At 72.8% G+C, this 46,385-nt stretch carries 38 protein-coding genes and 1 pseudogene; 13 read left to right on the top strand and 26 right to left on the bottom strand.

Going from position 1 to position 46,385, the window contains the following annotated elements:
* Positions 1-151: 151 nt before the first annotated feature.
* Positions 152-937 (bottom strand): annotated as a pseudogene (locus AB0A74_RS29810) (CoA-transferase); the annotation flags it as partial.
* Positions 938-1,051: 114 nt separating this feature from the next.
* Between AB0A74_RS29810 and AB0A74_RS29805 the strand changes: the two are divergent.
* Positions 1,052-1,525, top strand: coding sequence for an SRPBCC family protein (locus tag AB0A74_RS29805; RefSeq protein ID WP_343931650.1), 474 nt, complete (start codon positions 1,052-1,054; stop codon positions 1,523-1,525).
* Positions 1,526-1,748: 223 nt separating this feature from the next.
* On the opposite strand, the gene AB0A74_RS29800 is transcribed toward AB0A74_RS29805, so the two are convergent.
* From AB0A74_RS29800 to AB0A74_RS29765, 8 genes are all read right to left on the bottom strand, one after another.
* Complete coding sequence (locus tag AB0A74_RS29800; protein WP_358254580.1) at positions 1,749-2,081, bottom strand: helix-turn-helix transcriptional regulator; 333 nt, start codon at positions 2,079-2,081, stop codon at positions 1,749-1,751.
* Positions 2,082-2,171: 90 nt separating this feature from the next.
* The gene (locus tag AB0A74_RS29795) at positions 2,172-2,624 is read right to left on the bottom strand and encodes a DUF4383 domain-containing protein (protein ID WP_358254578.1); all 453 of its coding nucleotides are present in this window, start codon (positions 2,622-2,624) and stop codon (positions 2,172-2,174) included.
* An 86-nt stretch (positions 2,625-2,710) separates the two neighbouring features.
* Entirely contained in the window at positions 2,711-3,439 is a 729-nt protein-coding gene (locus AB0A74_RS29790; protein WP_358254577.1) for a hypothetical protein, read from the bottom strand.
* Complete coding sequence (locus AB0A74_RS29785; protein ID WP_358254575.1) at positions 3,436-7,857, bottom strand: glycoside hydrolase family 38 C-terminal domain-containing protein; 4,422 nt, start codon at positions 7,855-7,857, stop codon at positions 3,436-3,438. The genes AB0A74_RS29790 and AB0A74_RS29785 overlap by 4 nt, the downstream gene beginning before the upstream one ends.
* Positions 7,858-7,869: 12 nt before the next feature.
* Positions 7,870-9,219, bottom strand: a complete 1,350-nt coding sequence (locus AB0A74_RS29780; RefSeq protein ID WP_358254573.1) for a discoidin domain-containing protein — start codon at positions 9,217-9,219, stop codon at positions 7,870-7,872.
* Positions 9,220-9,241: 22 nt separating this feature from the next.
* Positions 9,242-10,084: a carbohydrate ABC transporter permease gene (locus AB0A74_RS29775; protein ID WP_358254571.1), complete on the bottom strand. Its 843-nt coding sequence runs from the start codon at positions 10,082-10,084 to the stop codon at positions 9,242-9,244.
* Positions 10,081-10,959, bottom strand: a complete 879-nt coding sequence (locus tag AB0A74_RS29770; RefSeq protein WP_358254569.1) for a sugar ABC transporter permease — start codon at positions 10,957-10,959, stop codon at positions 10,081-10,083. The genes AB0A74_RS29775 and AB0A74_RS29770 overlap by 4 nt, the downstream gene beginning before the upstream one ends.
* Before the next feature lie 4 nt (positions 10,960-10,963).
* Entirely contained in the window at positions 10,964-12,241 is a 1,278-nt protein-coding gene (locus AB0A74_RS29765; RefSeq protein WP_358254567.1) for an extracellular solute-binding protein, read from the bottom strand.
* 134 nt (positions 12,242-12,375) lie between these two features.
* Here AB0A74_RS29765 and AB0A74_RS29760 point away from each other — a divergent pair, with 134 nt between their 5' ends.
* The 3 genes from AB0A74_RS29760 (at position 12,376) to AB0A74_RS29750 (ending at position 16,286) form a co-directional block, all read left to right on the top strand.
* Positions 12,376-13,398, top strand: coding sequence for a LacI family DNA-binding transcriptional regulator (locus tag AB0A74_RS29760; protein WP_358254565.1), 1,023 nt, complete (start codon positions 12,376-12,378; stop codon positions 13,396-13,398).
* A gap of 19 nt (positions 13,399-13,417) precedes the next feature.
* A complete protein-coding gene (locus AB0A74_RS29755; protein WP_358254563.1) occupies positions 13,418-14,569 on the top strand; it encodes a glycosyl hydrolase in 1,152 nt (383 codons plus the stop codon).
* A gap of 88 nt (positions 14,570-14,657) precedes the next feature.
* Positions 14,658-16,286 carry a lectin gene (locus AB0A74_RS29750; protein WP_358254561.1) on the top strand — a complete coding sequence of 543 codons (1,629 nt, stop codon included), beginning with the start codon at positions 14,658-14,660 and terminating at the stop codon, positions 16,284-16,286.
* On the opposite strand, the gene AB0A74_RS29745 is transcribed toward AB0A74_RS29750, so the two are convergent.
* Entirely contained in the window at positions 16,287-17,306 is a 1,020-nt protein-coding gene (locus AB0A74_RS29745) for a family 2 encapsulin nanocompartment cargo protein polyprenyl transferase (protein WP_358254559.1), read from the bottom strand.
* 143 nt (positions 17,307-17,449) lie between these two features.
* Positions 17,450-18,640, bottom strand: a complete 1,191-nt coding sequence (locus tag AB0A74_RS29740; RefSeq protein WP_358254557.1) for a cysteine desulfurase-like protein — start codon at positions 18,638-18,640, stop codon at positions 17,450-17,452.
* Between the two features lie 115 nt (positions 18,641-18,755).
* On the opposite strand from AB0A74_RS29740, the gene AB0A74_RS29735 reads away from it, so the two are divergent.
* From AB0A74_RS29735 to AB0A74_RS29715, 5 genes are all read left to right on the top strand, one after another.
* The gene (locus AB0A74_RS29735) at positions 18,756-19,037 is read left to right on the top strand and encodes a metal-sensitive transcriptional regulator (RefSeq protein ID WP_343931663.1); all 282 of its coding nucleotides are present in this window, start codon (positions 18,756-18,758) and stop codon (positions 19,035-19,037) included.
* Positions 19,038-19,057: 20 nt separating this feature from the next.
* A complete protein-coding gene (locus tag AB0A74_RS29730) occupies positions 19,058-19,264 on the top strand; it encodes a heavy-metal-associated domain-containing protein (RefSeq protein ID WP_358254555.1) in 207 nt (68 codons plus the stop codon).
* Positions 19,265-19,311: 47 nt separating this feature from the next.
* Positions 19,312-20,223: a hypothetical protein gene (locus AB0A74_RS29725; protein ID WP_358254553.1), complete on the top strand. Its 912-nt coding sequence runs from the start codon at positions 19,312-19,314 to the stop codon at positions 20,221-20,223.
* The gene (locus AB0A74_RS29720; RefSeq protein ID WP_358254551.1) at positions 20,213-22,480 is read left to right on the top strand and encodes a heavy metal translocating P-type ATPase; all 2,268 of its coding nucleotides are present in this window, start codon (positions 20,213-20,215) and stop codon (positions 22,478-22,480) included. Before AB0A74_RS29725 ends, AB0A74_RS29720 begins: the two co-directional genes overlap by 11 nt.
* 171 nt (positions 22,481-22,651) lie before the next feature.
* Positions 22,652-24,553 carry a family 20 glycosylhydrolase gene (locus AB0A74_RS29715; RefSeq protein ID WP_358254549.1) on the top strand — a complete coding sequence of 634 codons (1,902 nt, stop codon included), beginning with the start codon at positions 22,652-22,654 and terminating at the stop codon, positions 24,551-24,553.
* Positions 24,554-24,628: 75 nt separating this feature from the next.
* Here AB0A74_RS29715 and AB0A74_RS29710 read toward each other — a convergent pair whose 3' ends face one another.
* A complete protein-coding gene (locus AB0A74_RS29710; RefSeq protein WP_358254547.1) occupies positions 24,629-25,354 on the bottom strand; it encodes a PaaX family transcriptional regulator C-terminal domain-containing protein in 726 nt (241 codons plus the stop codon).
* A 79-nt stretch (positions 25,355-25,433) separates the two neighbouring features.
* Here AB0A74_RS29710 and AB0A74_RS29705 point away from each other — a divergent pair, with 79 nt between their 5' ends.
* Both AB0A74_RS29705 and AB0A74_RS29700 read left to right on the top strand, forming a co-directional pair.
* Positions 25,434-27,080, top strand: coding sequence for an acyl-CoA dehydrogenase family protein (locus AB0A74_RS29705; protein ID WP_358254545.1), 1,647 nt, complete (start codon positions 25,434-25,436; stop codon positions 27,078-27,080).
* Between the two features lie 111 nt (positions 27,081-27,191).
* Positions 27,192-28,409, top strand: coding sequence for a serine/threonine-protein kinase (locus AB0A74_RS29700; RefSeq protein ID WP_358254543.1), 1,218 nt, complete (start codon positions 27,192-27,194; stop codon positions 28,407-28,409).
* On the opposite strand, the gene AB0A74_RS29695 is transcribed toward AB0A74_RS29700, so the two are convergent.
* Both AB0A74_RS29695 and AB0A74_RS29690 read right to left on the bottom strand, forming a co-directional pair.
* Entirely contained in the window at positions 28,406-29,290 is an 885-nt protein-coding gene (locus AB0A74_RS29695) for a Gfo/Idh/MocA family oxidoreductase (protein WP_358254541.1), read from the bottom strand. The two genes, AB0A74_RS29700 and AB0A74_RS29695, sit on opposite strands and share 4 nt — an antisense overlap.
* Positions 29,291-29,341: 51 nt before the next feature.
* The gene (locus AB0A74_RS29690; protein WP_358254539.1) at positions 29,342-31,531 is read right to left on the bottom strand and encodes a M9 family metallopeptidase; all 2,190 of its coding nucleotides are present in this window, start codon (positions 31,529-31,531) and stop codon (positions 29,342-29,344) included.
* A gap of 90 nt (positions 31,532-31,621) precedes the next feature.
* Here AB0A74_RS29690 and AB0A74_RS29685 point away from each other — a divergent pair, with 90 nt between their 5' ends.
* Positions 31,622-32,578, top strand: coding sequence for a LysR family transcriptional regulator (locus AB0A74_RS29685; RefSeq protein ID WP_358254537.1), 957 nt, complete (start codon positions 31,622-31,624; stop codon positions 32,576-32,578).
* A 3-nt stretch (positions 32,579-32,581) separates the two neighbouring features.
* On the opposite strand, the gene AB0A74_RS29680 is transcribed toward AB0A74_RS29685, so the two are convergent.
* From AB0A74_RS29680 to AB0A74_RS29640, 9 genes are all read right to left on the bottom strand, one after another.
* Complete coding sequence (locus tag AB0A74_RS29680) at positions 32,582-33,979, bottom strand: aminopeptidase P family protein (protein WP_358254535.1); 1,398 nt, start codon at positions 33,977-33,979, stop codon at positions 32,582-32,584.
* Positions 33,976-34,977 carry a proline racemase family protein gene (locus AB0A74_RS29675; RefSeq protein WP_358254582.1) on the bottom strand — a complete coding sequence of 334 codons (1,002 nt, stop codon included), beginning with the start codon at positions 34,975-34,977 and terminating at the stop codon, positions 33,976-33,978. The genes AB0A74_RS29680 and AB0A74_RS29675 overlap by 4 nt, the downstream gene beginning before the upstream one ends.
* A 2-nt stretch (positions 34,978-34,979) precedes the next feature.
* Positions 34,980-35,879 (bottom strand): dihydrodipicolinate synthase family protein, encoded by a 900-nt coding sequence (locus AB0A74_RS29670; protein ID WP_358254533.1) that lies wholly within the window; start codon positions 35,877-35,879, stop codon positions 34,980-34,982.
* Positions 35,876-37,159 (bottom strand): FAD-dependent oxidoreductase, encoded by a 1,284-nt coding sequence (locus tag AB0A74_RS29665; protein WP_358254532.1) that lies wholly within the window; start codon positions 37,157-37,159, stop codon positions 35,876-35,878. The genes AB0A74_RS29670 and AB0A74_RS29665 overlap by 4 nt, the downstream gene beginning before the upstream one ends.
* Complete coding sequence (locus tag AB0A74_RS29660) at positions 37,156-37,413, bottom strand: (2Fe-2S)-binding protein (protein ID WP_358254530.1); 258 nt, start codon at positions 37,411-37,413, stop codon at positions 37,156-37,158. Before AB0A74_RS29660 ends, AB0A74_RS29665 begins: the two co-directional genes overlap by 4 nt.
* Positions 37,410-38,549 carry an FAD-binding oxidoreductase gene (locus AB0A74_RS29655; RefSeq protein ID WP_358254528.1) on the bottom strand — a complete coding sequence of 380 codons (1,140 nt, stop codon included), beginning with the start codon at positions 38,547-38,549 and terminating at the stop codon, positions 37,410-37,412. The genes AB0A74_RS29660 and AB0A74_RS29655 overlap by 4 nt, the downstream gene beginning before the upstream one ends.
* 62 nt (positions 38,550-38,611) lie before the next feature.
* Positions 38,612-39,166 (bottom strand): XRE family transcriptional regulator, encoded by a 555-nt coding sequence (locus AB0A74_RS29650; protein ID WP_343931675.1) that lies wholly within the window; start codon positions 39,164-39,166, stop codon positions 38,612-38,614.
* A 229-nt stretch (positions 39,167-39,395) separates the two neighbouring features.
* Entirely contained in the window at positions 39,396-39,773 is a 378-nt protein-coding gene (locus AB0A74_RS29645; protein WP_343931676.1) for an STAS domain-containing protein, read from the bottom strand.
* Positions 39,774-39,888: 115 nt separating this feature from the next.
* Positions 39,889-41,136 (bottom strand): SGNH/GDSL hydrolase family protein, encoded by a 1,248-nt coding sequence (locus AB0A74_RS29640; protein ID WP_358254525.1) that lies wholly within the window; start codon positions 41,134-41,136, stop codon positions 39,889-39,891.
* Between the two features lie 135 nt (positions 41,137-41,271).
* On the opposite strand from AB0A74_RS29640, the gene AB0A74_RS29635 reads away from it, so the two are divergent.
* On the top strand, positions 41,272-42,549 hold the full coding sequence (locus AB0A74_RS29635; RefSeq protein ID WP_358254523.1) for a PHB depolymerase family esterase: 1,278 nt from the start codon (positions 41,272-41,274) through the stop codon (positions 42,547-42,549).
* A 318-nt stretch (positions 42,550-42,867) separates the two neighbouring features.
* Here AB0A74_RS29635 and AB0A74_RS29630 read toward each other — a convergent pair whose 3' ends face one another.
* The 3 genes from AB0A74_RS29630 to AB0A74_RS29620 all read right to left on the bottom strand — a co-directional run bounded on the left by AB0A74_RS29630 (position 42,868) and on the right by AB0A74_RS29620 (position 46,211).
* Positions 42,868-44,046, bottom strand: coding sequence for a hypothetical protein (locus AB0A74_RS29630; protein WP_358254521.1), 1,179 nt, complete (start codon positions 44,044-44,046; stop codon positions 42,868-42,870).
* Positions 44,046-45,560, bottom strand: a complete 1,515-nt coding sequence (locus AB0A74_RS29625; protein WP_358254519.1) for a hypothetical protein — start codon at positions 45,558-45,560, stop codon at positions 44,046-44,048. Before AB0A74_RS29625 ends, AB0A74_RS29630 begins: the two co-directional genes overlap by 1 nt.
* A gap of 228 nt (positions 45,561-45,788) precedes the next feature.
* Positions 45,789-46,211 carry a hypothetical protein gene (locus AB0A74_RS29620; RefSeq protein ID WP_358254517.1) on the bottom strand — a complete coding sequence of 141 codons (423 nt, stop codon included), beginning with the start codon at positions 46,209-46,211 and terminating at the stop codon, positions 45,789-45,791.
* Positions 46,212-46,385 lie beyond the last annotated feature (174 nt).

Genomic DNA, 46,385 nt, shown 5'->3' with positions numbered 1-46,385 from the left:
CACCGCGCTCGGCCACACCGCGCTCGGCCACACCGCGCTCGGCCACACCGCGCTCCGCCACACCGCGCTCGGCCGCGCCACTGTCGCCGCGCCCGCCATCGCGCGCGGCTCGGCCGTCACCGTGGCGCTCAGCCGCGCCGGCCTTGATGCGCTCGACCCAGGCGGTGAACTCGTCGCGGTCGCGGCTGGTGGCGTCCCAAGCCGCGTAGTAGGCGTTGTCGCGTTCCGAATAGCCCTGCGCGTAGGAGGGGTGCGCGCCGCCCGGCACCTCCGCCACCGCGGTCACCGCCCACGACGGCAGCACGACCGCGCCGGGCACGGGGGTCAGCTCGTCCACGACCTCCTCGACCGTGACCAGGCTCCGCCGCGCCGCCAGCACGGCCTCCTTCTGCACGCCGAGCAGCCCCCACAACTGCACGTTGCCCCGCCGGTCGGCGCGCTGGGCGTGCACGACCGTCACGTCCGGGTTCAACGCCGGCACCGCGGTCAGCACCTCACCGGTGAACGGGCAGGTGATCGGCTTGATCGTCGGCGTGACCGTCGCCAGGTCGGTGCCGACGTACCCGCGCAGCACCGCGAACGGCAGCCCGGACGCGCCGGCGACGTACCGGTTGGCCATGCCGGCGTGGCTGTGCTCCTCGATCTCCAACGCCCGCGGCCACGCGTTCTCCACCGCGTCCCGGAAGCGGTGCAGCGAGCCGACCCCGGGGTTGCCGCCCCACGAGAAGACCAGCTTCCGCGCGCAGCCGGCGCCGATGAGCTGGTCGTAGACGATGTCCGGCGTCATCCGCACCAGCGTCAGGTCCCGACGGCCCTGGCGGATGATCTCGTGCCCCGCCGCCGTGGGGATCAGGTGGGTGAAGCCCTCCAGTGCCACCACGTCGCCGTCGGCCACCAGCTCGCCGACCGCGTCCGCCAACGTCGCTATCTCGGCCACGTCACCTCGCGTTGTTCGCATGCCGAACACAAGTTCTCAATACGAACACTACGAGCGTGGCGCTGCGCCGGTCAACCCTTGGTGGAGCCCCGGCGGTCCTCTAGATTCCGGAACGTGAGCGATCCGGATGCACGGGCGAGCGTCGACGTGGCCGCCCCGGCCGCGCGGGTGTACGAGCTGGTCAGCGACCTGGCGGGGATGGCGCGCCTGGCGCAGGAGTACTCGGGCGGGCGGTGGCTGGGCGGTGCGACCGGGCCGGAGGTCGGCGCGCGGTTCCGCGGCACCAACCGGCGCGGGGCGCGGCTGTGGACGACGGTCGCGACGGTGACCGACGCGCGGCCGGACCGCTTCGCGTTCGTGGTGCGGTCACTGGGGATGCCGGTGTCGCGCTGGCAGTACGACATCGAACCGGTGGACGGCGGCTGCCGCGTCACGGAGAGCACGTGGGACCTGCGCCCGGCGTGGTTCGTCCCGCTGACCGCGCTGGCGACCGGCGTCCGCGACCGGGGCACGCAGAACCAGGCGAACATCGAGGCCACGCTGGCGCGGCTGAAGCAGGCGGCGGAGCGGTCGGCCGACCGGGCCTGACCCGCTGGGGGGCGGATGGGTGGGCCGGGCGGGTGAGGCGTCGGAGAGGTCGGGCGGGTGAGGCGTCGGGCGGGCGGCGTCGTGCGGGTGGCGTGGGGCGGGTGGCGTGGGGCGGGTGGCGTCGGGCGGGTGGCGTCGGGCGGGTGGCGGTGGGACGAAGCCGCCGGCCGGTCCGCGGGGGACCGGCCGGCGTGGCTTGATCGGGAAACGCCCGTCGGGGTGCTCAGTCCGCCAGGCGCTTGAGGCGGCGGCGGAGTTCGGCGACCAGTTCGTCGTCGGTCAGGTCAGCCGGATCGGGCCGGGTGTGCTTGAGTTGCGCCTCCTCGGCGGTGATCAGCTCGGCCGCGACCATCACCTCCAGCGGGCTCACCTCGAACAGCTTCGCGATGGCCCGGGCGGTGTCGATGTTGATGGACTTGCCCCGCCGCCAGTCGGTGAACCGGCTGCGGTGGACGCCGGTCGCTCGGGAGAGGTCCCCCGTGCTCAGGCCGCGGTTCTCCAGGTTGGTCTCGATGTAGGTCCACAAGGGCGACGGGGTGACGGAATCTTCGCTCACCCCGCCGATTGTAGTTGTGAGCGCGCAACCGACGTCAGGTGCGTCCGTTCGTGGCGTGTCGCGCGCGTCCCGGTGACGTCACCGCCGGGGTCAGACCGCGCCGCGTCGCCCGATCCGGGACGACTTGCCCAGGGTGAACCCCAGCGCCACCATGCCGAGACCGAGGCCGAGGTGCAACCAGTTGTCGGCGGTGTTCACCGGAACGAAGTTCGCGGCGCTGTCGTGGTCGATGAGCAGCCCGTAGAGCCACAGCACGAGGTACACGACACCGCCGCCCACCAGGTACGTCACCGCGCCGCTGACGGTGCGGGCCATCAGGAAGCCCACCACGCCGAACGCGAGGTGCACGAGGTTGTGCAGGATGGAGACGTTGAAGACCCCGAGCAGCTGCGCCTGTGACTCGTGCCCCGCGAACTGCATGGTGTCGTAATTCGTAGTGAGGCCCGGGATGAAGCCGGCGATCCCGACCAGCGCGAACACCACACTCACCGCGAGTGCGGCCGACTGCACCGGCGTCCGGGTGAGCGCTCCGCTTGTGCTCATGTCAAGCTCCCTGTCACGAGGGGAATGTCGAGCCTGACCACCCGACTACCCAGCGCGACCCCCGCAAAACACCGGCCGGCGGTGGGTCAGTGGCGGTGGGTGCAGTCGGGTTGGGACGGGTCGCCCGGGTGCTCGAAGCCGGGGGCGGTGACGACCGCCGTCGCCCGACGGTGGTCCAACCATCGGCTGAATTCGCGCAGCCGGGCGCCGCGCCGGCGGCGGTCCGGCGAGTCCGCGTCCACCGGGCGGTCCTCGTGCTCGTCCGCGACCGCGCGGTGCTCGCCGTGGCCCACCACGGTGCCCGGCGGGGACGTTCGCAGGGCGTCGGCCACGGCGGCGGGCAGGTCGTCCAGCGTGGACCACCCGATCGGGGACAACGACGCGCCGTACCGGACGCGCCACCACCGCCGGACCGCCGGTTCCTCCGCCTCGCCCGGCGCCGCCGGCACGACGGCCGCGAACACCGCGCCCACCTCGGCGCACGACTGCCACGCCGCCGCGCCGATCGACCCCAGGTGGACCGCCGCCACCGAGTCCAGCGGCACGTGCGAGGTCACCCGCAACGCCCGCGCCGCCGCTTCCCGCCGGCACAGCTCCTCGGTCAGCAGCACGTGCGCGGTCCACCGCGCCAACTGGCGGTCCTCGCTGGTGCCGGGCTTGGGCAGCGCCCCCGGCCGGGCGCGCAACGCCGCCAACCGAGCGTCCAACGCCGCCCGCGGCACGGGCACGCCCTCGACCCACCCGACCACGGTCGCCTCACGCTGGGCGCGCGCGGCCGACGCCTGGTCCGACGGGTGGTGATGGTGGTGGTTCACCGCACCTCCACCGGGACCGCCGGCGTGTACTGCACGCGCCCGAACCACATGAGCTTCACCATCACCCACCACGTGCCCGGTTCCGTGCCCTCCGGCACGTCCACCGCGAACTCCACCCGACCGGTGGCCCCGGCCGGCACGCTGAACCCCTTCGCGTAGGGCCCGACGAACCCCCACGTGCCCCACGGACTCACCGGCATCGCCTCGCCGTCCACAGCGGAGGAGGCGTCGTTGGCCAGCGACACCGCCACCACCGCGCGCCCGCCGGGGGCGACCACGACCGCGTCGCTCATGCCGGTCACCCGCAGCCCGGTCGTCCGGCCGGACGTCGCGGTCGTGCCCTCGATCTGCTTGCCGTGGTCGATCTCCGGGCCGGGTGGCGGCGGCACGACGTCGTCCAGCGGGCCACCGGGGACGAGCACGCTCACGACGTCCTCGACCAGGTCCTCCCCGACCGGGACCTGCACCCGGACGAAGTACAACCCCGGCCCGCCCGACGGCACCACCTCCAGCGGGAACGACGTGTGGCCACCGGCGGCCAGGGTGATGGGCCGCTCGGCGGGCGTCACGGCCCAGCCCTCCGGCGCGACCACCCGCAGCGTCCCGCTGAACCGCGCCGATACCTGGCTGGCGACGGTGACCGAAGTGGACAGCGGACCGTCGGCGGCGGTCAGCACCGTGGGCGCGGCGGTGACGCTGACCGGGAAGAACCCCATCGGCGCGGGCCCGCGGTTGTGCAGCCAGTACCGCGCGTACACCGGCTGCGCCACCTCAGCCGACGCCCCGAGCACCCCGCCGGCCGCCAGACCCGCGCCCCCGCCGGCCGCAGCCCACCCGGTCTCGGCCGACCCGCTCTCGGCGGGCGCGGTGTCGGTGGGCGCGGTGTCGGTGGGCGCGGTGTCGGTGGGCGCGGTGTCGGTGGGCGCGGTGTCGGCCACGACCGTGGCGATTTGCGACCCGTCGAGCGCCACGACCACCCGTCCGTCGGCCAGCACCGGCTCGCGCCGCTCCTGCTCCAGCAGATCGGCGGTGTGCGCGGCCGTCCACGGCACCACCGAGGACACCGTCGCCGTCACCGGTCGGCCCGTCGTCTCGACCAAGCGCAGCGTCATGCCGCTCGGCTGCTCCGGCGACCCTGACCCTGACCCCGATTCCGACGCCGACGCCGATCCGACCGCGCTCGGGTTGCCGGCCCGTTTCACCGTCTGCACCTGCACCCGCCGCTCCGGCGACACGGTCAGCAACGCGTGCCGCGCCGGCAGTACCCCGGAGTGTGCATCTACCACCCGACCGTGCAGCGGAGCCGAGAATTCCTGACCCTGAGCCACCAGGTCCGTCGCCCGCCAGTCACCGGCGCCACTCACCAGAGCGTAATCGAAGTCGTGCGTCCAGTGCTGCAACTGGAACGCCGACCCGTCCGGCGCGCGCCGCACCGGCGGGTCCAGCCAGATCCCGGACGGCCACCCCGTGCACGACCGCATGAGCGACAGGTGCAGCGCGCCCTCCGGGTCCACGGCGAACCCGGGGATGCCGTACGACAGCAACCCGACGGTGTGCTCGTCCACCAACCGCGTCGGCCCGACCGCCACGGCGGTCACCTCGGCGTCGCCCACCGCGAACTCCCCGGCCACCAGCGCGATCTCGGCGGCCAGCGCCTCGGCGTCCACCCCGTCCACCACCACGACCGGCAACGAGCGCGGCGAACGCAGGTCCGCGTTGGGCCGCCACGCCTCCTCCACGGCCGACGACCCCGGCACGAACACCCGCGCCGCGCCCCGGTCGGCCAGTTGCCGCTCCAGCTCGTCCCGCCACGCGTCGCCGGCCGCGTCCAGGACCTCCGCCGCGATCGGGTTGCGGTCCGGGCCGCCCAGCACGATCCGCACGTCCGGCAGGTTCGAATCCACCCGCAGCCACCCGTACCGGGCACCCTCGGCGGTCGACGTGGTCGCCGTGACGCCCACCCGCGCCAGCGCCACCACCAGCTCACGCGCCAGCGGCGCGGCGTCGGGCGGGGTCGGCACGACCACCTCGGCCACCGCGATCGCCGCCCGCCCGAGCACCGCGCCCCCCGGCGACACCAGGCGCAGCGCCGCCGTCGTGCTCAGCCCGAAGAACGTGTTGGCCGGGTTGTCCAGGGTCCACGGCGCGACGGCGGTGTCGGAGTCCGGCAGCGCGAACCCCCGCGCGATCACGGCCCCACCGACCTCGCTCACCGGCCGCGCCCCCGGCACGTCCACCGGGAACTTCACCCGCAGCAACTGGTCGGACCCGGTGAACGCGGGCACGCGGGTGCGCAGGTCGAGCCGGTCCACGCCGTGCCACAACGTGATCCGCTGCTCGTACCGCACGTCGCCGACCCGCCCGGACACCTCCAGCCGGCTGCCCACCGGGCTGTGCGCCACCCGCACCCGCGCGGGCGACGACGCCGACGACACCACGGTCCCGGTGGGCAGCAGGTGCCACGGCCCTTCGCCGAACTCGGGGTGCTGCGGGTACTCGTCGTAGAGCCGCAGCTCGTTGCCGACCTCGCCTTCCCGCACCAGCTCCCGCCCGGAGGCCACCTCGCGGATGCTGCGCAGCCCGCCGCCCCGCGCCGGGTCGGCCTCGACGGCGAAGTGCGAGTTGGCGATGGCCACCCCGGCCCCGACCTCCCACAGCGGCAGGGCGTCGTCGGACTCCACCAGCCGCCAGGTCCGCCACCCCATCCCCGGCACGTCGGAAGCCACGAACGCCAGCACCGTCGACTCGCCGACCGCCTCGGCCACGAACGGCACCGGCGCGCCCGAGGCGTCCAGCAACCGCAGACCCGACGACCCGGGCACGGTCACCCGCACGACGTCGGTCCGCGCGAACGCCAGGGTGTTGACGACCGTGACCGCCCGCCCGACCTCGGACGTGTCCACCCGCCCGAGGATCGCCGCCAGCGACCGGTCCCGCACGTCCACCGCCAGGTCGTGCGCCTCCCGCCACCCCGACACCAGGTCGATGTACACCTGGTCGGACTCGGACCCGGTGATGGCGTCGTGGTGCGCGCCGTACGCCAACTGCCGCCACACCTTGTCCAGCGCCGCCTCCGGATAAGACCCCAACCCCAGCGCGGACGCGAACACCGCCAGCTTCTCGGCATCGGTGGCGGCCACCTCGGCGGCCCGCTGCGCCTGCTTGGTGTCGATGTAGGAGACGTCCTTGCCGGTGTAGACCGGGTTCATGTCCCGTGTCTGCGGGCTCGGCTCGACCCCGCGCGCGCTCAACTCCTCGTGCACGGCGGCGAAGAAGTCCTGCGGCGTCCCGCACACGAACTTCGGCCACACGTACCGCGACGCCCATTCGCGGTGGATCAGCGTGACCCACTTGTTCGGCGGCGTGTAGTCCGTGCCGACGGGCAGCAACGTGTTGCGGGTGGCCGCGACCGGCTTCACCGCCCGGAACAGGTCGTAGACCTTGCCGCACGCCTCGTCCAGCGTGGCGGAGGAGTCCATCCACCAGCCCGCCGAGTAGTGGTTGGGCATGTAGTGCGTGAGGACCCCGCGCCCCGACGGTGAGATCCACTCGAACTCGGCGGGGAACTGCATGTTCGCCGCGTCCCCGCCGGCCTCGTCGAACTTCGTCAGCAGCGGCCCCCACTGGTGGAACGGCCCGCGCGCCCACGACGTGCTGGTCAGCCCGGCCTCGGCGACCAGCCCGGGGAACTGCGGGTCGTGCCCGAACACGTCGAGCTGCCACGCCGTGCGCGGGTCCGCGCCCATGATCGACCGCTGGTAGCCCACGCCGTAGACCAGGTTGCGGATGGTCGTCTCGGATCCGGTGAGGTTGGTGTTCGGCTCGTTGTACGTCCCGCCCATCACCTCGACGCGACCTTCGGCGATCAGGTCCCGCAGCACCTGCCGGTACTCGGGGTGCACGTCCCAGAACGGTTTGAGGTAGTCCACCTCGGCCAGCACGAACGCGTAGTCGGGGTCGGACAACGCCATGTCGAGGTGCGCCCGGACCAGGTTGAACCCGTTGTGCTCCCACACCGGGCGGGTGGTGCCGTCGTCACCCTGGAGCTCCCAGGTCTGCGTGTAGGCGGCCTGGGTGTTCCACCAGACGGGGTCGTAGTGGAAGTGCGAGACCAGGAACATCCGCCACCCGGTCTCCTCCACCCTCACCACGGCGTCCACAGTGGACTCGCCAAGGGAGGCCTTGACCGGTACTTCCGCGCCGACCGGAGCGGACGTGGTGACGGGGACTTCCACCACCACCTCGCCCTCGCCGGGTCCGGTGAGGGCCGAGCCGGTCAACCCCGGCCCGGACACCTCGACGGGCAGGGCCGCGGACCCCGCGCCCCGGTCGACGGTGACGCGCACCACCTGCCGGGGCTGGTCCTCGGTGCCGATGAACAGGTCGGTCGAGACGACCGACAGGATCCGCGCTGCCACTGCGCTCCTTCGTCAGGCGTAGGCTTCGAACTCGTAGATCCGGGCCGCCGCGTCACCGGTCTGGGTCGGCGTGGTCACGTTCAACCGCAGGTAACGGGCGCTCGCCGAGCTGATCGGGTGCGTGGTCACGCTCGCCGTGTTGGCCGTGACCGTGACCCTGGTCGTCCAGTTCGTGCCGTCGGTGGACGTCTGGATGGTGAAGGCCTTCGTGTTGTACGAGGCCGACTCGCCGCCCGCGCCGGCGTGGCGGACGGTGAAGCCCGCGACCGTCTGCGTCGAGCCCAGGTCCACCCGCAGCCACTTCGAGGACGCCAGCGAGCAGAACTTGTCGCTGTTGCCGCCGGTCACGCTGCCGTTCACGGCCTTCGCCGGGCCTTCGGCCGAATTGCAGGACGTCGAACCGGTGGCGGGCTTGTTCAGGGCCAGGTTCGCCGGCGGGGGAGTGGTGCCCTTCTGGTACGACGTGATCAGGCCCGCCCACTCCCACGGCCGGGCCGTGCCGCCCGGGTTGGACGTGAAGTACTCCCACCCGGCCACGCCGCCGAAGTCCGGGTACTTCTGCGCCAGGGACTGGATGGTGGACTTCAACGTCGTGGTGACGTCCACGTACCCGCCGCACAACGACGGGTGGGTCAGGGAACTCGCGACCACCTTGTTCGGCGGGAACAGGCCCCGGCGGATGATGTTGTCGTAGGCGGTGGTGTTCGACAGGGACGCCCAGCCGCAGTAGAACTGCGCGTTGTACCAGTCGATCTGCGCGCCCCGGTCGCGTTCGAGCTGGTCGTAGTCGAAGCCGGACAGGTTGCCGCCGCCCGCCAGCGCCGGGGCGACCGGGGCGAGGGTGATGATGAAGTCGGAGCCGAAGTCCGCGCGCAGGGCGTCGATGACCCGCTTGATGCCGGCCAGGGACATGCTCTCTTCGACATCCAGGTCGACGCCGTCGAGCTTGTAGGTGCTGACGACGTTGCGCAGTCTCGGGTAGTAGGTGTCGAACTCGGTGTCCAGGCGCGTGAAGGTGCCCGGTGCCGCGCCGCCGACCATCATCGAGACGTTGACCCCGCGCGCCTGCATGGCGGCCAGGTCCGCCCACATCTGGGTGTAGCGGGGATCGGCGGGCGGGTGGTCGTTGAGGTGGACGGTGCCGTCGCCGTTCAGGTGCAGGGCGGCGACCAGCACGTCCGTGATGCCGGTGTTGTTGTCCAGCAACGGTTTGGGGGACACGTACGTCCCGTTGAGGTACTGCGTCTGGTAGTAGACGACGGTCCGCTTCGACGTCGCCTCCTGGGCTTGGGCGGGGGTGGGGAGCAGGGCGGAGCCCAACAGCGCCAACGCTGCGGCCGTGCGGAGAATCGTTGTTTTCACAGGGAACAACCTCCGATGTGTGTTACCCCTTGATGGCGCCTTCCTCGACGCCGCGGAAGAAGAAGCGCTGGAGGGTGGCGAAGACGACCACGATCGGGATGAACGCGATCATCGTCCCGGCCGCCACCACCCGCGGGTTGGACGTGAACGACGAGTTCAGGTACTGAAGCCCCACGGTGAGCGTGTAGTTCTCCGGGTCGGTCAGCACGATCAGCGGCCACAGGAAGTCGTCCCACGCCCCGATGAACGCGAAGATCACCACCACGCTCAGCATCCCGCGCACGCTGGGCAGCCCGATCCGGACGAACCGCTGCCACGCGTTGGCGCCGTCGATGTAGGCGGCCTCGTCCAGCTCGCGCGGGATCGCCAGGAACGCCGCGCGCATCAGCAGGATGTTCAGCATGCCGATCGCGCCCGGCAGCGCCACGCCGACCAGGGTGTCGGCCAGGCCCAGCTCGCGGACCGTGACGCACTGCGAGACGATCGTGACCTCGCCGGGCAGCACCAGCGTGGCCAGGAGCAGGCCGAGCACGAGCTTGCCGCCCCGGAACCGCAGCCGGGCCAGCGCGAACCCGGCCAGCGTCGCGCCCACCGCGTTGCCGGTGATCGTCAGGGCCGCCACGACCAGCGAGTTGCCGATGTAGTCCCACACCGGGATCGCGCGGGCGACCTCGGCGTAGTTGCCCAGGGTGGGCTGTTCGGGCAGGAACCTCGGCGTGGCGGTGTAGATGTCCTCGCCGGGACCCTTGAACGACGTCGAGAGCTGCCACAGGAACGGGCCGACGGTGATCAGCAGGACGAACACCAGCAGCGCGTACCGCAGGACCTTCTCGCGCGGGCTGGTGCTGTTGAAACCCCGGCTCACGCGTCGGCCCCCTTCCGGTTCAGGCGCAGCAGCAACAACATCGGACCCAGCGTGACGACGAACAACAGGATGCTCAGGGCGGAGGCGTAACCCAGGTGGCCGGTGAATCCCCGGCTGTACATCTGGATGAGCATCACCACCGACATGTCCCGACCACCCGGGCCGCCGGTGCCGTTGGTCAGCACGTACAGCTCGGAGAACACCCGCAGCGCCGACACCGTGATCAGCACGCTGACCAGCAGCATCGTGTTGCGCACACCGGGAACCGTGATGTTCAGGAAGCGGCGGACGGGGCCCGCGCCGTCCACCGCCGCCGCCTCGTGCAGGTCCCGGCTCACGTTCCCCAGCGCCGACAGGTAGATCACCATGTAGTACCCGAGGCCCTTCCACACCGTCAGCCCGATCGCGCTGAAGATCAGCAGCCACCGGTCGGTGAGGAACGGCACCGGCCCGGACACCACACCGAGCTGTCGCGCCAGTCCGTTGACCGCGCCCCGGTCCTCCAACAGCCAGTTCCAGATCAGCGCGACCACCACCGCGGAGGCGATCACCGGCGAGTAGAACGACGTGCGGAAGAACGTGATGCCCGGCAGCCGCTTCTCCACCAGCACCGCCAGCAGCAGCGGCACCACCGTCAGCACCGGCAGGCACACCAGCATGTAGACGATGCTGTTGAGCAGCGCGTCGGCCAGTTGGTCGTCGGTCAGCAGCCGTTCGAAGTTCGCGGCGCCGACGAACGTGCCGCCGCCCAGCGGTTTGGCGTTGGTGAACGACAGCACGACCGTGTTCAGCGACGGCCAGAGGTTGAACACCGCCAGCCACACCAGGGCGGGCAGGACGAGCAGCCAGGGGGTGAACCAGCGGTGCGTCGGCATCGGGTCAGCTCTTCAGCAACTCGTCACACTTGGCCACGGCCCGGTCCAGCGCCTCCTTCGAGGAGATCTCCCCGTTGACCGCCAACGAGATCTGTTGCTTGACGTAGTCGCCCATCGCCTCGCTGACCACCGGCGGCTGGAGCAGCTTGGCCCCGCCCAGCGCTTGGAACGCGAGCACCTTCGCGTCACCGGCGTTGGTGCCGTCGCTCTGGCTGAACGCCGGGTCGCTCGCCGAGGCCGTGGTGGACGGGAAGATGCCGGGCACCAGCTTGGCGAACGCGGCCTGGTTCTCCGGGCTGGTCACGAACCGGGCCAGCGCCAGCGCGGCGGGCAGGTTCCCGCTCTTGCGCGACACCGACAGGCCCTGCACGTACAGCGGGGGCGTGCCGAACGCCGCCGACGGCACGATCTTCGCGGCCAGCGTCGGGTTGTCCACCTTGATGCTGTTGATCGTGTTGCCGCCGCCGGTGGTCCAGGCGACCTGCTGCTTCTTGAACAGCTCGCTGTTGCCCAGGTACTTGTCGGTGAGCACGTCGCGCGGCATCAGGCCCTCGGCGAACGCGGCGCGGTACTTGTCCAGCACGGCCGCGGCCTCCGGCGTGTTGAACGTGAACCGGCTGCCGTCGTCGGAGAGCAGCTTGACGCCCGCGTTGGCCAGGTCGCCCAGTTCGGGCTTGCGGCTCATCAGGTACATCTGCCCGCCCGAGCGCTCCTTCATCACGCGGGCCTGCGCGATGAGGTCGTCCACGGACGCGGGCAGCTTCTTCGGGTCCAGACCGTTCTGCGTCAACAGGTCGGCGTTCCAGTAGTTGACGTCGGTGTTGAGGTACCAGGGGTAGGCGTAGGCGCCGGTGAGACCGGCGAACTCGTACGCGCTCACGCCGCCCTTGACGTAGTCGTCGCGCAGCTTGTCGTCGTTGGCCGACACGTCGAGCAGCATCTGCTGCTTGGCCAACGGCAGCGCCATGTCCGGCGGCAGGTTCACCACGTCCGGCAGCTCGCCCGACGCGGCCTGGCTGAGCACCTTGTCGGCGTAGCCGTCACCGGGCTGGTCGAGCCACTTCACCGTGGTGCCGGGGTACTTCCGCTGGAACGCGTCGATCACGCCCTGCACGTGGTCGGTGAACTTCGGTTTCAGCGCCCAGGTCTGGAGGCTCACCTCGCCCTTGACCTCGCCCGCGGCCCCGACCTCGCCACCGCTCGTGCCGCCGCCGAGACCGCACCCGGCGAGCACCGCCGCGGTGGCCGCGAGCACGGCCGACCGGGTCAGAAGCGTGCGCATACGCCCTCCCGTCCACTCTGACGCAGGAATCAGATAAACCGGTATAGTTCCGGACTATCCTTCGCATCGACGGGCACTGTCAAGGGCCGTGCGGCGGCGGACCCGGACAGAAAACAGGACATCGGAGGCGGGCGATGAGCAGACCCACGATCGCCGACATCGCGCGCCGGGCGGGCGTGTCCAAGGGCGCGGTGTCCTTCGCGCTCAACGGGCGCCCCGGCGTCAGCGAGGACACCCGGGCGCGCATCCTCGCCGTGGCCGAGGAGATGAACTGGCGCCCACACAGCGTGGCCCGCGCCCTGGGCGGCGCGCGCGCCGACTCGGTGGGCCTGGTGATCGCGCGGCCGGCGCGGACCCTGGGCGTCGAGCCGTTCTTCGCCAAGCTGCTCTCCGGCCTGCAGGCCGGGCTGTCCGCGCACTCGGTCACGTTGCAGCTGATGATCGTCGAGGACGTGCAGGAGGAGATCCGCGTCTACCGGCGGTGGGCCTCCGAGCAGCGCGTGGACGGCCTGGTGCTGGTCGACCTGCGCACCCGCGACCCGCGCATCGACGTGGTGGACGAGTTGCTGCTGCCCGCCGTCGTGATCGGCGGACCCGGCCGGCACGGCTCCCTGTGCAGCGTGTGGGCCGACGACCGCGAGGCCATGACGTCGATCGTGGAGTACCTCGCCGCGCTGGGGCACAGGCGGATCGCGCACGTCGCCGGCACGCCCGAGTTCCGGCACACCCAGCGCCGCACCCGCGCGCTGCGCGACGCGGCCGGCCGACTGGGCCTCGCGGGCGTCGAGTCGCTGCACACCGACTTCAGCGACACCGAGGGCGCGGCGACCACGCGCACCCTGCTGAGCAGGCGCGACCGGCCGTCGGCGATCGTCTACGACAGCGACCTGATGGCCGTGGCCGGGCTGGGCGTGGCCACGGAGATGGGCGTGTCCGTGCCGGGCGAGGTGTCCATCGCGTCGTTCGACGACTCGGTGCTGACCGAGCTGACCCACCCGGCGATCACGGCGTTGTCCCGCGACACCTACGCGTTCGGCGAGCGCGCCGCGCTGGCGCTGCTGGACCTGCTGGCCGACCCGAACGCGCCGCGCGAGGTGAAGACCGAGACGCCCCGGCTGACCGTCCGCGAGAGCACGGCCCCTTGGAGCGGGCGCTAAAACGGTTTAGCTTGAAGGCGTGACCAACTCCCTGCGCCTCGGGGCGAACTACGTGCCGTCCGCCGGCTGGCTCTACAGCTGGCTCGACTTCTCCGCCGACGCGGTCCGCCGCGACTTCGCCGACCTGGCGGAGCTGGGCCTGGACCACGTGCGGGTGTTCCCGATCTGGCCGTGGATCCAGCCCAACCGGGGGCTGCTGCGCCCGGTGGACGACCTGCTGACCACCCTCGACGTCGCCGCCGAGTTCGGCCTGGAGGTCGCGGTCGACCTGCTCCAGGGGCACCTGTCCAGCTTCGACTTCCTGCCGTCGTGGGTGCTCACCTGGCACCGCCGCAGCGTGTTCACCGACCGGGACGTGCGCGACGGCATCGCCGCCTACGCCGCGTACGTCTCCGAGGCCGCCGCGAGCCGCGCGAACGTCTTCGCGATCACCCTGGGCAACGAGGTCGACAACCTGTGGCCGGCCAACCCGACCACGCCGGCGGCGTCCCGGGCGTGGGCCGCCGAACTGGTGGACGTGGTGCGGGAGGCCGCGCCGGGCGTCGCCGCGCTGTACTCGGTGTACGACGACGCCTGGTACGCGCCGGACCACCCGTTCCACCCGGCCGACGCGGTGGAGCTGGGCGACCTGACGACCGTGCACTCGTGGGTGTTCAACGGGACCTCGCGCCTCGACGGTCCGCTGGGTCCGGCGACCGTGACCCACGCCGACTACCTGGTGTCGCTGGCCGCCGCCGCCGCGCCGGGTCGCCCGGTGTGGTTGCAGGAGGTGGGCGTGCCGCGCCCGGACGTGCCGGCGGGCGACGCGGCGGCGTTCGTGCGGGCGACGCTGGACGCCGTCGCCGGGAACCCCGCGCTGTGGGGCGTGACCTGGTGGTCCTCGCACGACATCGACCGCGCGCTGCTGGACTTCCCCGACCGCGAGTACGACCTGGGCCTGTTCACCACCGACCACCGCCGCAAGCCCGCCGCCGAGGCGCTCGCGGGGTTCGCCGCCGGGCCACGCCCCGTTCCGGCGACCGGGTCGGCCGTGGAGTGCCCGATCGACCTGCTGACCGAGCCGCACCGGCGGGCGGAGGTCGCGCCGGGCAGCGCGTTCCACCTCGATTGGGTCCGGCGGCGGCAGGAGGGCCGGGTGGCGATCGAGCCGGCCCGGGTGGCGACATACTGACACAGAATCGAACAACACTGGTCAGGAAGTATGGCTTGCGGTAAGTGTTGTGAACACAACCGAACATGCCTGTGCCGGAGGAGAGGCAATGACGCCCACTCGGTCGCTTCGCGGTGCCCTGTCCCTGATCGCCGCCGCGCTCGCGGTCTCCACCGCTGTCGCCCTGCCCCCGGCGGCCCACGCCGCGCCGGGGAGTCCCGCGCCCACCCCGCCCCTGGGGTGGAACTCCTGGAACACGTTCGGCTGCGACATCGGCGAGACGCTGATCAAGCAGGCCGCCGACGCGATGGTGTCGTCGGGCCTGAAAGCCGCCGGCTACCAGTACGTGGTGATCGACGACTGCTGGTTCGACCCGAACCGCGACGCGCAGGGCAACCTGCGCGGCCACCCGGACCGGTTTCCCGGCGGCATGAAGGCGCTGGGCGACTACATCCACTCCAAGGGCCTGAAGTTCGGCATCTACCAGGTGCCCACCGACCGGACCTGCGCCCAGCGCGGCGGCGCGTACCCCGGCGCGACCGGCAGCCTCGGCCACGAGGTGCGGGACGCCGCCACGTTCGCCTCCTGGGGCGTGGACTACCTCAAGTACGACTGGTGCTCGCCCGAAGGCTCCCGCGACTACCAGGTGGAACGCTTCACGATCATGCGCGACGCGTTGCGCGCCACCGGCCGGCCGATCGTCTACAGCATCAACCCGAACAGCTACCACGCCGACAAGACCGGTGCCACCTACAACTGGAGCCAGGTCGCCGACCTGTGGCGCACCACCGAGGACGTCCTGGACATCTGGCAGAACGGCAACGTCAACGCCTACCCGATGGGCGTGGTCAACGCCGTGGAGATCAACGCGCCCCTTGCGGCGCAAGCCGGTCCGGGGCACTGGAACGACCCGGACATGCTGGTGGTGGGCCGGCCGGGGCTGACCCTCACCGAGTCGCGCTCGCACTTCACGCTGTGGTCGCTGATGGCCGCGCCGCTGATGGCGGGCAACGACATCCGGTCCATGTCGGCGGAGGTGAGCGCGATCCTGCGCAACCCCAGGCTGATCGAGGTCAACCAGGACCCGCTCGGCGCGGCCGGACGTCCGGTGAAGGCGAACGTCTACGCCAAGCCGCTGGCGGACGGGTCGGTGGCGGTGGCGTTGCTCAACCGGGGCACCTCGACGGCGACGATGGCCACCACGGCGGCGGAGATCGGGCTGTCCGGGTCGTCGTTCACGCTCACCGACCTGTGGAGCGGTGCGGTGTCCTCGTCGTCCGGGGCGATCAACGCCGCCGTGCCGGCGCACGGGGTGGCGGCGTTCCGGGTCAGCGGCGGGAGTCCGGTCGTCGGCACGACATCGTCCGTGCGCGGCGTCGGGTCGGAGCGGTGCCTCGACGTGTCCGGAGGCAAGGCCGTGGCGGGTGCGGACGTCCTGGTGTGGGACTGCCACGGCGCGGCGAACCAGCTGTGGACCAGTTGGCCCAACAAGGAACTGCGGGTGTTCGGCTCGTTGTGCCTCGACGCCTACAACGGCGGCACCACCCCCGGCACACGGGTGATCAGTTGGACGTGCAACGGGCAGAGCAACCAGCAGTGGACCTTCCACGCGGACGGCACGATCCGGGGCGCGTCGGGCCTGTGCCTGGACGTGTCCGGCGGCGGCACGGCCAACGGCGCCAAGCTCGTGCTGTGGACCTGCCACGGCGGGGCCAACCAGCGCTGGACCCGCGGGTAGTCACCGGTCGCGGTTGACCACCAGGTCGGCCAGCGCGGCCAGTTCGGCGGCGGGGCGGGGCGCGGGAGCGGTGTCGGCCAACCGGTCCAGCGCCTCGTCCAGCAGCCGGCGCGACTCGTCGTGGCTCCACGACCGCCCGCCGGCCCGCTCGACCAGCTCGGCCATCCGCACGACGTCCTCGTGGCCGGGCGGGGCGGGACGTCGGTACAGAGTGGACAGTTCGCGGGCGAAGGGCGTGCCCGAGGCCAGCGCGGCCACCACCGGCAGGGACTTCTTGCGGCTGAGCAGGTCGGTGTGCGCGGGCTTGCCGGTCTTGTCCGGGTCGCCCCAGATGCCCAGCAGGTCGTCCACGTGCTGGTAGGCGATGCCCAGCAGCCGGCCGAACTCGTGCAGCCGCGCGACGGTGGCGGGCGGCGCGCCGGCGAACGTCGCCCCCAACGCGCAGGCGGCGGCGAGCAGGGCGGCGGTCTTGTGCTCCACCATGTCCAGGCACTCGCCCAGCCCGACCTCCGGCCGCCGCTCGAACACCAGGTCGGCGTACTCGCCGTCGACCAGGTCCAGCAGGGCCGCGGTGAGGACCCGCGCGGCGGCCGGGTGCTCGGACGCGGCCAGCACCTCCGCCGCCAGCGCCAGCAACGCGTCCCCGGTGAGGATGGCGGCGCTGGTCCCGAACACCGCCCACGCCGTGGGCCGGTGGCGGCGGGTGCGGTCCCGGTCGAGGACGTCGTCGTGCAGCAACGTGAAGTTGTGCGCGAGTTCGACCGCGACGGCGGCGGGCACGGCGGTGTCGGCGCGAGCGCCCGACGCCTCGGCGGCGAGCAGGACCAGCGCCGGCCGGACCGCCTTGCCCCCGGCCGCGTCGCCCGGCCGGCCCCGGCGGTCCCACCACCCGAGGTGGTACCCGGCGACCAGCCGGACCGGCGCGGGCAACCGGTCGACGGCGGCCCGGAGGGCGGGCTGGACGAGTTCGCGACTCCAGGCCAACACGGCGGACGCCGGTCGAACCGGGGCGATGGACATCGCTCCTCCTCGACTACTCCGAAGGGTGGCGGCACTCGCCGCACGGAGACCACGCCGTCATCCCTCGGCCCGTCCCATGCTTCCGCGCCCGAGCGACCGTGTCTGTCCACCACTCCGACTACGCGGCTGCTCTCCGCGCGCGGCTATCCGTCGAGGAAGTCGGCCAGGGCGTGGCGGAGCCGGGCCACCTCGTCGTCGGTCGAGTACGCGGCCAGGCCGATCCGCAGGCCGCCCCGGTCGCCCAGACCCAGGTGGCGGGAGGTCTCGATGGCGTAGAACGAGCCGGCGGGCGCGTTGATGTTCCGCGTCGCCAGGAATCGGTACGCGTCGGCCGGGTCGTGGTCGGCGAACGTGACGAGCAGGGTCGGCGTGCGCAGCCGCGCCCGCGAGTGGACGGTGACACCGGGCAGGGTCCGCAGGCCTTCCTCCAGGACCGCGCGCAGGCGGCCTTCGTGCACGGCCACGGCGTCCATCGACCGCTTGACGCGGGCGCGCCGGTCGCCGTCGCCCGGCGCCAGGTCCGCGATGAAGTCGACCGCGGCCGTCGTGCCCGCCAGCAGCTCGTAGGGCAGGGTGCCCAGCTCGAAGCGCTCCGGCACCGCGTCCGTGGACGGCAGCAGCTTGTCCGGGCGCAGCGTCGCCAGCAGGGCGGGGTCGGCGGCCAGGACGCCGAGGTGGGGGCCGAAGAACTTGTAGGGCGAGCACACGAAGAAGTCCGCGCCCAGCTCCGCCACGTCCACCGCGTGGTGGGCGGCGAGGTGGACGCCGTCCACGTACAGCAGCGCGCCGGCCTCGTGGGTCGCGCGCGCGATGTCGGCCAGCGGGGGACGGGTGCCGATCAGGTTCGACGCGGCGGTCACCGCCACCAGCCGCGTCCGGTCGGTCGGCGCCACCGGGTCCAGCTCGCCGGTCGCGGGGTCGAACCCGACCCACCGGACCACCGCGCCCACCGCCTCGGCCACCTGCACCCACGGGCGCACGTTGGCGTCGTGGTCGAGCCTGGTCACCACCACCTCGTCGCCCGGCCGCCACGACCCGGCCAGGGTCCGGGCGAAGTCGTAGGTCAGCTGGGTCGCGCTGCGCCCGAGGACGATCCCGTCCGGGGTCGCGGCCAGCAGGTCGGCCAGGGCGTGGCGGGCGGCCAGGACGATGTCGTCGGTGGCGCGTTCGGCGGCGGTCACCCGGCCGCGGTTGGCCAGGGGCGCGGTCATGGCCCGGTGCACCGCGTCGGCGACCCGGGCCGGGACCTGGGAGCCGCCCGGTCCGTCGAAGTGGGCCGTGCCGGTGGCCAGGGACGGGAAGCGGGCGCGGACGGCCTCGACGTCGTAGCTCATGCGCGCCACTCTGACACGCCCGGTATACCCCGGGAGGGTGTGTGCGCGGTCACGTCGGTTTGCGCTGGGTACCCCCCAGGGGTATAAATGGACCCGTAGCGGGAAGGAGCGGGACATGCGGGGTTACACCAGCGGCAAGGACGACTACCTGGCGCGACTGCGGCGGGTGGAGGGCCAGGTCCGGGGTATCCAGCGGATGGTGGACAACGACGAGTACTGCATCGACGTGCTCACCCAGATCGCGGCGGCCACCAAGGCGCTGCAGGCGGTCTCGCTCGGACTGCTCGACGAGCACCTCAAGCACTGCGTGGCCGAGGCGCTGACGCAGGGCGGCGAGGGCGCCGACGCGAAGGTGCGCGAGGCCAGCGACGCGATCGCCAGGCTGGTGCGTTCGTGAACGACCGAGGAGGAACAACGATGGCCGAGTCCACTTACACCGTCACGGGCATGACGTGCGGGCACTGCGTGGCGTCCGTCACCGAGGAGGTCGCCAAGATCTCCGGCGTGACCGACGTGGCGGTCGACCTGCCGACCGGCGCGGTCACGGTGACCAGCGCCGAACCGGTGGCCGAGGCGGACGTGCGCGCCGCCGTCGAGGAAGCGGGCTACGCGCTCGCGGGCTGAAGCACCACCCACCGGGAGCCCGGCTCCCACCACGAAGGACTCAGACGATGAACACAGCAGCGAAGCTCTCCGCCTACGGTGTGGCGCTCGCCCTGGTCGCCACCGGCGCCTGGGCGGTCGGGAGCGCTGTCGGACCCCTTTCCGCCGAGCAGGCCCCCAAGGCCGACGAAGGCGGCACGCACGGCAGTGAGGCCGCCGGGCACGGGGACACCCACAGCGGCACCGTCGCGGAGGGCGCGCAGGACCTGCCCAAGGGCCTGGCGTCGACCAGGGGCGGCTACACCCTCGCGCCCACCGCGACGACCCTGCCGACGGGCACCTCCCCGCTCTCCTTCCGCATCCTCGGGCCCGACGGGCACGCGGTGACCTCGTTCGAGGTCGAGCACGACAAGAAGATGCACCTGATCGTGGTGCGCCGGGACACCGCCGGCTACCAGCACGTCCACCCCGAGATGGCCGCCGACGGGACCTGGTCGGTGCCGGTGACCCTGCCCGCGGGCGGCTCCTACCGGGTGTTCGCCGACTTCAAGCCGGCCGGGGCCGCGGCGACCACGCTGGGCGCGGACGTCTCGGTCGCGGGCGACTTCCAGCCCAAGGCCCACGCCGAGGCGCGAGTGGCCCAGGTGGACGGTTACCAGGTGCGTTTGGACGGTGACCTCAAGCCCGGCCAGGCGTCGCCGCTGAAGCTGACCGTCAGCAAGGACGGCGGGCCGGTCACGGACTTGCAGCCCTACCTCGCGGCGTATGGTCACCTGGTGGCACTGCGGCAGAGCGACCTGGCCTACCTCCACGTGCACCCCGAGGGTTCGCCCGGGGACGGCAAGACCGCGCCGGGGCCCGAGATCGCGTTCGTCGCGGAGGTGCCCAGCGAGGGCGGGTACCGGTTGTTCCTGGACTTCCAGCACGGCGGTGTCGTGCGCACGGCCGAGTTCACCGTGGAGGCGGGTCATGGCCACTGATCTGGAACTCTCGATCACCGGCATGACGTGCGCCTCGTGCGCCAACCGGATCGAGCGCAAGCTCAACAAGCTCGACGGTGTGACCGCGACGGTCAACTACGCCACCGAGAAGGCCAAGGTGTCCTTCCCGGAAGGGCTGGACCCGCGGACGTTGGTGGCGACGGTCGAGGCGGCCGGGTACGGCGCGAGCCTGCCCGCCCCGAAGACCGAGCAGGCCGCCCCGGTCGAGGTCGATCCCACGACGTCGCTGCGGCAGCGGCTGCTGGTGTCGGTCGCGCTGACCGTGCCGGTGATCGTGCTGGCGATGGTGCCGGCGTGGCAGTTCGACTTCTGGCAGTGGATCTCGTTGACGTTGGCCGCGCCGGTGATCGTGTGGGGCGCGTGGCCGTTCCACCGGGCGGCGGCGGTGAACCTGCGGCACGGCGCGGCCACCATGGACACCCTGGTGTCGATGGGCACGCTGGCGGCGTTCGCGTGGTCGGTCTACGCGCTGCTGTGGGGCACGGCCGGCACGCCCGGCATGACGCACCCGTTCGAGCTGACCATCCAGCGCACCGACGGCGCGGGCTCGATCTACCTGGAGGTCGCGGCCGGGGTGACGACGTTCATCCTGGCGGGCCGGTACTTCGAGGCGCGGTCCAAGCGGCGGGCCGGCGCGGCGCTGCGGGCGCTGCTGGAGCTGGGCGCGAAGGACGTGGCGGTGCTGCGGGACGGCCGCGAGGTCCGGGTGCCGATCGGCGAGCTGGCCGTCGGCGACCGGTTCGTGGTGCGTCCGGGCGAGAAGATCGCCACCGACGGCGTGGTCGAGGACGGCAACTCCGCCGTGGACGCGTCGATGCTGACCGGCGAGTCGGTGCCGGTCGAGGTCGGTCCCGGCGACGCCGTGGTCGGCGCGACCGTGAACGCCGGCGGCCGGCTGGTCGTGCGGGCCACCCGGGTCGGCGCGGACACGCAGCTGGCGCAGATGGCCCGGCTGGTGGAGGACGCGCAGAACGGCAAGGCCGAGGTGCAGCGGTTGGCCGACCGGGTGTCCGGGGTGTTCGTGCCGATCGTGATCGCGCTGGCCGTCGGGACGCTCGCGTTCTGGCTGGGCGCGGGGGAGGGCACGGCGGCGGCGTTCACCGCCGGGGTCGCGGTCCTCATCATCGCCTGCCCCTGCGCGCTGGGGCTGGCCACGCCCACGGCGCTGCTGGTCGGCACGGGTCGCGGCGCGCAGCTCGGCATCCTGATCAAGGGGCCGGAGGTGCTGGAGTCGACCCGCCGGGTGGACACGGTCGTGCTGGACAAGACCGGCACCGTGACCACCGGCCGGATGAGCCTGCACGCGGTGCACGCCACCGGTTCCGAGGACGAGGTGCTGCGGCTGGCGGGCGCTCTGGAGCACGCCTCCGAGCACCCGATCGCCAAGGCGATCGCCACGGCCGCCGCCGAGCGGGTGGGCGAGCTGCCCGAGGTGGAGGGCTTCCAGAACCTGGAGGGCCTGGGCGTGCAGGGCGTGGTCGACGGGCACGCGGTGCTCGTGGGCCGGGAGCGGTTGCTGGCCGAGTGGAGCGTCCACCTGGACGGGGAGCTGGCGGCGGCCAAGGCCGAGGCCGAGGGGCAGGGCCGCACCGCGGTGCTGGTGGCCTGGGACGGCCAGGCGCGTGCGGTGCTGGTCGTGGCCGACACGGTCAAGCCGACCTCGGCGGAGGCCATCGCCGGGCTGCGCGGCCTGGGGCTCAAGCCGGTGCTGCTGACCGGGGACAACGCGGCCGCGGCGAAGGCCGTCGCCGCCGAGGTCGGGATCGACGAGGTCATCGCCGAGGTCCTGCCCAAGGACAAGGTGGACGTCATCGCCCGGCTGCAGGCCGAGGGCCGGGTCGTCGCGATGGTCGGCGACGGCGTCAACGACGCGGCGGCGCTGGCCAAGGCCGACCTGGGCCTGGCGATGGGCACCGGCACGGACGCGGCGATCGAGGCGTCCGACCTGACGCTGGTGCGCGGCGACCTGCGGGCGGCGGTGGACGCCATCCGGTTGTCCCGGCGGACGCTGGCCACGATCAAGGGCAACCTGTTCTGGGCCTTCGCCTACAACGTCGCCGCCCTGCCGCTGGCCGCGCTGGGCCTGCTCAACCCCATGATCGCCGGCGCCGCGATGGCCGCGTCCTCGGTGTTCGTGGTGACCAACAGCCTGCGGCTGCGCGGGTTCCGCGGCACGGTCGGGGAGACCCCCGCCCAGTCCGCGCCCCGCCCGGAGAAGGTGCCCGCGAAGGTCTGACCCTTCCCGCTCGTGGATGGCCCGGAACCCGACCAGGTTCCGGGCCATTCGTATGAGTGAAAGTGGCGTTTAGGGCCTTCTTCTGAACAACTCTTGACATAACGTGCGCATCGGGCTGCACTGAGCCGCGCAATTGGTCCAGACCAGCTCCCCTGCCTGGAAGGAACCGCGATGCCACGTCTCCGCACGCTGGTCACGGCGCTCGCCGTGCTGGCGGCCTCCGCCGCGCTGCCCGGCCCGGCCCTCGCCCAGGCGGCGAACCCCAAGCCGCAGACCATTCCCGCCCTGCGCGAGTGGACCGGCGGGACCGGCGACTTCACCTTCGCCGACACCGCCCGGATCGTCCGCGACCCCGCGCTCGCGACGACCGCCGGCGTGTTCGCCGACGACCTCACCGCCCGGTTCGGCCGCCCGGTCGCCCAGGTGGACGGCGGCGCGCGGGCCGGGGACGTCGTCCTGCGGCTCGGCTCCACCGACACCGCGCTGGGCGAGGAGGGCTACGCGCTCAGCGTCACCGACCGCGTGGTCGTCACCGCCCGCACCGACGCCGGCGCGTTCTACGGCACCCGCACGGTGCTGCAACTGCTCAAGCAGCGCACCACCATCCCGCGCGGCACCGCCCGCGACTGGCCGCTCAAGCGTGAACGCGGCCTGATGGTGGACAACGGCCGCAAGTACTTCACGCCGCAGTGGCTCGCCGACCACGTGAAGGAACTGGCCTACCTCAAGCTGAACTACCTGCACCTGCACCTGACCGACAACCTCGGTTTCCGCATCGAGAGCGAGAAGCACCCCGAGTACGTCTCCGCGCAGCACCTGACCAAGCAGCAGGTGCGCGACCTGATCGCGCTGGCCGCCAAGTACAAGATCACCGTCGTGCCGGAGTTCGACGCGCCCGGCCACATGGACGCCATCCTGGCCAAGCACCCGGACCTGAAGCTGGTCAGCAGCGGCGGGACGGTCAACCACGGGTTCATCGACCTCAGCAAGCCGGCCGCCTACACGCTGATCAAGGACATCTACGACGAGTACCTGCCGCTGTTCCCGGCCCCGTACTTCCACATCGGCGCGGACGAGTACGTGACTGACTACGCGGCCTACCCGCAGCTGCTCACCCACGCCCGCGCGAACTACGGCTCGACGGCCAACGCCAAGGACACCTACCTGGGCTTCGTCAACTGGGCCAACGGGATCGTGCGCGCGGCGGGCAAGACGACCCGCGCGTGGAACGACGGCCTGCACGGCGGTTCGGCGGTGCGGGTGAACCCGAACATCGTCATCGAGTTCTGGTACGACTACGGGCTCTCGCCGCAGCAGCACGTGGACAACGGCCACCTGATCTCCAACGAGAGCTGGGACCCCACCTACTACGTGCTCTACAACGGCGGCGTCGGCCGCCCGAACACCACGTGGGGCTACGAGACCTGGAACACCAACGTCTTCCAGGGCGGCCAGACCCTGAACGCGGCCTCGCAGACCCGCAACCTGGGTTCCAAGATCCACGTGTGGTGCGACTACCCGGCGGGGGAGACCGAGGCGCAGATCGCGTCGGGCATCCGGGACCCGTTGCGCATGCTGGCCCAGCAGACGTGGGGCTCGCCGAAGCCGGTCCCGACGTGGTCGGCGTTCACCTCGGTCATCGCGTCGGTCGGGCGCAACCCGGCGTGGCCGTCGTCCGCGCAGCCGGGGAACCTCGCCTTCGGCAAGCCGGTGACGGTGTCCTCGGTGGAGACGCCCGCGTTCCCGGGGGTCGACGCGGTGGACGGCGACTACGGCAGCCGGTGGTCCAGCGCCTACGCCGACGGCGAGTGGATCACCGTGGACCTGGGCGCGACCCGGCAGGTCGGCCGGGTGAAGCTGACGTGGGAGACGGCGTACGGCCGCGCCTACCGCGTCCAGTCCTCGGTGGACGGTGTCGCGTGGACGACGTTGCGCGAGGTGACCGCCGGTGACGGCGGGACGGACGACCTGACCGGGCTGTCCGGGTCGGGCCGGTACGTGCGGGTGCAGGGCGTGACCCGGGCGACGACGTGGGGCTACTCGCTGTACGAGTTCGAGGTGTACGGAGCGTGAGCGCGGGAGGGTCGGGGCGCGCCTCGGCCCTCCCCGTCCCGGCGGCGCCGGGAGTCGGGCAGAAGGCCGCCTGCGTCAACCCGACCGCAGTGCCGCCAGGTCCGCCAGTTCGCGCTGGTAGCCGCGGTAGGCCACGCGCAGGTCGTCGGCGGGCCAGGGGCGGGGCAGCAGCGAGTCCGGCAGGATCGGGTCGGCGAGCAGGTGGCGCACGATGGCCGCGGCCGTGGTGAAGCGGTCCACCGGCTGGTCCACCGCGCGGAAGTGGCGCAGCAGGGCGCGGCCGTGGGCGGACCAGTCGTCGAGGTCCCACAGCGTGCGCGCCAGCTCCGCCGACGGGGTCTGCGGCACGGCGGTGAACCGCTGCACGCCCGGGTCGGCGCTCCACGCCCGGCGCAGGTTGGCCGGGCGCAGCCACAGCCCCTCGCGCAGTTCGCCCAGGCGCAGCGCGGTCATCCGGGCGCGCAGGGCGGCGCGGTCGGCGGGGCTGCGGCCGGTGGCGGTGACGGCGACGATCTCCCACGTGCCGTCCCACGCGACGGTGCTGGGGTCCACGGCCTCGTCCTGGCGGCGCTGGCGCTGCACCAGGCGGTCGTTGAGGCGGTAGGTGCCGTCGGCGCGGTGCAGGTCGCCGGTGGCGACCATGCGGGTCAGGGCGACGCGCAGCGCGGTGTCGTTGATGCCGAACAGGGCCGCGATCCGCACGAGTTCGCGCACCGGCAGTTCGGGCGGGTGCGCGCCGAGCAGGGTGCTGAGCACCACCGAGCGCGCGGTCAGCGGGCGCAGCCGGAGCTCCTGCGTCACACGCGCCTCCCGGTCACCCCGGCATCCTACCTGTATTACAGTCTTGCTGCGGTCGAACTAGAAGCGTAATACTGAGGTCATGGTCCTGCCGCTGACGCCCTCGTCCGCCACCCACGAGGTCACCAACCAGCCGCCGCCGCTCGCGCCCTACGACGCGTCCGCCGACGCGGCCCTGCTGGAGGGCCTGCGCCGCGAGGGCGCGGGCTGGTTCGAGGACGACCTGCGCCGGCTGGGGCGGCACGCGGGCAGTCGGGAGGCCCAGCGCTGGGCCGAGCAGGCCAACACCTTCGACCCCGTGCTGCGCACCCACGACCGGTACGGCAACCGGGTGGACGAGGTGGACTTCCACTCCAGCTGGCACGACCTGATGCGGGTCGCGGTCGCCGAGGGCAACGCGGCGTCGGCGTGGGCGGACCCCCGCCCCGGCGCGCACGTCGCCCGCTACGCCGGACTGCTGGTGTGGGGCCACACCGAGGCCGGCCACGGCTGCCCGATGGCCATGACCTACGCCGCCGTCCCCGCCCTGCGCCACGAACCGGCCCTCGCGGCCCGCTACGAACCGCTGCTGACCAGCCGCGTCTACGACCCGGGCCTGCGCGAGCCGACCACGAAGCGCGGCCTGCTGGCCGGCATGGGCATGACCGAGAAGCAGGGCGGCTCGGACGTCCGCGCCAACACCACCGTCGCCACCCCGACCGGCGAGGACGGCGTCTACACCCTGCGCGGCCACAAGTGGTTCACCTCCGCGCCCATGTGCGACCTGTTCCTGGTGCTGGCCCAGGCCCCGGGCGGCCTGTCGTGCTTCCTGGTGCCGCGCGTGCTGCCCGACGGGACCCGCAACACCTTCCGCATCCAGCGCCTGAAGGACAAGCTCGGCAACCGGTCCAACGCGTCGTCGGAACCGGAGTTCGACGGCACGGTGGCGTGGCTGGTCGGGCCCGAGGGCCGGGGCGTGAAGACCATCATCGAGATGGTCAACTGCACCCGCCTGGACTGCGTGTCGGGCTCGGCGGTGCTGATGCGCAAGGCGTTCGTGGAGGCCCTGCACCACACCCGGCACCGCTCGGCGTTCGGCGCGAAGCTGGTGGACCAGCCGTTGATGCGCAACGTCCTGGCCGACCTGGCGGTCGAGTCCGAGGCCGCGACCACCCTGACCCTGCGGCTGGCCGGCGCGGCGGACCGGGCCGTCCGGGGCGACGAGGGCGAACGGGCGTTCCGGCGGATCGCCACGGCCATCGGCAAGTACTGGGTGACCAAACGGGCCCCGGTGTTCGCCGCGGAGGCGTTGGAGTGCCTCGGCGGGAACGGGTACGTCGAGGACTCGGGCATGCCCCGGCTCTACCGCGAGGCCCCGCTGAACTCCATCTGGGAGGGGTCGGGCAACGTCAACGCCCTGGACGTGCTGCGCGTGCTGGGCAAACAGCCGGCGGCGGCACAGGCGTTGCTGGCCGAACTCGCGCTGTCCCGGGGCGCGGACCCGCGCCTGGACGCCGCCGTGGACGAGGTCGCGGCGGCTCTGGCGTCCCCGGCGGACGTCGAGGTGCGGGCGCGGCGCCTGGTCGAACGCATGGCGCTGGCGTTGCAGGCGTCCCTGCTGGTCCGGCACGCGCCGAACGCGGTGGCCGACGCCTTCTGCGGGTCGCGCCTGGGTGGCGGCGGCTACGCCTTCGGCACCCTCCCGGCGGGCACCGACTTCGCCGCCATCCTCGACCGGGCGTCGTACTAGCCGCAGGTCGAGCGCAGGGCGTCGCGGGCCCGGCGGCGGTGGTCGCCGCCGCGCGGGCCGGCCCGGGTCGGCAGGAGTTTGAGCCGTCAACAGCCAGGGCACCCGGTTGGCGTGACCGTCCAAGCCTTCCGTGGCCCCCTGCTGGCCGACCGTTACCGGCTCGACGGGCTCGTCGGGGCCGGCGGCATGGCCCGGGTCCACCGGGGTTGGGACGTCCTGTTGCGGCGGCCCGTCGCGGTCAAGCTGTTCCCCGGGGTCGAGGACGCGGTCACCGAGCGGCGGATCGAGAACGAGATCCGGACGCTGGCCGCCCTCTCCCACCCCGGCCTGGTGGCCGTCTACGACGCGGGCACCAGCGGCGGCACGCGGTTCGTCGTGATGCGGCTGGTGGAGGGCCGGACGCTGCGGGCGGAGATCAACCGGGGGCCCCTGGCGTTGAGCGAGGTGCGCCGGCTCGGCGCCGCCATCGCCGACGCGCTGGCCCACGTGCACGCCCACGGCGTCATCCACCGGGACCTCAAGCCGTCCAACATCCTCCTGGACGCCGACCGCGAACCCCTGCTCGCCGACTTCGGCCTGGCGCTGACCAGCGGCGCGGACCGGGTGACGCTGTCGCAGCAGGTCGTCGGCACCGCCCCCTACCTGGCGCCCGAGCAGGTGCGCGGCGGCGCGATCGGGCCCGCCGTCGACGTCTACGCGCTGGGCCTGGTGCTCCTGGAGTGCCTGTCCGGCCGGACCGAGTACGACGGCGGCGGGGTGGAGGCGGCGGTCGCGCGGCTGCACCGGCCCCCGCACGTCCCCAGCCACCTGCCCCCGGAGTTGGTGCGGCTGTTCTCGCTGATGACGGCCATGACGCCGAAGCGGCGGCCGACGGCGGAGGAGTGCGCCCGGGTCCTGCGCGACGGCGCGCCGCCACCCGTGCCGCTGCCGCGCCCCGCCCAGCCCACGCGGCGGCTGGAAGCCCCGGCCGCCCCGGAGAGCGCCGACCCGAACGCCCCGGCGGCGAGCGCCGACCCGGACACCCTGGCCAGCGTCGAGGCCGTGCCGGACGCGCCGCAGTCCGCGCGCCGGTGGCTGATCTCCGGGTCCCTCGCGGCCGTGCTGGGGCTGAGCGGCCTGGCCTGGTCGATGATCGACACCGCGCCGCCGGCCGCCTCGCCGCCGGAGACCGCGAAGGTCGTCCCGGTGCCCGTCGCGCCGCCCACCCTCGTGACCACCCGGGTGGTGCAGCCGGTCGCCGAGACGCGGCAGGAACCCGCGCCCGCGGCGTCCGCCGGCGAGAAGGACAAGCACAAGGGCAAGCCCGGCAAGGGGAAGGGCAAGGGCTAGAGGCCCGTCACGACCCGTTCGCACAGCTCGTGGGTGGCCAGCGCGTCGCCCGCGTCCAGCCGCGTGCCGGACCGGACCGCGTCGAGGAAGTGCCGGCACATGCCGGCCATGCCCCGGCGCTGCGCCACGGGCGTCCAGTCGTCGCCGCGGCGGGTGGTGGGCGCGCCGTCGTGATCGACCACCACGGTCAGGTCGTGCACGTCGCGCCGGTGGTTCCCGCCCGCGACCTGGAGGACTTCGCCACCCGACCCGCTCGCCCGGTTCATGATCGCCAGCCCGGTGAACCCGGGCGCCGCCAGCCGCAGCACCACGTGCCGCAGCACGCCGTCCACGACGGACCCGTGCACGTCCGCCTCGGCGTCGTCGGGTGCGAACAGCCGCAGGGTGTCAACCAGGTGGATGAAGTCGTCCAGCACGACGGTCCGCACGTCGCCCGTCCCGCCGTGCCGGTCCTTCTGGAGCACGACCAGGTCACGCGGCACGCTCAGCGCGTCGAGGTAGGCGGGCGCGAAGCGGCGGTTGAACCCGACCATCAGCGACCGGCCGCGGGCGCGGGCGAGTTCGACCAGGGCGCGGCTCTCGGTGATCGAGTACGACAGCGGCTTGTCCACGAAGACGTCCACGTCCGCCTCCAGCAGGCGGGTGACGATCTCGGCGTGGCGCTCGGTCGGGGCGTGCACGAAGGCCGCCTTGATCCCCGCGTCGAGCAGGCCGTCCAGGGTGGTGTGGCGGTGCGCGACGCGGTGGGCGTCGCCGATGCGGTCCAGCTTGGCCCGGTCGCGGGTCATCAGGTGCGGGTCGAGGCCGGGCAGCGCGGTCACGACGGGGAGGTAGGCCTTGCGCGCGATGTCGCCGAGGCCGATCACGCCCACCGGGAGCATCGGACACCTCCAAAGGTCTGGACCAATCGTGACCGCGCCACCCTAGCCCGCCTAGTACTCGGAGGACACGGTCACCCCCGCACAGCCCTGCTTGCCGTGCAGGCTCACGAAACCGTAGCCGGACGGGGGAGCGGTCACCGTGATGGCCTCGCTGGTGGCGGTGCCGGTGGAGCGGTGCGTGTACGCGGTGGTGGTGGCCCAGGTGGCGCGGTTGAAGTACAGGTCGCAGTCACCGGTGCCGCCGCTGGCGGTGATCTTGAGGCTCGTCACGCCCGCCGGCACCCAGAGGTACAGGTAGTCGTAGTTGCCCGGCGTCGCCGACCGGTTGCTGCGCACGCAGTCCTCGCCCAGCGCGCGGGTGTCGTCGGCGGTGCACTCGGCGTCGCAACGACCCGACGCGCACGCGGAAAGCCAGCTGTACCAATGGGTGTCGTACTTGGTGCCGATGGTGGACTTGACGTAGTCGCGCGCGACCTGCCACTGACCGGTGCGGTAGTAACCCAGGATGGTGTCCACATCGGACCGGTGGTGTTGCAGCAGGTACCGGACCGCCAGATAACCCCACGGGTACACGCGGGTCACACCGTGGTCGTAGGTCGTGTCGAACAGGGTGCTGAGCGCGTAGGTGCGCTTGCCGGCTTCATTGAGCGCGTTCTGGTAGACGACACCGCGGTAGTGGTACGAGATGTACTCCGCGAAACCTTCGACCCACCACACCGTCGGCGTCTGCATACCGGCGGTGAAGTCGCCGTGCATGGTGAAGCGGCCGTCGAGGTAGTGCGTGTACTCGTGGTTGAGGTTCCAGATCTCGAACGCCGGGCGCAGCCAGTCGGCTTCGTGCGCGATGAACCGGGGCAGGTTGCCCGCGGCGGCCGGGTCGCCTTCCAGGTACATGCCACCGTTGTTGGTGTCGATGCCGAACATCGGTCCCGCGTAGGTGCGGTAGTCGCGCGCGGAGTCGAAGACCACGACCTCCAGCAACGTGTTGTTGTCGTCGGCGACCGGACCGCTGTCCTTGGCCACGGCGTGGAAGTAGGCGTCCTGGTCGCGCAGGCTTGCGCACGTTCCGGCCAGTTCGGTGGTGCTCATCGCCTGGGCGCGGATGCGCAGGGTCGGGCCGCAGGAGTGGTTGATCGGCAGGATCGCGTTGGCGAGCTTGGTTTGCAGGTCGCACACGTTGTAGTAGGCGCACTGGGCCTTGTCGTAGGCGTCGGCCATCGAGGCGACAGCGACCCACAGCGCGCCGGTCGGACCGGTGATCGTGGACCGGTCGAGCAGGTCGCGGGCGCGCGGGCGGACGTCCGGGCGCAGGGCTTCGTGCCGCAGGAACCGGCCCAGCTCGCTGCCCGCGTTGGACACGAGGTAGGAGCGGTCGGTGCCCAGGAGGCCGGCGTTGCGGACCGCGAAGCCTTGCAGCGACTCGAAAACGCGGCGGTCGGCGTGGACGGCCATGACGAACTCGGGGAGCTGGTGCCCGCGGAACAGGATCGTGTAGGCGTTGTTGACCGCCGCGAGCATCGCGGGGAACGCGTTGTACGTGCTGTCGTACCGGTCGAGCAGCCTGCGCACGAGCGGGAGGTGGCGGGCGTTCTCCTGCGCACTGTCCACCAACGTGACCGCCTCCGACAGCACCTCCCCGTTGGCCTGGGTGACGTCGGCGGCGCGGGGGTTGGCGAAGAACGCGTCGAGCGCGGGCCGGATCGCCTGGGTCAGCGCGGGACCGTACTGGCCGACGTCGTCCGGGTGGTACCACTGCACGTAGTAGCCCGCGCGCAGGAACAGCACGAGCTGAGCGGTGGACGAGCGGTTGTCACCCGCGTAGGTGGCGGCGTCGGCGCGCAGGGCGTCCGCCACGGACACCATCTGCGGCTCGCGGAAGACCTTGTTCGCGTCGCCGCCGGTGAGCCCGAACAGGGTGTTGACGCACGCGGTCGTGGCCGCCTTCACCGCTCTGACAAGGGCGGAGCCGGTGACCGCGAAGTCCGAGACCGCGCACGCCTCCTCGACCCCGGCGGCGCGGGACCGCGGCAGCTCCACCGGGCGGACCGGTCGCCGCTCGGCGGTGACCTCCCCGTGCGCGACGGTCGTGGGTTCGGCCGTCCGCTCGGGCGGCACGGAAAGCCGCTGGATCGTGGCGTCGTGGCGCGGCTCGGCGTTCGCCGGTGTCGGCAGCATTCCGGCCGTCGCGGCCAGCACAGCCAAGAATAGTGACCGCACGGCGGTCGTGGTTTTGGGTCGCATCGTTCCTCCGCGGGCAGGGTCAGCGGCGTGCGGAAAAGCGTCCCAACGCGGACCTGGCGCGGCAATAAGCGGCGACGATAACATTCGTTGATGGAGCTGGAACTGCGGCACCTGCGGGCGATCTGCGCCATTGCGGACGCCGGCAGCCTGTCCAAGGCGGCGGTGCGCCTGGGCGTGTCCCAACCGGCCCTGACGATGTTGCTGGCCCGGGTCGAGGACCTGGTGGGCGGTCGCCTGTTCGTCCGGGACCGCTCCGGCGCGCGACCCACCGAGCTGGGCGAAACCGCGCTGCGGCAAGCCCGGTTGCTGCTCGCGGACCTGGACACCTTCGCCGCCGACCTGGCCGCGCGGTCCGCGAGCCCCCGCTCACCCCGGATCGCGACGGCCCACCTGGCGTGCCTGTCCAAGATCGTGGACGCGCTGGAAAAGCACTTCCCGGCCGGCGACCCGACGGTCCGGGTGGAGCCTTCGACGCTCGTCCTGTGCAACCTGCTGGAACGTTCTCACGTCGATCTGGCCGTAATCTGCCAACTGGACAACCAGGAACTCCCGTTGCCCGCCGACATCCCGCGCCGGACGATAATCCCGAAGTTCCCGTTCTTCATCGCCCTGTCCCACGCCCACCCATTGGCGGCCAACCCGGAAATAGCACTGGAGGACCTGGCCGACGAGCGCTGGATCTGCCCGCCGGGCGCGGACGACGGCTCCCTGGCGTCCCTGCGGGCGATGTGCCGCAAAGCGGGGTTCACCCCGAAGATCCGCTTCCACGCCCCCAGCGGCGGGGCGTCGGACCTGATCGCCGCCGGCCACGCCGTGCGCCTGGTCGAACCGGGCAGCCGGTCCCAGGCGTGCGCGATCCGGCCGCTCAAGGGCGACCCCAGCACGGGCCGCCTGCTCCTGGCGTGGCGCCGCCAGGCCTTCCCGGAGGAGACGATCAGGGCCCTGTGCCACGCGATCGGCGCCGCGTACACGACCCACGCCGAGGAGACCGCCACCTACGCCCGCTGGTGGCGGTCCCACCCGGAAGCCCATCCCTGGACCGCGTGAGCGTCACCGGCGGGCGGACACCCACGCCTCCAGGCCCGCCGCGTCGCGCGGCAGGGCCGACGACAGCATGTGGTTGCCGCTCGCGGTCACCACGAGGTTCTCCTCGATCCGCACGCCGATGCCGCGCAGCTCCGGCGGCACGGTCTCGTCGTGCGGGTGGAAGTACAGCCCCGGCTCCACGGTCAGCGCCATGCCCTCCTCCAGCGGCCCCTCGTGGTATGCCTCCGGCGAGGAGTTGGCGCAGTCGTGCACGTCCAGCCCCAGCAGGTGGCCGATGCCGCACACGATGTAGCGGCGGTGGTGCTGCCCGTCGTCGTCCAGCGACTCGTCCACCGACACCGGCAGCAGGCCCCAGTCGTGCAGGCCGACCGCCAGCACCCGCATCGCCGCGCGGTGGAACTCCCGGTACGGCACGCCGGGCCGGACTTCCGCCAGCGCGGCCTCCACCGCCGCCTCGACCAGGTCGTGCACCTGGCGCTGGGCGTCGGAGAACACGCCGGACACGGGCAGGGTGCGGGTGATGTCGGCGGTGTAGAGGGTGTTCAGCTCGACACCGGCGTCCAGCAGCAGTACGCCGTCCTCGGGCACCGGGCCGTCGTTGCGGACCCAGTGCAGGACCGGCGCGTGCGGCCCGGCGGCGACGATGGAGGCGTAGCCGGGGCCGTTGCCGGCGGTGCGCGCCCGGCGGTCGAACGTGCCCTGCAACCAGCGCTCGCCGCCGCCCGCCACGGCGGTCTTCAGCTCGGCGGCCACGTCGGCGAAGCCCTCGACGGTCGCGTCGACCGCCGCCTGCAGCTGGCCGATCTCCCAGTCGTCCTTGATCCGGCGCAGCTCGGCCAGCACCCGGCGCAGCTCGGCGCTGTGCCCGGCGAGGGCGTCCAGCAGCGGGTCCACGCCGCCGGTCGCGTGCACGAGCGGCAGCCGGCCGCGCAGCGCGGAGGGCAGGTCGTGGATGGGCCGGCACTTCACGCCCAACGCGGCCGACCACTCGGCCAGGCCCGGCACGGGACCGATCCACAGCTCGCCGTCGCGCGCGTTGGCGAAGAAGTCCGCGTCGTCGGGGCCGGCGGGCTCGCGCAGGAACAGCTCCGCGTCGCCGTCGGGGTGCAGCACCAGCACCGCGCCCTCGGCGTTGCACCCCGTCAGCCACGAGAAGTCGCTGTCGGGGCGGAACCCGTAGTCGGTGTCGTTGGACCGCACCGGCGCCCACCCCGAGGCCACCGCGACCCGCACCCCGGGCAGCACGGCCCGCAGCTGCTCGCGGTGGCGGGCGGCGGCCTCGGCGGCGCCGGGGGCCAGGCGGACCGCGCGGTCGCCTGCTCCCCAGCCGCCGCGGACGAAGTCGCGGAAACCGGTGGCCTCGGTCAGCCTGCTCGGGTCGCGGCGGGCGGGTCTGGTCACAGCGTGAACCCCTTCGGGAACGGATCGGTCGGATCGAGGAGGTACTGTGCCATGCCGGTGATCCACGCCCGCCCGGACACCGTCGGCAGCACGGCCGTGGTGGACCCGAGCGTGGTCTCGCCGGTCAGGCGGCCGGTGAAGCGGGTGCCGATGAACGACTCGTTGACGAAGTCCTCGGCCAGCCCCAGCTCGCCGCGCGCGTGCAGCTGCGCCATCCGCGCGCAGGTGCCGGTGCCGCAGGGGGAGCGGTCGAACCAGCCGGGGTGGATCGCCATCGCGTTGCGGGAGTGGGCGCCGTCCGCGCCGGGCGCGGTGAACTGCACGTGCTTGCAGCCGGCGATCCCCGGCTCGGTGACGTGCACCGGTTTCCGCTGCTCGTTGATGGCGTCCATGATGGACAGACCGAGGCCGAGGATCTCGTCCTTGTGCGCCCGGTCGAACGGGATGCCGAGCTGCTCCAACGGCAGGATGGCGTAGAAGTTGCCGCCGTAGGCCATGTCGTAGGTGACCTCGCCCACTGACGGCACGGTCACCACCGCGTCCAGCTCGTGCGCGTACGCGGGGACGTTGCGGATCGTCACGTGCAGCGCCCGCCCGTCGCGCACCGCCACCTCGGCCAGGACCAGCCCGGCGGGCGTGTCCAGGCGCACGGTCGTGACCGGCTCGACCACCTCGACCATCCCGGTCTCCACCAGCACGGTCGCCACGCCGATGGTCCCGTGCCCGCACATCGGCAGGCACCCGGACACCTCGATGTAGAGCACGCCCCAGTCGGCGTCCGGCCGGGTCGGCGGTTGCAGGATCGCGCCGGACATGGCCGAGTGGCCGCGCGGCTCGTTCATCAGGAACTCGCGGATGTGGTCCAGGTGCGCCATGAAGTGCAGCCGCCGCTCGGCCATGGTGGCGCCGGGGATCACGCCCACACCGCCGGTGATGACGCGGGTCGGCATGCCCTCGGTGTGGGAATCGACAGCGCTGAAGTAGCGGGCGGCCCGCATCGTCACAACACCTCCAGGGCGCGGCGCAGGTCCTCGTCCAGCCGGGCCCGGTGCTCGGGCGTCAGCGGACCGCGCGGCGGTCGGCACGGGCCGCCGTAGCGGCCCACGTGGTCCATGGCGTACTTGATCGCCTGCACGAACTCCGTCCGCGAGTCCCACCGGAACACCGCGACCAGCGCCTCGTACAGCCTGCGCGCTTCGTCGAGCTTCCCCTCGCGCGCCAACGTGAACAGCCGCACCGACTCGGCGGGGAAGACGTTCGGGAACCCCGCGAACCAGCCTTCCGCGCCCATCAGCACGCTTTCCAGCAGCACGTCGTCCGCGCCGGCGACCACGGCCAGGTCCGGCGCGGTCTCCCGGATCTCCAGGACGCGCCGAGCGTCGCCGGAGAACTCCTTCACCGCGACGACGTTGTCGATCCGCGCCAGTTCCGCCAGCAGCGACGGCGTCAGATCGACCTTGGTGTCGATCGGGTTGTTGTAGACCATGACCGGCAGGCCGACCGCCGCGACCTCGGTGAAGTGGTGCACGACCTCCGCGCGGCTCGCCCGGTACATCGTCGGCGGCAGGCACAGCAGGCCGTCCGCGCCGTCCTCGGCGGCCAGCTCCGCCCAGTGCCTCGCCTGGTGCGCGCCCGGCCCGTGCACGCCGACCACGACCAGCCCCCGGCCGCCCACGGCCTCGACGGCGGTGCGGGCGACGGCGCGGCGCTCGGCGTCGGTGAGCGCGGAGTATTCGCCCAGCGACCCGTTCGGACCGACGCCCCGGCAGCCGTTGTCCACCAGCCACCGGCAGTGCTCGGCGTACCGGTCGAGGTCGGGGCGCAGCCCGGCGGGCGCGCCGGGGTCCTCGGCGTAGGGCAGGGCGGTCGCGACGACCACGCCGGTCAGCCGTTCGGTCATGGCGCTCCTTCGGGGGGCGTGAGCGGGGTGTCGGCGAGTTCGCCCAGGCGCAGCGGCGCGGCGACCGGGCGGCGGGAGAACCGGTCGGCGTCGTACGGGACGCCCGCCAGCTCGGCGGCGTTGCGCAGGCACACCCGGCCCTGGCACAGGCCCAGCCCGACGCGGCAGGTCAGCTTGAGCGACCGCAGCCCGAGCGCGGCGTGCCCGTCCACGGCGGCGCGCAGCGCGGCCAGGTCCACCTCTTCGCACCGGCACACCAGCGTGTGCTCGTCCGGCCACGTCCGCCAGCCCGGTCCGACCGCGTGCACCCGGTCCAGCGCGGCGGCGAACACCCGCCCTCGGCGAGCGGTCCTGAGGATCGCGGGGGAGGGTGTGCCGCCGGCGGCGCGGGTGCCGGCGATCTCGCCCTCGGCCCGCGCGAGGTCCGCGCCGCCGATGCCGGTGATCTCGCCCGCCGCGTAGACGCCCGGCACGGAGGTCGCCTGCTCCTCGTCCACGCGCACGAACCCGTCGCGCACCGCGCACCCGGCGGCGACCGCCAGCTCCAGGCGCGGGGTGAAGCCGAACCCGACGCACACCGCGTCCACCTCGACCCGGCGCTCGGTGCCGGGGCGGACGCGCCAGTCCCGGTCCAGCCTCGCCACGGTCACGGCGGTCACCCGGTCGTGGCCGTGCGCGGCGATCACCGTCGAGCGCGCCCGGTAGCGCGGCAGGACGGCTTTGTAGCGGGCGATCTCGGCGAGCTTCCCGCGCCCGGCGAGCACCCCGACCGGTTCCCGCGCCCATCGCAGGGGACTGCCGGCTTCCAGCACCGCCACCACGTCCACGGCGAGCCCGCGCAACGCGTCCGCCACCGGCAGCAGGAACGGTCCGGTGCCGGCGACCACGACCCGCCGGCCGACCGCCACGCCGTGCGCCTTGGCCATCGCCTGCGCCGCGCCCGCCGTGACGACGCCCGGCAGGTCCCAGCCGGGGAAGGGCAGGGCGCGGTCGTGCGCGCCGGTCGCCAGCACCAGGGCGTCGCAGTCCAGCACGCGCGCCACGCGGTCGGGCGCGTCGGCGGGACCGGTGCGCAGGTGCAGCCGGGTGCCCTCCACGGCCCACACCGTGGTGTCGGCCAGGTGCTCGACCCCTTGCGGCACGACGACGTCCTCGCCCCGGTGGTACTGGCCGCCCGCGCTCGGCTCGGCGTCGACCAGGACGGTCGAAGCGCCGTGGCGCGCCGCCGCCCGTGCCGCCGCCAGCCCCGCCGGGCCCGCGCCCACCACCACGACCCTCATCGCGGCAGCTCCGCACCGTGCTGGGTGCGGATGTCGTCGCCGTCGGCCAGCACGCGTTGGCAGGCCCGCACGTCCGGCACCCCGTTGACCACCACCAGGCAGTCGAAGCACACCCCGATCCCGCAGAACAACCCGCGCGGACGGCCACCGCCCCGCGTGTCCCGCCAGGCCGGGCGACCGGCGGCCAGCAGCGCGGCGGCGACCGTCTGCCCCGGTCGCGCGGGGACGGCGGTCCCGTCGACCGTGACCTTCACGCGGCCATCACCTCCGGTCGGTCCACCCGGAACGGCTCCGGGTCCACGTGCGGTTCGCGTCCGGTGAGCAGCTCGGCGACCAGCAGCCCGGTCGCGGCGGCCAGGCCGATGCCCGCGCCCTCGTGACCGGTCGCGTGCCACAGGCCGGGCAGCCGCGGGTCCTCGCCGATCACCGGCAGGTGGTCCGGCGCGTACGGGCGGAACCCGCCGTAGGCGCGCATGACCGGCACCCCGGCCAGTCCGGGGAACAGGGTGACCGCCTTGCGCGCCAACGCTTTGAGCACCGGCACCTCGAACCGCTCGGCGAACCCGACGCGCTGCCGGCTCGACCCGATCAGCACCGTGCCGGCGCGCGTGGACTCGACCACGCCCGAGGTCTGGAGGGCGGCGTCACCGGAGGCCACCGCGCCGACGTAGTCCGCGTCGTACACCTTGTGCCGCACCACGGGCGGCAGGGGAGCGGTCACCAGCACGATCCCGCGCCGGGGCATGATCCGCAGCGGCGCCTTGGCCGTCAGGGAGCCCGACCACGGCCCGCACGCGTTCACCACGGCGTGGCACGGGATGGTGCCCCCCGGGGTCCGCACGCCGGTCACCCGCCGGTCGCCTTCCACATCGGACACTTCGACGAACGGCGTGGTCCCGCCGCCGCGTCGGCGCACGGCCGCCAGCAGCGTGGTCGCCGCCAGCACCGGGTTGAGCTGGGCGTCCTCGGCGTAGTGCACGGCCGTGGCGACCTCGGGCGTCAGGTGCGGTTCGAGGGCACGGGCCTCGGCGGGGCTCAGCGGGCAGGCGTCCACGCCGACGTCCCGTTGGGCGCGGGCGAAGCGGTGCAGCGGCTCGACGGCCTCCGGGGTCGTGGCGACGACCAGGCCGCCCTTCTCCTCCCACTCCACGTCGGCGTCGAGTTCGGCCAGGAGCCGGGGCCAGCGCTCGCGGGAGGCCCGCGCGAGGGCCAGTTCGGGGCCGGGTTCCTTGTCCGACACCAGGACGTTGCCCTCGCCCGCGGCGGTGGTGCCGGCGGCGAGCGGGCCGCGGTCGAGCACGAGCACGCGCAGCCCGGCGGCCGTCAGGGCCTCCGCGCACGCCGCTCCGACGATCCCCGCGCCGACGACCACGACGTCCGGGTGTGCCACGCTGCTCACCACCGTTCACTAAACTGAACGCCGCTGAGCGTAGGTTCGCCGGTGGCGGAGCGTCAAGCCTTGGGGTACTCCAGCATCAGCACGGAGGTGACCGGTCCGCCGACGGTCTCGTAGACGTGCGGGACGTCGCCGGGGTAGCAGACGTAGTCGCCCGGCCCCAGCTCGAACTGCCGCCCCTCCGGGCCGACCCGCAGCACACCCGCCGTGACCACGACGTGTTCCAGCCCGGGGTGGCCCTCGGTGCGCTGCACCTCGCCCGGGCGGACGCGCTGGTCGTAGATCTCCAGGACTTTGTCGGCGAGGTCGAGGCGGCGCAGCAGGCGCAGGTCCACGGCGTTGCTGCTCAGCACCTCCACGTCCGCCGACCGGACCAACACCACCTCCGGCACGGACCGTTCGGTGAGCAGCTCGGACACGGGCACCTGCAAAGCGTTCGACAAACTGAACACTGTCTCGATGGTGGGGTTCCCGGTGCCCGCTTCGAGCTGCGACAGCGTCCCCTTGGCGATCGACGACTGGCGGGCGAGTTCGGACAGCGACCACCCCCGCGCCTCGCGCAGCGCTTTGATGTTGACCCCGAGCACTTCACCGGCACGAGCGGCACCCATGCCCGCAGATCCTGCCGTACCGCAGGTCAGCCCGGGTACAGTGCCGTCGTTCCCAGGGGTGCTCGTGGTGATCGAGCCGGACGCGGACCCGCGGGCGTACGAGGGCAGCGCCGCCGGGTACGGGATCGCGGACCTGGTGGAGCTGACCGGCGTGGACGTGCCCGATCGGGGTCGCGGTCAACCGGTCCGCCGACCCGCAGCGGGTGCAGCCGGCCGCGTTCCCCCGCGACTAGTCCGTGCGCTGCCGGGGAATCTCCAGCGCGCGTTCCACCGACGGCAGCACGGTCAGCACCGTGCCCAGGTCGGTCATCTCGATGGGCCGCAGCACCGCGCGGTGCCCCGCGACCAGCCGCAGCGCGGTGCCCCGGCCCGCGCACCGCAGGTGGTGGGTGAGCATCAGCGACAGGCCCGACGAGCCGAAGAACGTGACCCCACCGAGGTCCACGACGACCGGCGCGGGCGGTCGGACCAGGTCTTCCGCCTGCCGCAGGTGGCCTTCGAGCACGGCGGAGGTCTCCTGGTCCAGCTCGCCGGACACGTGCAGCACCACGGCGGCGCCGCGGACGTCGCGGTGCACCTCGAAGAACTCCGGAGCCGAGTCGAGCATCAGGCGTCCTCCATCGCGACCGTGACGCCGCTGTCGGGCAGGCTGCCTGTTTGAACCCGCACACCCGAGCGTACGAGCCGCCGTGCCGGTTGTCACTCCGGAACGACGCGGCGGCTCACCGGAACCAGCGGGTGGGCACGGCGTCGGCCAGCGCCTGGTAGCCGGCGGGGTTGAGGTGCAGGTGGTCGCCGGTGTCGTAGGCCGGGTTGAGCCGGCGCGGGTCCCCCGGGTCACGGGCGGCCCGGTCGAAGTCGACCACGCCGGCGAACGCCCCACCGGTGCGGATCCACTCGTTGACCCGCTGCCGGGCGCGCTCGCGGTGGCCGTCGGGGTCGTCGTAGCCGGTGTTGCCGCCGAACGGCGTGATGGTCGCCCCGTACACCCGCAGCCCGACCGACCGGGCGACGATCTGCTCGTAGGCGGCGATGAGGTCGTCGGCGACCTGCTTCTGCGCGGTCTCGGTGGCGGGCGCGGTGCCGATGTCGTTCACCCCTTCGAACACCAGCAGCGCCGTCACTCCGCTGGTGGCCAGGACGTCCCGGTCCAGGCGGGCCAGGAGGTTGGGGCCCAGGCCGTCGTTGAGGACGCGGTTGCCGCCGGCGGCCTGGTTGAGCACCGCGGTGCGGGCGGTCGGGGGGTCGTCCCGGAGACGGGCGAGCAGGCGGTCCGGCCAGCGGTCGTTGCCGTTGGTGGTGGAGCCCCGGCCGTCGGTCAGGGAGTCGCCGACGATCGCGACCGCGCCGCCCCGGCTGAGCACCTCGACGCCGCTGAGGAAGTACCAGTGGTCGGTGCGAGTCGCGCCGGGCAGGTCGTCGGCGGTGACGTGGTTGCCCGCGAGCAGGTGCGACGAAGTGCGTGAACCCGGGTGGGAGGTGATGTTGTTCGACGCCTGGCCGTCGGCGAGGTAGGTCGTGACGGTCAGGTTCGCCCGCGCCGCCAGCCGGAAGTCGACCGGGTCGGACACGACCTGCGCGCCCACCGGGACGACGGTCGAGGCGCGGCCGTTGAACGTGACCGGGCGGGTGCTGCCGGGCTGGACCGCGCTGACCCCGGCTTGGCCGTCGGCGGGCAGGGCGACCGAGACGGCGGTGATCGGGAGGGCCGTGCCGCCGAACGCGTTGGAGAACCGGAGCCGGATCTTCTCGCCGCCGACCGAGACGTGCACTGTTTGGCGCAGCGTGGCGTCCTTGAGCACCAACCCGTCCTGGGTGAACGGCGCGGGCGGCATGTTGTGCGGCTCGGTGAGTTGCGGCATGGACGTCCACGTGTGGGTCCACGCGCGGGGCCGGTCGGCGGTGGCGGGAGCGGACGTGACCGCCGCCGCGGCCAGGACGAGGGCGAGGACGGACGTCGTTCGACTCACGGCGACCTCCTGATCGACAGTTTCTCAATATGACCAGAAAGTTTCGGCCGTGGGCAAGCTCGAATGGTCCATTTGAGACCCGAAACAGAACGAAACTTCTTGTGTCGAATATGATCAACTGCGAATAGTTGGTCCATGAAGACATTAGGCGCATTGCTCGCGGCACTGGTCGCCGTGACGGCCGCGCTGCTGGTGCCCGGCCCGCCCAGCGCGTCCGCGGCGACGCTGACCGAGGTCACCGGGTTCGGGACGAACCCGTCGAACCTGCGCATGCACCTGTACGTGCCGGACCGCGTGCAGGTCAAGCCGCCGGTGCTGCTGGCCGTGCACTACTGCACCGGGTCCGGCCCGGCGCTGTACTCCGGCACCGAGTTCGCGCGCCTGGCCGACCAGTACGGGTTCATCGTGATCTACCCGTCGGCCACCCGCAGCGGCAACTGCTTCGACGTGTCGTCCCCGCAGGCGTTGCGGCGCGACGGCGGCAGCGACCCGGTCGGCCTGATGTCGATGGTCCGGTACGTGGTGCAGCGCCACAACGGCGACGCCGGGCGGGTGTTCGTCACCGGCATCTCGTCGGGCGCGATGACCACCAACGTCATGCTCGCCAACTACCCGGACGTCTTCCAAGCGGGCGCGGCGTTCGCCGGCGTCCCGGCCGGGTGCTTCGCCACCACCGACGGGTCGGGCTGGAACAGCGCGTGCGCCAACGGGACCGTGCTGCGCACGCCGCAGCAGTGGGGCGACATCGCACGCTCGGCGTACCCCGGTTATACCGGTGCCCGCCCGAGGATGCAGCTGTGGCACGGGACGAACGACGACACGTTGCGGTACCCGAACTTCGGCGAGGAGATCGACCAGTGGACCAACGTCCACGGCGTCTCGACGGTGCCGACCTCCACCGACTACCCGCAGCCCGGTTGGACGCGGACGCGCTACGGGACCGGCGTCGAGGCGATCTCCCTGCAGGGCGTGGGCCACAACATCATGGCGTCGGGCATGGCGTTGCGCGCCATCCAGTTCTTCGGCCTGGACTCGGGCGTTCCCACCACCACGACCACGACCACGACCACCACCACGTCCGACCCCCAGCCGGGTGGCCCGTGCCGGGTGACGTACTCGGTCAACGCGTGGAACACCGGCCTGACCGCCTCCATCACCATCGCCAACACCGGGACGAGCGCGGTCAACGGCTGGTCGCTGGGCTTCACCCTGCCGGCGGGCCAGACCATCACCGGCGGGTGGAGTGCGACGTACGCGCCGACGAGTGGTGCGGTGACGGCGAAGAACGTGTCGTACAACGGGACGATCGCGGCGGGGTCGTCCGTCCAGATCGGACTCCAGGCGACGCACACCGGTGACGCCGGGAAGCCGACCGCGTTCACGTTGAACGGAGCGAGCTGCACCGTGGCCTGAGGGCGGCGGTAGCGGCAACCGGCCGAGGACGGTCCCCGTGTCCGAGCGGGCAGGACCGGGGACCGCGCGGACCTCCAGGGCGGGTCCGCGAGCCGGGCTGGTGCAGACCCGGCTCCTCGGCCGATCCGTCAGCGGCACGTCGCCGATCTTTCCGGTACGGTGGTATTCGCGCAGGTCAGCCCCCTCCGGGCGGCCTTCCCGCCACACCACCCGATCGAGTGACATGCAGGATCCGCGACTTTCCGCCGACTCGCGCGTCCCGTAGAGAGGAAGGAACGCGGGAAGCCGGCCGGGGTCGCCGAAGCCGGCCGGGGTCGCCTAGGTGGACCTCGTGGACTTGGCGGACTTGGTGGACTTGGCCGCGGCTCGGGCGCGGGCCCGGTAGCCGGCCAGGACGTGCTCGCTGAGCAGGTGGCCGAAGCCCGCCTGGTCCAGGCGGAGCCCGAAGGCGTGCGCGGTGGTCCCCAGGGACTTCGCCGCCGTCGGCAGGTGCCAGTCGTGCGAGGCCAGGGTGTTGAGCAGGTGGCCCCGGCGGATCTGGGACTCGGACAGGCGGAAGGTCTTCAGGTACGCCGTGCGCCCCCGCTGGTCGGTGATGACCTCGCCGATGTGGTTCTCCTCCTTCGGCCGGAAGCCCGGCAGGAAGCGGCACAGGGTGAACCGGCCGGCCTCGTGGACGCGGCGGATGTCGTAGGACGCGTCCAGCAGGCCGCCGGCCATGGTGGTGGCGTGGAACGCCGCCCACTCGGCCGACTGGCGGTTCGCGGCGGCGCGCAGGTCGTCCAGCGTGCGCACGTGGGTGTCGTCCAGGCGCGCGGTGAAGGCCGGGACCGGCGCGGACAGCAGCGCGTAGTGGTGGACCAGTTCGCCGTACATGTCCAGCAACAGCGTCGCGTGCAGGGTCCGGTAGTCGTCCGGGTGCGGGACGACGAACGCCGCGGCGAGCGCGTCCGCCACGTACAGCACCACGCCGCACTGGTCCGGGTGGATCTCGAACAGCTTGAGCGCGTCGGCCAGGCCCTCGACCCGCGCGCCGGCGTAGGCCTGCTCGGCGCGCGGCGACAGGCCGCGGCGGATCGCGCGCTGCGACCACTCCTCCCACAGCACGGTCGGGCCGTTGAAGTGCAGGGCCAGGTAGCCCTCCATCGCCAGGTGCAGCGGCAGGAAGCGCAGGCGGTCGCGGTCCTCGCGGCGGGCCATGCGGCGGTGGAAGCGCAGCCGGCACGTCGACGCGGGCGCGGTCGCGGCGGGCGACGTCAGGTCGGTGCCGAAGGAGGCCTCGGGGGAGTCCGACCACGTCGCCACGAAACCGTGCGGGATGTACGCGGTGTAGGCGGCCTCCTTCGGCAGGGTGACCACGGCCGGGTCATCGCCGTACAGCCGGGTGTGCAGGCGCAGGTCCGTGATCGGCCGGTCGCGGACCAGCGGCACCAGCCGGACCGCGCCCCAGACCTGGGCGGGCAGGGCGGTCAGGCCGCTGAGGTCGAGGGTGGCCATCAGGAGGGCTCCAGGAAGCGGGTCACCCGGTCGGTGAAGTGGGCGCTCAGGCTGGCGTAACCGGCCCGGCCCTCGGTGAAGCGGGCGAACTCGACCAGTGTGGGCAGGTCCTCGGCGTTGCGGATGCCGACCGACGGGACGTCGCGGGTGAGGCGCTTGACGTCGTAGTCGCCGGCGTCGTACACGGGGTTGAGGTGGATGGCGCTGACCCGGTTCGTCGGGTCGATGTTCCCGCGCCACACGCGGAGGACCTCGCCGGCCAGTCCCGGCGGGGCGTTGTCCCAGCCGTCGGAGATGATCAGCAGGCGGTCCGGTTCGTGGGACAGGGCGTCCAGGATGCGGTGCCCCAGCGGCGTCGCGCCACGGGGGTGGGCCATCAGCGGGTCGGTCGCGCCGGACGTCCACAGTGGAACGAACTCGGCCGCCAGCGCCTCCAGCAGGAAGTGCCCGGCCACCGCCACCGCGAGCGGGCGGCGACGCTTCACGCCGGAACCGTAGGAGGAGAAGCTGTCGTCCAGCACGGCGGCGACACGTCCCCACTGCCCGGCGTTGCGCCCGGCGGTGCGCCGGGCGGCGGCGCGGAGCGCGTCGGTCAGCTCGGCGCGGCGATTCACGCGGTCGGCGAAGGACAGGGACAGGACGTAGGTCGCCAGGCGGGTGAGCGGCATGGCGGCGAGGTCGGTCCCGGTGTTCGCGGACTCGCGCAGGCGCAGGGACTCCAGGCGGGTGAGGTTGGGCTTGATCTTGGCCAGGAAGGCCGGCCGGGCGATGCCGTGCTTGGCCGCGAAGCCCTCGGCGACGGTGTAGGGGAGGTCGTAGACGGCGGCCTGCTCGTAGTGCGCGCGACGCCAGCTTTCGAGCAGCGGGGTGCGGAACCGGCCGGGGGAGGCGGTGCGGAAGAGGAAGGTCCCCAACTCGTCGGCCAGCACGGCGTCGCGCGCGGCCGTGTTCGTCGGGCCGGCGTCCCGGGCGCCGGTGTCGGTCGCGCCGGTGTCGGTCGCGCCGGCGTCGGTCGCGCCGGCGTCGGTCGGGCCGGCGGTGATGCGGGTCGGGGTGAGGTGGGTGTGGCGGAGTGCCCGCTTCAGGCCCTGGCGGTACTTGACGGCGTCGAAGGCCTGGTCGGGGCGGGCGGCGAGCCAGTCGCGGATGATCGCCCGGGTGCGCCGGTTGTTGACGCCCGCTCGGCGCAGGTCGCGGAACAGGTCGTAGACGCGCTGCGGCGGCATGACCGCCAGGCGGCGGGCGATGAGGCGACCTTCGAGCGCGCGCTGAGCCGGCGTGGCCTCGGCGGACGTGGCCAGGAGGCGGCGGGTGATCAGCGCCGCGTTGAGGTCGTTGATGTCCAGCGCGAGGACGGCGGCGTAGAGGTCGCGGTAGTTGCCGGCCACGTACTCGTGCAGGAACTCCAGCGACGCCCGCTGCTCGGCGGCCTGGCCGTGGAACTCCCGTTGGCCGGTGGACGTGGTGGCCGCGTTGACGAACATGACCATGTCTTCGGCCGTCAGGCGGTCCATCACGTCTCCGGTCGGTGGTGTCTGGGGCCGACCGGGGAATGGGAGCGCGATCAACGAAGCATCGCTTCAAAGGCGGGTTCCGGAAGTCGCACTGGAGTCCCGCGGTCGGCCCGCACACCGTAACAGCGGCCACGGCCTCCGTGACCTGCATTTTACCGAGATGTCCCGAGTAGATGACCAACACAGATGATCAGAGCATGTGACCGCCGCAGGTGATCACGACAGGTTTCAGGGGTTCAGTTCGTGGCCGGGCTCGTCGGGGGTGGTGTTGCGTTCCTTCATCTCGGCCTCGTAGACGTGGGCCACGCCGCCCATGAGGTCGTCGCGCACCTTGCGCTCCCACTCGCGGAAGACGGAGTAGTAGGTGTCCTCGTAGTCCTCGATGAGCTGGAACGTCCACCGGCCGGGCACGACGTTGCGGCCGATCAGGTGCCGTTCGAGGCCGTCGGCGAGGGCGGTGTGGCCAGCGTCGCGCAGCAGCTTCGCGGCCTTGATCAGCTTGGCGTCGCCGCTGCCGGTCAACTGGTGGAACTCGAACAGGTGGCCGCGCGCGCGTTCGGTGGTCTCCAGGGCCTCGGTGAGCGCGCCTACGGCTTCCACCGTGGCGTCGTCCACCCCTGCCGGGCGTCGGTGCTCGACTCGGTCGCTCATGACCACCGGAGTATCCGGCGGACGGGGTGGTCATGCCGGCGGAAGGCGAATGCGTGACGTTGCTCGCCCCTAGGAGCTGCCGGCTCGTGGGTGACCGCAGGACAGTGGATGGCTGGGCGCGCGGGCGGCGGGCGGCGGGCGGCGAGGCGGCGGGCGGCGAGGCGGCGGGCGGCC

It is taken from the genome of Saccharothrix sp. NPDC042600 (genome assembly GCF_040647305.1).
Lineage (GTDB): Bacteria > Actinomycetota > Actinomycetes > Mycobacteriales > Pseudonocardiaceae > Actinosynnema > Actinosynnema mutabilis.
The sequence above is the reverse complement of the archived record's forward strand: the minus strand, read 5'-3'. Positions and strand labels throughout refer to the sequence as shown.

Bases quoted from the DNA above. Each gene is read 5' to 3' on its own strand.
- AB0A74_RS29795 (WP_358254578.1), bottom strand. From the start codon at position 2,624: ATGAGCACAAGCGGAGCGCTCACCCGGACGCCGGTGCAGTCGGCCGCA.
- AB0A74_RS29770 (WP_358254569.1), bottom strand. From the start codon at position 10,959: ATGCCGACGCACCGCTGGTTCACCCCCTGGCTGCTCGTCCTGCCCGCC.
- AB0A74_RS29765 (WP_358254567.1), bottom strand. From the start codon at position 12,241: ATGCGCACGCTTCTGACCCGGTCGGCCGTGCTCGCGGCCACCGCGGCG.
- AB0A74_RS29760 (WP_358254565.1), top strand. From the start codon at position 12,376: ATGAGCAGACCCACGATCGCCGACATCGCGCGCCGGGCGGGCGTGTCC.
- AB0A74_RS29750 (WP_358254561.1), top strand. From the start codon at position 14,658: ATGACGCCCACTCGGTCGCTTCGCGGTGCCCTGTCCCTGATCGCCGCC.
- AB0A74_RS29745 (WP_358254559.1), bottom strand. From the start codon at position 17,306: ATGTCCATCGCCCCGGTTCGACCGGCGTCCGCCGTGTTGGCCTGGAGT.
- AB0A74_RS29740 (WP_358254557.1), bottom strand. From the start codon at position 18,640: ATGAGCTACGACGTCGAGGCCGTCCGCGCCCGCTTCCCGTCCCTGGCC.
- AB0A74_RS29735 (WP_343931663.1), top strand. From the start codon at position 18,756: ATGCGGGGTTACACCAGCGGCAAGGACGACTACCTGGCGCGACTGCGG.
- AB0A74_RS29730 (WP_358254555.1), top strand. From the start codon at position 19,058: ATGGCCGAGTCCACTTACACCGTCACGGGCATGACGTGCGGGCACTGC.
- AB0A74_RS29725 (WP_358254553.1), top strand. From the start codon at position 19,312: ATGAACACAGCAGCGAAGCTCTCCGCCTACGGTGTGGCGCTCGCCCTG.
- AB0A74_RS29720 (WP_358254551.1), top strand. From the start codon at position 20,213: ATGGCCACTGATCTGGAACTCTCGATCACCGGCATGACGTGCGCCTCG.
- AB0A74_RS29715 (WP_358254549.1), top strand. From the start codon at position 22,652: ATGCCACGTCTCCGCACGCTGGTCACGGCGCTCGCCGTGCTGGCGGCC.
- AB0A74_RS29705 (WP_358254545.1), top strand. From the start codon at position 25,434: ATGGTCCTGCCGCTGACGCCCTCGTCCGCCACCCACGAGGTCACCAAC.
- AB0A74_RS29695 (WP_358254541.1), bottom strand. From the start codon at position 29,290: ATGCTCCCGGTGGGCGTGATCGGCCTCGGCGACATCGCGCGCAAGGCC.
- AB0A74_RS29690 (WP_358254539.1), bottom strand. From the start codon at position 31,531: ATGCGACCCAAAACCACGACCGCCGTGCGGTCACTATTCTTGGCTGTG.
- AB0A74_RS29685 (WP_358254537.1), top strand. From the start codon at position 31,622: ATGGAGCTGGAACTGCGGCACCTGCGGGCGATCTGCGCCATTGCGGAC.
- AB0A74_RS29675 (WP_358254582.1), bottom strand. From the start codon at position 34,977: ATGCGGGCCGCCCGCTACTTCAGCGCTGTCGATTCCCACACCGAGGGC.
- AB0A74_RS29670 (WP_358254533.1), bottom strand. From the start codon at position 35,879: ATGACCGAACGGCTGACCGGCGTGGTCGTCGCGACCGCCCTGCCCTAC.
- AB0A74_RS29665 (WP_358254532.1), bottom strand. From the start codon at position 37,159: ATGAGGGTCGTGGTGGTGGGCGCGGGCCCGGCGGGGCTGGCGGCGGCA.
- AB0A74_RS29650 (WP_343931675.1), bottom strand. From the start codon at position 39,166: ATGGGTGCCGCTCGTGCCGGTGAAGTGCTCGGGGTCAACATCAAAGCG.
- AB0A74_RS29645 (WP_343931676.1), bottom strand. From the start codon at position 39,773: ATGCTCGACTCGGCTCCGGAGTTCTTCGAGGTGCACCGCGACGTCCGC.
- AB0A74_RS29635 (WP_358254523.1), top strand. From the start codon at position 41,272: ATGAAGACATTAGGCGCATTGCTCGCGGCACTGGTCGCCGTGACGGCC.
- AB0A74_RS29630 (WP_358254521.1), bottom strand. From the start codon at position 44,046: ATGGCCACCCTCGACCTCAGCGGCCTGACCGCCCTGCCCGCCCAGGTC.
- AB0A74_RS29625 (WP_358254519.1), bottom strand. From the start codon at position 45,560: ATGGACCGCCTGACGGCCGAAGACATGGTCATGTTCGTCAACGCGGCC.
- AB0A74_RS29620 (WP_358254517.1), bottom strand. From the start codon at position 46,211: ATGAGCGACCGAGTCGAGCACCGACGCCCGGCAGGGGTGGACGACGCC.